Source organism: Streptomyces griseoaurantiacus (assembly GCF_036189845.1).
Lineage (GTDB): Bacteria > Actinomycetota > Actinomycetes > Streptomycetales > Streptomycetaceae > Streptomyces > Streptomyces griseoaurantiacus.
On record NZ_CP108326.1, the window covers coordinates 1814008 to 1871441 of the forward strand.

Consider the following 57434-nt stretch of genomic DNA (forward strand, 5'->3'; position numbering starts at 1 on the left):
GAGCACGTCGTCGGGGTCGGTGCCGTACTCGGCGAGGAACAGCGCGGTGGTGAGCACCGCCAGCACGCCCGAGCCGTGCAGCTCGTCGGCCAGGACGTAGGAGGCGAAGGGCACCAGCAGGGTGAGCCCGATCTGCAGCGTGGCGTCGTTGAGGATGTCCATCAGCTTGTTGGACACCCAACCCAGCGCCGCGCCGACCGCGACGGCCACGACCGCGGAGAGCAGCAGTTCCAGCACGGCCCCGGACACCGAGAACGAGCCGCTGACGGCGGCGGCGATGGCCACGTGGTACAGCGTGATCGCGGTGACGTCGTTGAAGAGGCCCTCGCCCTCCAGGATGGAGACGAGGCGGCGGGGCAGCCCGAGCTGCCCGGCGACGGCGGTCGCGGCGATCGGGTCGGGCGGCGCGACCAGCGCGCCGAGCGCGACGGCGGCGGCGATCGGCAGCCCGGGGACGACGGCGCTCGCGGTGGCGGCGACCGCGATCATGGTGACGAACACCAGGGCCACGGCCAGCAGGAAGATGGGCCGTTTATTGGCCGTGAACTGCCGCCAGGAGGTGCGCCGCACCGCCGCGTACAGCAGCGGCGGCAGCAGCGCGGGCAGGATCAGGTCGGGCGGGATGTCGACATTGGGCACGAAGTCGGGCAGGGCCAGCACGAGCCCGAGGAGGGTCATCAGTACCGGCGAGGGGAGCCCCAGCCGGTCCCCCACCGGGACGCTCACCACGGCCCCGACCAACAGCACGAACAGCAGGGCCAGCTGGTCCACGGTCAGCGCTCCCGGGGTCTGGGACGATCAAGAGGGGCCGGAGATCCAGACTGCCACGCCGCCCCCGGCGGGGACCGCACCGGCACACTCCGTCAGCCGTCCCCCGCCGCGCCGCCGCCCCGTCCGTCTCGGAGGGGGCGGCGCATCGCCCGGTGGGGCATCCCGGCGTCCGGGAACTCCGGCCCGTACGCCTCGTACCCCAGACGTGCGTAGAAACCCAGCGCGTGGGTCTGCGCGTGCAGATCGACGCCGGTCAGGCCGCGCTCCCGGGCGGCCTCCTCGATCGCCCGCACCAGGGCCGCCCCGACGCCGAGACCGCGCGCCTCCTCGACGACCGCGAGCCGCCCGAGCGAGCCCACCGAGGGCTCGCCGCCGTTCCTCGCGGCGGCCGCCGGGCCGTACAGCAGCCGGCCGGTGCCGAGCGGCAGTCCGTCCTCCCGGCGCAGCGCCAGGACGTGGACCGCGCCGGCGTCGTGGGCGTCGTACTCGATGTCCTCGGGCACGCCCTGTTCGAGGACGAAGACCTCCTTGCGCACCGCGAAGCATGCCTCGCGGTCGGCTGGGTCCTCGGCGACGCGTATCTCGTACCGCTGCCGTCCGGCGCCGGCCGGCGCGTTCACGCGTAGGTCTCCTCGCGCACCTGGTCCAGGGCCTGCCGCAGGTCCTCGGGGTACTCGCTGGCGAACTCGACCCACTCGCCGTCACCGGGGTGCTCGAAGCCGAGGCGGACGGCGTGCAGCCACTGGCGGGTCAGCCGCAGCCGCTTGGCGAGGGTGGGGTCGGCGCCGTAGGTGAGGTCGCCGACGCAGGGGTGGCGGTGGGCGGCCATGTGGACCCGGATCTGGTGGGTGCGGCCGGTCTCCAGCTTCACGTCGAGCAGGGAGGCGGCGCGGAACGCCTCGATCAGGTCGTAGTGCGTCACGGAGGGCTTGCCCTCCGCGGTGACGGCCCACTTGTAGTCGTGCTGCGGGTGGCGGCCGATGGGGGCGTCGATGGTGCCGCTGGTCGGGTCGGGGTGGCCCTGGACGAGGGTGTGGTAGCGCTTGTCGACCGTGCGTTCCTTGAACTGGCGCTTGAGGGAGGTGTACGCCCGCTCGGACTTGGCCACCACCATCAGGCCCGAGGTGCCCACGTCGAGGCGGTGCACGATGCCCTGGCGCTCGGCGGCGCCGGAGGTGGAGACGCGGTACCCGGCGGCGGCCAGGCCGCCGATCACGGTGGTACCGGTCCAGCCGGGGCTCGGGTGCGCGGCCACACCGACGGGCTTGACGACGACGACCACGTCCTCGTCGTCGTACACGATCTCCATGCCCTCGACGGGCTCGGCGACGACCCGCACCGGCGCGGCGGCCTGCGGCATCTCGACCTCGAGCCAGGCGCCGCCGTGGACCCGCTCGGACTTGCCCACCGCCGAGCCGTCGACGTGCACCTTGCCCGCCGAGGCGAGCTCGGCCGCCTTCGTGCGGGAGAAGCCGAACATGCGGGAGATGGCGGCGTCTACGCGCTCGCCCTCCAGGCCGTCGGGCACGGGCAGGGTGCGGATCTCGGGAAGCGTGCTCACCCGTCGAGTATGCCGGACGGGCCGGGCACTCCCGTACGGGCCTGTGGACAACCCCCGTGGGCGACCCTGTGGACGGACCGCCTCGGGCGGGCGCTCAGTCCTTGTGGACGGTGCCGTCCGGGTCCAGGCCGCGGAAGGACAGCAGCACGATCAGGATGCCGCCGCACACGATCGCCGAGTCCGCCAGGTTGAAGACGGCGAAGTGCTTGGGCGAGATGAAGTCGACGACGGCGCCCTTGAAGACGCCGGGCGCGCGGAAGATCCGGTCGGTGAGGTTGCCCAGCGCCCCACCGAGGAGCAGGCCGAGCGCGATCGCCCAGGGCACGCTGTAGAGCTTGCGGGCGAGGCGGGCGATCACCACGATGACGGCGGCCGCGATCACCGTGAAGATCACGGTGTACGCCTCGCCGAAGCTGAAGGCGGCTCCCGCGTTGCGGATCGCCTCGAGCTGGAGCCAGTCCCCGATGAGGCGCACGGGGGCGTGGTGCTCCAGCCGGGCCACCACGACGATCTTGCTGACCAGGTCGAGGACGTAGGCGAACGCGGCCACGGAGAACAGCACGGCGATCCGCCGCCGGCCCCGGGTCCGGTCGGCGACGGCCGCACCGGACGCGTCGTCCGCCGAGGCCGCGGCTGCCTGGGGGGCGCCGGCCCGCGTGGAGTCGTCGTCCGCCCGCGTGGAGCCCTCGTCGCCCCGCGTGGCGTCCTGTTCCGCTCCCGCGTCGGCGGAGGGTGCGGCGGGGCGCGCGGCGGCCCGGTCGCGGGCCCCCTCGGGCCCGGCCCCCGCCGCCTCCGGCATGTCCGGCGTACCGATGATGCGCTCCGCCTCTGCCACGTGAATCCCTCGACCTAGGTACCTGACTGAGGACGAGAGTACGACACGTCACCCCCGTACCCGGTGCCCAGGCGGCGGGCGCTCAGAAACGGCGTTCCTGTTTCTGCTTGCACTCGACGCACAGCGTGGCACGCGGGAAGGCCTGCATCCGGGCCTTGCCGATGGGGTCGCCGCAGTTCTCGCACAGGCCGTAGGTGCCCGCGTCGAGACGGTCGAGGGCGCGCTCGGTCTGCTCCAGCATCTCGCGCGCGTTGGCGGCGAGGGCCAGTTCGTGCTCGCGCGTGATGTTCTTGGTGCCGGTGTCGGCCTGGTCGTCGCCGGCGCCGTCCCCGGAGTCGCGCATCAGGCCGGCGAGCGCCCGCCCCGAGGAGTCGAGCTCGGTGCGTAGCCGCATCAGCTCGGACTGCAGTGCGGCCCGGGCCTCCGCGACCTCGTCGGGCGTCCAGGGGTCCTCACCCGGACGTACCGCGAGGTCACCGGGGTCCGCCGCGGCGAGCCGCGCCGTGGGCACGGGGGTGGGGTCCTTGGCCGCCGTGGCCGTGCCAGGAGTCTTCTTAGCAACCACCGTGGGCTCCCGTCTGCTTCGCGGGGTGGTTCGGGTCGTGTGGTGCCGGGTGCTTCGCCGTCATGGCCACGCCCGTTCACGGAGTGGTCCGGCCGGCTCACGAATCGTGCTGGGACGATAAGTCGACTTGTGACCCCCGGCAACGGGGCATGCCGGTGAGGATCCGCCCGGCGGGTGCCGGGCGGCGAGCATGAAAGCGTTGTGCCCAGCTCCCGGCCGGGTAATCCGCCCGGCGCCCCGCCGCGGAATCCGGACGCCGTCCCGGTGCCGTTCGGGTCACCCCGCGCGGCCGCCGCCCGCGTCCCGGAGCCTGCGGCAGACCGGTCGGCCGCTGTCGGCCCGGCGCCGTACACTGGGCGCAGCGAGAAGCGTGGATGGGGACGAGTAGCGGCGTACGCAGCCCAGAGCGACCCGGGGACGGTGGGAGCCCGGGGGCGAGCGCGGCGCGAAGATCACCCCGGAGCCGCCGGAAGAAAGCCCCCGCGGGCCCCGTCACCGGGACCGGCGAGGGCGAGTAGACCCGGCATCGCGACCCCAATGAGGGGGCCCGCCGGGGCGCAGGGTGCGCCGGGGGGCCAAGGAGGGTGGTACCGCGGGAGCCCGCCGCACACGGCGTACGCACGAGTGGCTCTCGTCCCTCCGACGGAAGGCAGCAAGTCCGTTGGAGGAATCACGCTGATGACAGCGCCGACGTACCGCCAGGTGCCCGCACAGGTCGACCTGCCCGCGCTCGAGCACGCGGTGCTCGACTTCTGGCGCGAGCAGAAGATCTTCGCCAAGAGCCTGGAACAGTCTGCGGGCCGCCCCGAGTGGGTGTTCTACGAAGGCCCGCCCACCGCCAACGGCATGCCGGGCGCCCACCACATCGAGGCCCGCGTCTTCAAGGACGTCTTCCCGCGTTTCCGCACCATGCGCGGCTACCACGTGGCGCGCAAGGCGGGCTGGGACTGCCACGGCCTCCCCGTCGAGCTGGCGGTGGAGAAGGAGCTCGGCTTCACCGGCAAGAAGGACATCGAGGCGTACGGCATCGCCGAGTTCAACGCCAAGTGCCGCGAGTCGGTGACCCGCCACACGGACGCCTTCACCGAGCTGACGACCCGCATGGGCTACTGGGTCGACCTGGACGACGCCTACCGCACGATGGACCCCGAGTACGTGGACTCGGTGTGGTGGTCGCTGAAGGAGATCTTCGACAAGGGCCTGCTCGTCCAGGACCACCGGGTCGCCCCGTGGTGCCCGCGCTGCGGCACGGGCCTGTCCGACCACGAGCTGGCGCAGGGCTACGAGACGGTCGTCGACCCCTCGGTCTACGTCCGCTTCCCGCTCACCTCCGGCCCGCTGGCCGGCGAGGCCGCGCTGCTGGTGTGGACGACGACGCCCTGGACCCTGGTGTCCAACACGGCCGTCGCCGCGCACCCGGAGGTCACCTACGTCCTCGCGACGGACGGAACGGAGAAGCTGGTCGTCGCCGAGCCGCTGCTCGACAAGGCGCTCGGCGAGGGCTGGGAGAGCACCGGGCGGACCTTCACCGGCGCCGAGATGGAGCGCTGGACCTACCGGCGCCCCTTCGAGCTGGTCGAGTTCACCGAGCCCGCGCACTACGTCGTCAACGCCGAGTACGTCACCACCGAGGACGGCACAGGTCTGGTCCACCAGTCCCCCGCCTTCGGTGAGGACGACCTCAAGGTGTGCCGGGCCTACGGACTGCCCGTGGTCAACCCGGTGCGCCCCGACGGCACCTTCGAGGAGGACCTCCCGCTGGTCGGCGGCGTCTTCTTCAAGAAGGCCGACGAGGCGCTCACCGAGGACCTCAAGGAGCGCGGCCTGCTCTTCCGGCACCTGCCGTACGAGCACAGCTACCCGCACTGCTGGCGCTGCCACACCGCGCTGCTCTACTACGCGCAGCCGTCCTGGTACATCCGCACCACCGCCGTCAAGGACCGGCTCCTCGAGGAGAACGAGAAGACCAACTGGTACCCGGAGCGGATCAAGCACGGCCGGTACGGCGACTGGCTCACCAACAACATCGACTGGGCGCTGTCCCGCAACCGCTACTGGGGCACGCCGCTGCCCGTCTGGCGCTGCACGGAGGACCACCTCACGGTGGTCGGCTCGCGCGCGGAACTCACCGAGCTGACCGGCACCGACCAGTCCGGGCTCGACCCGCACCGCCCGTTCATCGACGAGGTCACCTTCGTCTGCCCCGAGGAGGGCTGCGAGGCGCAGGCGACCCGCGTGCCGGAGGTCATCGACGCCTGGTACGACTCGGGCTCGATGCCGTTCGCGCAGTGGGGCTACCCGTACAAGAACAAGGAGCTGTTCGAGAGCCGGTACCCGGCGCAGTTCATCTCCGAGGCGATCGACCAGACCCGCGGCTGGTTCTACACGCTGATGGCCATCGGCACCCTGGTGTTCGACAAGTCCTCCTACGAGAACGTCGTCTGCCTGGGCCACATCCTCGCCGAGGACGGCCGCAAGATGTCCAAGCACCTGGGCAACATCCTGCAGCCGATCCCGCTCATGGAGCAGCACGGCGCCGACGCGGTGCGCTGGTTCATGGCGGCCGGCGGCTCCCCCTGGGCGGCCCGCCGGGTCGGCCACGGCAACCTCCAGGAGGTCGTGCGCAAGACGCTGCTGACCTACTGGAACACGGTCGCCTTCCAGGCCCTGTACGCCCGCACCTCCGGCTGGGCGCCGAGCGGGGCGGACCCGGCTCCGGCCGAGCGCCCGCTGCTCGACCGCTGGCTGCTGAGCGAGCTGCACGCGCTGACCGACCAGGTGACCCGGTCCCTGGAGGGCTACGACACCCAGCGCGCCGGCAAGCTGCTGTCCGCCTTCGTCGACGACCTCTCGAACTGGTACGTGCGCCGCTCCCGGCGCCGGTTCTGGCAGGGCGACAAGGCCGCGCTGCGCACCCTGCACGAGGTCGTCGAGACGGTGACGAAGCTGATGGCCCCGCTGACCCCGTTCCTCACCGAGCGGGTCTGGCAGGACCTGGTGGTGCCGGTGACGCCGGGCGCGCCCGAGTCCGTGCACCTGTCCTCCTGGCCGGAGGCCGACCTGGACGCCATCGACCCGGAGCTGTCGCAGCGGATGCTGCTGGTGCGGCGGCTGGTCGAGCTGGGCCGGGCCACCCGTGCCGAGTCGGGCGTCAAGACGCGGCAGCCGCTGCGCCGCGCCCTGATCGCGGCGCACGGCTTCGAGTCCCTGGACCGGGAGCTGCGCGCGCAGATCACGGAGGAGCTGAACGTGGAGTCGTTGGCCTCGCTGAGCGAGGTGGGCGGCTCGCTGGTGGACACCACGGCCAAGGCCAACTTCCGGGCGCTGGGCAAGCGCTTCGGCAAGCGGGTGCAGGACGTGGCGCGGGCGGTCGCGGCGGCGGACGCCGCGGCGCTGTCGCTGGCCCTGCGCGAGGGCACGGCCTCGGTGGAGGTGGACGGCGAGAAGATCTCGCTGGCACCGGACGAGGTGATCATCACGGAGACCCCGCGCGAGGGCTGGTCGGTGGCCTCGGACTCCGGTGCGACGGTCGCGCTCGACCTGGAGATCACCGAGGAGCTGCGCCGGGCCGGGCTCGCGCGGGACGCCATCCGGCTGATCCAGGAGGCGCGGAAGAACAGCGGTCTGGACGTCGCCGACCGGATCGTGCTGCGCTGGGACGCGGTGGAGCCGGGTGTCGTGGCGGCGCTGTCGGAGCACTCCGGGCTGATCGCGGACGAGGTGCTGGCGACGGAGTTCGTGCGCGGGGAGGCGGACGGAACGTTCGGCGACCCGTTCACGGAGGACTCCCTGACCCTCACGTTCCGCCTCCGCAAGGCGTGAGCACGAGGGCCGGGGCGGCGGGCTCACCCCCGCCGCCCCGGCCCGTGCGGACGGCCCGTACGAACAAAACCACTGTGCGGACAACGCGAAGGCGGTCCTGGAGGGGAAACCCTCCGGGACCGCCTTTCGAGTCTGCCGATGACCCGTCGCGTGGCTGGGCCGCTAGGCCGCGCTCAGTTGTCGTCCTCGTCGATCAGGAAACCGCGCATCGGGGACGGCGCCTGGCCCATCGGGGAGGGGCCCTGCGGCCGTACCGGCGCCATCGGCTGCGTCATCGCGGGCGTCATCTGCTGCTGACCGCCGTAGGACGGCGCCGAGGGTCCCTGCGGGCCGCCCATCGACTGGTTGCCGCCGTAGGACGGGGCGCTCGCGCCCGCCGGAGCCATCGACGGCGCCGAGGGCGAGGGCAGGGAGGCCGTGGCCGGAGTGCGCGGCGGGGCCAGCGAGTCGTCGGCCTGGGTCTCCAGCTGGCGCAGCTGCGACTCCAGGTACGACTTCAGCCGCGTGCGGTACTCGCGCTCGAAGCCCCGCAGGTCCTCGACCTTGCGCTCCAGCGTGGCGCGGGCGGACTCCAGGGAGCCCATCGCCACACGGTGCTTCTCCTGCGCGTCCCGCTCCAGGGCGTCGGCCTTGGCGCGGGCGTCCCGCTCCAGGCCCTCGGCACGCGAACGCGCCTCGCCGACGATCTTGTTGGCCTCGGAGCGTGCCTCGGCGATCGCCTGGTCTGCGGTCTGCTGGGCCAGCGAGAGGACACGGGCGGCGCTGTCGCCACCGGGGCCCTGACCGGGGCCGCCCATGGGACCACCCATCGGGCCGGGGCCGCCCATCGGACCGCCCATGGGGCCGCCCATCTGCTGCATGGGCGGCTGGCCGCCCATCGGTCCCTGGCCCATGGGACCGGGGCCCTGGCCCATCGGGCCGGGACCCTGCGGGCCGCCCTGACCGCCACCGGGGCCGGCGGGCAGCTGCGGGGCACCGCTCGGCAGCTGGGGCGGACCACCCATGGGGCCACCCATCTGCTGCTGCGGCGGGCCCGATATGCCGGCGGGTACCGGAGCGCCGGGACCTCGCATGCCCTGCTGCGGGTGCCCCTGCTGCTGGTGCGGGCCGCCCTGGTGCGGGCCGCCCTGCTGGTGAGGACCGCCCTGCTGCTGGTGGGGGCCGCCCTGCTGCTGGTGCGGGCCGCCCTGGTGCGGCGGTCCGTCCTGGCCCTCGGGGGGCTTGCGCATGTTCTGCTGGTTCTGGGCGGCGGCACGCGTGGCCGCGGCCAGCTTGGCGCGCAGGTCCTCGTTCTCGCGCAGCAGCCGGGTCAGCTCGGCTTCGACCTCGTCGAGGAAGGCATCGACCTCGTCCTCGTCATAGCCTTCTCGGAGGCGGACGGTCGTGAACTGCTTGTTCCGCACGTCCTCGGGGGTCAACGGCATTTCTTCACCTCAACGTTGTCGTCGGCAGTCGGCAGGCCCATGTCGTCCACGCTCACCCCAGTGCACTACCCACGAGGGAGATCAGGATGTAGACGATGATCATCAGTACGAAGAAGGACAGGTCGAGCGCCACGCCCCCGAGACGCAGCGGCGGGATGAACCGCCGCAGAAGCTTCAGCGGTGGATCGGTGACAGTGTAGGTCGCCTCGAGGACGACCACCATCGCCCTGCCGGGTTGCCATGAGCGGGCGAACTGGAAGACGTAGTCCATGACCAACCGGAAGATGAGCACCACGAGGAAGCACATCAGCACGACGTAGACGACCTGCACCACCACGCCCATGATCCGTGCGTCCCTCTCCCCTGTTTTCCGTGCGTCGTTCCTGGTACTGCCGGGTACTGCTTCTCAGCTCTGGTTGAAGAACCCGCCCTCTGCGATGCGGGCCTTGTCCTCCGCCGTGACATCGACGTTAGCAGGAGACAACAGGAAGACCTTCTGTGTCACCCGCTCGATGCTGCCGTGAAGACCAAACACCAGACCGGCCGCAAAGTCGACAAGTCGCTTCGCGTCCGTGTCATCCATCTCGGTCAAGTTCATGATCACCGGGGTGCCCTCACGGAAGTGTTCCCCGATGGTACGGGCCTCGTTGTAGGTCCGGGGGTGCAGTGTCGTGATCCGGTACGGCTCTCGTTCCGACACGACCTTGGGCATGATCACCGGTGCGTTCTTCTCCAGGCTGGCGCGTTCTTGTGTGATGGATGCCACGGGCGCGATGCGTGCCGGACGTCCGGATTCCGCGGGAAGCGAAGCGGCGTGGGGCAGCGGGTCGCGCGGGGCGGGCGGCTGTACCGCTCGTACCGATTCGTCCCGTTGCGACTGAAGTGACTGATGTGACGGCTCGTGCCGACGGCGCTCCCGTTCGGGCTCCGGGTCGAGCTCCGGTTCGAAGTCGTCATCGGGGTCGAAGCCCCTGCCGTCGTACCCATCGTCCTCCACGAGGCCGAGGTAGACCGCCATCTTGCGCATCGCGCCGGCCATGCTCCGAGTCCTCCGCTCTGTGGTGGATCCACTGACGACTTGCCAAGTGCCCGCGATCCACGAGGTCGTTACGCCCGCCTACCAGCGGTAATGACCATATTTTCTGCTGTGGTCCGACTTCCTGGCGACGTTACCCGAGCCCGGGGCGGACTCCGAGTACCGCAGTGCCGACGCGCACATGTGTCGCTCCGGCCGCCACGGCCTCCTCGAGGTCCCTACTCATCCCCGCGGAAACCATGTTCGCAGCAGGATGTGTCTTGCGCAGTACGGTCGACAAATCCATCAACCGCTCGAACGCCGCCTGTTGACGTCCGGCGTACTCACCGGTGAGGGGCGCGACGGTCATCAGTCCGTCGAGCCGCAGCCCCGGAGCCTCCTCGACCAGGGCGGCCAACTCCCCGACGCCGTCGGGACCGACGCCGCCCCGCTCGCCCCGCCCGCTCTCCCCCGCGTCCAATGCGACCTGCAGCAGGCAGCCCACCTCGCGGCCGATGCGAACGGCCTCCCGGGAGAGCGCCATGACGAGCCGGGCGCGGTCCACGGACTGCACGAGAGAGGCGTAACCGAGCACGGAACGCACCTTGTTGGTCTGCAACTGGCCCACGAAGTGCCAGGTGAGCGGCAGATCCGAACAGGCGGCGGCCTTGGGGGCCGCGTCCTGGTCCCGGTTCTCGGCGACGTGCCGCACGCCGAGTTCGGCGAGGAGCCGCACATCGCTCGCGGGGTAGGTCTTGGTGACCACGATCAGGGTCACCTCCTCCCGCGCACGTCCCGCGGCCGCGCACGCGGCGGCGATGCGGTCCTCCACCTTCGCGAGATTCGCGGCGAGTTGCGTCCTGCGGTCGCTCATGTTCCTTCAGTCCAGCCAGACATAACCGGCGAGCCGCCCGGTGGTGCGGTCGCGCCGGTAGGAGAAGTGGTCGCCCGACTCCCGGGTGCACACCGACGAGTGCGTCCGGTCGCGCACTCCGAGCCGTTCGAGCTGGGCGTGCACCCCGGCGGCCACGTCGAGCGCCGGCGTACCCCAACTCGTCTCGGCGTGCGCCGCCGGCTCGACGGCGGTCACTTCGGCGCGCAGTTCCTCGGGCACCTCGTAGCAGCGGCCGCAGACGGCGGGACCGGTGCGAGCGGTGATCCGGGAGGGTTCGGCGCCCAGTCCGGTCATCGCGCGGACGGCGGCGGGGACGACGCCCGCCGCCATGCCGGGGCGCCCGGCGTGCGCGGCGGCGGCCACCCCGGCGACGGGGTCGGCGAGCAGCACGGGCACGCAGTCGGCGGTGAGGACGGCGAGGGCGAGGCCGCGGCGCGTGGTGACGAGCGCGTCCACGGCGGGGAGTTCGGCGGTGCCGCTCTCCCAGGGTCCGTCGACGACGGCCACCTCGGCGCCGTGCACCTGGTTCATCCAGACGACGGCCCCGGGGTCGAGACCCAGGGACTTCGCGGCCAGTTCGCGGTTGGTGCGCACGGCGTCGGGGTCGTCACCGACCGCCCCGCCGAGGTTGAGCTCCTCGTACGGAGCGGCGCTCACCCCGCCCCACCGGTCGGTGAAGGCGAAGTGCGCGCCACTCGGGTCGGGAGCGTCGAGGGGGCCTATCACTTGAGGAAGTCCGGAACGTCCAGTTCCTCGGCGGCGCTGTCCGAGTAGGTCCGCGAGGGCGGGACCGGCGGGCCGGCCGGGAGGTCGTTCACCGGCTCCGGGGCGGGCTCCGGCGCGGCCTCCTTGGGGGTGACGCTGCCGAGCGAACCGAAGGACGGGCGGCTCTCCGCCTGCCGCACCGGGGCGGGCTCCTCGCGCTTGACCGAGGAGGAGCCGAGGACGGTGTCCCGCTTGGACGGCGGCTGACCGCCGTCGAAGCCGGCGGCGATGACGGTGACCCGTACCTCGTCGCCGAGCGCGTCGTCGATGACCGCGCCGAAGATGATGTTGGCCTCGGGGTGGGCGGCCTCGCTGACGAGCTGGGCCGCCTCGTTGATCTCGAACAGGCCGAGGTCGCTGCCGCCGGAGATGGAGAGCAGCACGCCCCGGGCACCGTCGATGGAGGCCTCGAGCAGCGGCGAGGAGATCGCCATCTCGGCCGCGGCCACCGCGCGGTCGTCGCCGCGGGCGGAGCCGATGCCCATGAGCGCCGAACCGGCCTCGGACATGACGGACTTCACGTCGGCGAAGTCGAGGTTGATCAGGCCGGGGGTGGTGATGAGGTCGGTGATGCCCTGGACACCGGAGAGCAGGACCTGGTCGGCCGACTTGAAGGCGTCCAGGACCGAGACCTGGCGGTCCGAGATGGACAGCAGGCGGTCGTTGGGGATGACGATGAGGGTGTCGACCTCTTCACGGAGCTCGGCGATGCCGTCCTCCGCCTGGTTGGCGCGGCGCCGGCCCTCGAAGGTGAACGGGCGGGTGACCACGCCGATGGTGAGGGCGCCCAGCGAGCGGGCGATGTTGGCCACGACCGGTGCTCCGCCGGTGCCGGTGCCGCCGCCCTCACCGGCTGTCACGAAGACCATGTCGGCCCCCTTGAGGACCTCCTCGATCTCCTCGCGGTGGTCCTCCGCGGCCTTGCGGCCGACGGCCGGGTTGGCTCCGGCGCCGAGTCCGCGGGTGAGTTCGCGGCCGACATCGAGCTTGACGTCGGCGTCGCTCATCAACAGCGCCTGCGCGTCGGTGTTGATGGCGATGAACTCGACGCCCTTGAGACCGACCTCGATCATCCGGTTGATGGCATTGACACCACCGCCGCCGACACCGATGACTTTGATGACTGCGAGGTAGTTCTGCGGTGCTGCCACGTCGAAGGCCTCTCGCCTCGAGTTACGTGTCGCCGCATCACCGGAGCACTGCCGGCTCCGCGATCCGACGACTGATGCCGAATGGGACGGTCCGAACGCCGACCCGAACCCTAACGCTGAAGTTTAGGGTTACCAGTGTGTCTGTTCCTTGAAGTCTTCTGAACAGGACACTAAGTCGACAAGTGGCGCGCGTTCAACGAACACGCCGAACCTCCCGTTTTTCTTTTCACCCTATGTGATCAGCCGTAGCGCTGCCCAACCAGGGTGCTGGCCTGCGCGGATGCGCGTCAACTCCCCGATGACGCGGGGGCGGTGGGGACGCTGACGTCGAAGTGCCGTGCGCGAGGAGCCGCTTTCATCAGCGCGGTGAGAGTACGGGCCTTCGCGCGCCCCTGCTCCGCGCTGCCCCACAACACGGTGCGGCCACCCCTCAACTCCAGCGAGACGGAGTCGTAGGAACGGACCTTGACGGCGCGGGTGTCGCGGGCGACCCCGGCCGGGAGGTCCCGGGCGACGTCCACCGCCGCGCGCGTCAGCCGCTCGGTGCCGAAGCGGCGGGCGGAGGCGCCGCGGACCACGTCCCATTCCAGCAGGGGGGCGCCGTCGGGAACGCGGGAGACGGTGGCGAAGCGCACGCCCTTTTTGTCCACTTCGACATATTTTCGCGCTTTATTATTATTACCGTCCCCCGTGCCCTGCTGATCGCTTTTTTCCACTTCATCGGATTTACCGGATACGCCAGATTCACCGGTTTCCTCGATCAGGAGGACCGGGACACGCTCCGTGACCTTCAGCGTGATTCCGTGCGGCCAGGAGCGGGACACCTCGACCGTGTCGATACGCGGCAGCTCCCCGCGCAGCCGCGCCTCGATCGCGTCCGTGTCCACGGACAGCAGCGCCGAGCCGAGCGGCACCCGAGCCGTCGAGCGCACCCGCTCGGGGGTGAGCACCCGGGTCCCCGAGACCGAGACATGCTCGGTGCGCAGCCACGGGGACCCGTAGAGGAGCCAGCCGAGGCCGGTGCCGAGGACCACGGTGGCGACCGCGAGGAGGACGAGGGTGCGGCGGCGGGGCAGCCGCCGCCGCAGGGGCGGCCGGGGCGGGCCGGACTTCTTCGGCTGCTGCCGTTCGCCGCGTTCGGCGGTGGTGGGTCCGGCCACGCTCCTGCCCTTTCGTCATACGGTGCTAACGGCGCGAGGCGATCGCCTCGTACACCATGCCGACGAGCAGCTCGTCGGCGTCCCGGCGGCCGAACTCACCGGCCGCGCGCGACATCTCGTACAGCCGGTGCGGGTTGGCGAGCACGGGCAGGACGGTGTCCCGGACCCAGTCGGGGGTCAGGTCCGCGTCGTCGACCAGCAGTCCGCCGCCGGCCTTGACCAGCGGCTGGGCGTTCAGCCGCTGTTCGCCGTTGCCGATGGGCAACGGGACGTAGGCGGCCGGGAGCCCGACAGCGGAGAGTTCGGCGACGGTCATCGCGCCCGCACGGCAGAGCATCATGTCGGCCGCGGCGTACGCGAGGTCCATCCGGTCCAGGTAACTTACCGGGATGTAGGGGGGCATCCCCGGCATCTGCTGCACCTGCGGCAGTTCGTTCTTCGGTCCGACCGCGTGCAGGATCTGGATGCCCGCCTGCTGGAGCCAGGGGGCGACCTGCTGGACGACCTCGTTGAGCCGCCGGGCGCCCTGCGAACCGCCGGAGACCAGCAGCGTCGGCAGGTTGGGGTCGAGCCCGAACGCCGCCCGGGCCTCGGGGCGCACGGCGGCCCGGTCCAGGGTGGCGATGGTGCGGCGCAGCGGGATGCCGATGTACCGGGCGCCGCGCAGCTTGCTGTCCGGCGTGGATACGGCGACCTGGGCTGCGTACCGCGAGCCGATCTTGTTGGCCAGTCCCGGGCGGGCGTTGGCCTCGTGGATCACGATCGGCACGCCGAGCCGCTTGGCGGCCAGGTAGGCGGGCAGCGCGACGTAGCCGCCGAACCCGGCCACGGCGTCCGCCTTGGTGCGCTCCAGGATCTGCTCGGCCGCCTTGATCGTGCCCCGCAGCCGGCCCGGGACCGTGATCAACTCGGGGGTGGGTTTGCGCGGCAGGGGGACGGCGGGGATCAGCGCGAGTTCGTAGCCACGTTCGGGAACGAGACGTGTCTCGAGTCCGCGCTCCGTGCCCAGGGCCGTGATCCCCACGGTCGGGTCCTGCCTGCGCAGGGCGTCCGCGAGGGCGAGCGCGGGCTCGATGTGGCCGGCGGTCCCTCCACCGGCGAGGACGACATGCACCGAAATTCACCGCTCTCCGGACGGACGCGCCCGTGGGGCGCGCCGTCGCATCGTGTTCCATCTCCTGGCGGCCCGAGGGCCGCCAGCCCGCTTTCTACCAAAGCGAGGTTGCCGCATGGCGAGCGCCGCCCGCGCAGCGGGGTCGTCGCGCGCGAAGGCGATCAGCAACCCGATGGCGAACATGGTCGGCAGCAGGGCGGACCCTCCGTAGGAGAACAGCGGGAGCGGGACACCGGCGATCGGCAGCAGACCGAGCACCGCACCGACGTTGATCACCGCCTGCGCGGTGATCCAGGTGGTCACGCCTCCCGCGGCATACCTCACGAAGGGGTCCTCCGTGCGTCCGGCCACGCGGATACCCGCATAGCCTAGAGCCGCGAACAGGGCGAGCACCGACAGTGTGCCCGCGAGGCCCAGTTCCTCACCGGTGATGGCGAAGATGAAGTCGGTGTGGGCTTCGGGCAGTTGTCCCCATTTCTCCACGCTGGCGCCGAGCCCGGAACCGAACAGCCCGCCCGAGGCGAGCGCGTAGATGCCGTGCACCGCCTGCCAGCAGGAGTCGTCGGGGCCGGGGTCGGTGGCGCCCAGGCAGCCGAGCCGGGCCATACGGTTGGGGCTGGTCCTGATCAGGACGGTGCCGATGAGGGCGGCGATGCCGAGCACTCCCGCGAACATCCGGGTGGGCGCCCCGGCCAGCCAGAGCAGGCCGAACAGGATCGCGGTGAGGATGATCGCGGTGCCCATGTCGCCGCCGAGCATGATCAGTCCGAGGAGCAGGCCGGCCGCGGGGACCAGCGGCACCAGCATGTGCTTCCACTGGGTCAGCAGCCGCTTGTCCTGTTTGCGGGCGAGCAGGTCGGCACCCCACAGCACGAGCGCGAGCTTGCCGAACTCGCTGGGCTGGATCTGGAAGGAGCCGCCCAGCGCGATCCAGTTCTGGTTGCCGTTGACCGCGACCCCTATCCCCGGCACCTGCACGAGCATCATCAGGAAGACCGAGCCGGCCAGGATGGGGTAGGCGAGCGCGCGGTGCAGCCGCACCGGCATCCGGGAGGCGGCGAGCAGCAGGCCGGTGCCGATCACGGCGGCCATGAACTGCTTGCGGAAGAAGTACGAGCCCGAGAGCGACATCTGCAGCGCGGTGATCTGCGAGGCCGAGTAGACCATCACCAGGCCGAGCCCGGTGATCAGCAGGCTGCTGCCGAGGATCAGGTAGTAGGCGGTGAGCGGCCGGTCCCAGGCCTTGCGGGCCCGCGCGTGCAGGCGGTGCAGGGCCGTGTCGCCGGGGGGCCGGACGGCGGCGGCCGGGGGTCTCCTGCCGGGCGGGCGGGGTGCGGTGCGGCTGCCGGGCATCAGCGGCACCCGCCGGGGCCCGTCGGCGGCAGTCCCCGGTGCTCGGACCACATCGCTTCCACGCGTCCTCCCATTCCGGCACCGCCGGCAACGGCAGGCCCGGGTCAGCCGTCCGCGGTGCCGAGTTCGCGGACGGCCTCCGCGAACGCGTCCCCGCGCTTGTTGTAGTTGGTGAACATGTCCATGGACGCACAGGCCGGCGCCAGCAGCACCGTGTCGCCCGGCCGTGCGAGCTTCCGCGCCTCGGCGACCGCCGCCCGCATCGCCCCAGTGTCTGTCCGGTCGAGGTCGACCACGGGTACTTCCGGGGCGTGTCGCGCCAGCGCCTCGCGGATCAGGGCGCGGTCGGCGCCGATCAGGACGGCGCCGCGCAGCCGGCCCGCCGCCCCGGCGACCAGTTCGTCGAAGGTCGCGCCCTTGGCGAGCCCTCCGGCGATCCACACGATCGACTCGTACGCCGCCAACGAGGCCTGTGTGGCATGGGTGTTGGTGGCCTTGGAGTCGTCGATGTACGCCACACCGTCCACGTCGGCGACGTGGGCGATGCGGTGGGCGTCCGGGGTGAACGCGCGCAGTCCGTCGCGGACGGCCTTCGCGGGCACGCCGTAGGCGCGCGCGAGGGCCGCCGCGGCAAGGGCGTTGGCGATGTTGTGCGGGGCCGGCGGGTTCACGTCGGAGACCTCGGCGAGCTCCTGGGCGTTCTTCTGCCGGTCCTCGACGAAGGCGCGGTCGACCAGGAGGCCGTCCACGACGCCGAGTTGGGAGGGGCCGGGGGTGCCGAGGGTGAAGCCGACGGCGCGGCAGCCCTCCTCGACGTCCGCCTCGCGCACCAGGTCCTCGGTGGCCTTGTCGGCCATGTTGTAGACGCAGGCGATCCGGTTGCCTTCGTAAACGCGCCCCTTGTCGGCGGCGTAGGCCTCCATCGAGCCGTGCCAGTCGAGGTGGTCGGGGGCGAGGTTGAGGACGGCGGCGCTGTGCACGCGCAGCGAGGGGGCCCAGTGGAGCTGGTAGCTGGACAGTTCCACGGCGAGCACGTCGTAGGGCTCGCCGGATTCGTCCGCGCCGGCCAGGACCACGTCGACGATCGGGGTGCCGATGTTGCCGACGGCGGCGGTGCGCAGTCCGGCCGCCCGCAGGATCGAGGCGAGCATCTGCGTGGTGGTGGTCTTGCCGTTGGTGCCGGTGACGGCGAGCCAGGGAGCGGCACTCGCGCCGTTCCGCCCGCGCAGCCGCCAGGCGATCTCCACGTCGCCGACGACGTCGACACCGGCCGCGGCGGCCGCCGCGAACAGCGGCGAGCCGGGCTTCCAGCCGGGCGAGGTGACGACGAGCTCGGTGCCCTCGGGCAGGGTCTCGGCGTCGCCGAGGCGGACCGTGATGCCCTCGGCCGCGAGGGCCTCGGCCTTCTCGCGCTGCGCCGCCGAGTCGCCGCCGTCGACGACGGTGACCCGGGCGCCGAGGCCGGCCAGGGCGCGGGCGGCGCTGAGGCCGCTCACGCCGAGGCCGGCGACGGTGATGCGCAGGCCCGCGAACTCCTGGGCCGCGGCGGCCCCCCGGGTCCCGTCGGTGGTCACTTGGCGGCCGCCCATCCCGCGTAGAAGAGGCCGAGTCCGACGACCACGCAGATGCCCTGGATGATCCAGAAGCGGACCACGACAAGGACTTCGGACCACCCCTTGAGTTCGAAGTGGTGCTGCAGTGGCGCCATCCGGAAGACCCGTCGGCCGGTCATGCGGAAGGAGCCGACCTGGATGACGACGGACATGGTGATGAGGACGAACAGACCGCCGAGCAGGGCGATGAGCAGTTCGGTGCGGGAGCAGATCGCGAGGCCGGCGAGGGCGCCGCCGAGCGCCAGCGAGCCGGTGTCACCCATGAAGATCTTGGCGGGCGAAGTGTTCCACCACAGGAAGCCGAGGCAGGCGCCCATCAGCGCGGAGGCGATGACGGCGAGGTCCAGCGGGTCGCGGACCTCGTAGCAGGCCTGCGGGTTCATCAGGGTCGCGGCGTTGGCGCAGGACTCCTGGAACTGCCAGACGCCGACGAAGGTGTAGGCGCCGAAGACCATGACCGAGGCGCCGGTGGCCAGGCCGTCCAGACCGTCCGTCAGGTTCACGCCGTTCGACATCGCGAGGATCATGAACAGGGCCCACACGACGAACAGCACGGGGCCGATGGACCAGCCGAAGTCCTGGACGAAGGAGATCTTGGTGGAGGCCGGCGTCTGTCCCTGCACGTTGGGGAACTGCAGGGCGAGGACCGCGAAGGCGATGCCGACGATGAGCTGTCCGGCCATCTTGGCCTTGGCCCGCAGACCGAGCGAGCGCCGCTTGACGATCTTGATGTAGTCGTCGAGGAACCCGACCAGGCCCATGCCCGCCATCAGGCCGAGCACCAGCAGACCCGAGAAGGTCGGCGAGGCGTCGGCGTCCGGGTCCAGGTAGACCGTGATCACCTTCGCCAGGAAGTACGCGACGATCGTGGCGAAGATGAAGGCGATGCCGCCCATCGTCGGCGTACCGCGCTTGCTGGCGTGCTCGCGCGGGCCGTCGTCGCGGATGTACTGGCCGTAGCCCTTGCGGGCCAGCAGCTTGATCAGCAGCGGGGTGCCGACCAGGGTCAGGAACAGACCAATGACACCTGCGAACAGGATCTGCTTCATCATCGGGCGGCAACCTCACCCTCGGCACCGGTCTCGAGCAGCGCCTGGGCAACGCTCTCGAGCCCGACCGACCGGGACGCCTTCACGAGTACGACGTCTCCCGGGCGCAACTCGCTGCGCAACAGGTCGACAGCCGCCTGTGCGTCGGACACGTGCACCGACTCCTCACCCCACGAACCCTCGTTGTATGCGCCCAGTTGCAGCCAGGACGCTTCCCTGCCCCCGACCGCGACGAGCTTGCCGACATTGAGCCGGACGGCCAGCCGTCCGACCGCGTCGTGCTCGGCGAGCGCCTCGTCCCCGAGCTCGGCCATCCTGCCGAGCACCGCCCAGGTCCGCCGCCCCCGTCCCATGGCCGCCAGCGCGCGCAGCGCTGCCTTCATGGACTCGGGGTTCGCGTTGTAGGCGTCGTTGACGATGGTCACGCCGTCAGGGCGCTCGGTGACCTCCATGCGCCAGCGGGAGAGGGAGCCCGCCTCCGAGAGCGCGGTGGCGATCTCTTTCGCGGACATGCCCAGCTCATGGGCGACGGCGGCCGCGGCGAGCGCGTTCGACACGTGGTGCTCACCGTACAGGCGCATCGTCACATCGCTGCACCCGGAGGGTGTGTGAAGGCTGAACGAGGGCTGTCCGGCAGCCGTGAGCGTCACGTTCTCGGCGCGTACGTCCGCTTCGTCGCTCTCCCCGAACAGCAGTACCCGTGCCGTGGTGCGGGCGGCCATGGCCTTCACGTAGGGGTCGTCGGCGTTGAGGACCGCGACGCCGCCCTCCTCGGCCGGCGGGAGGCTCTCGACGAGTTCGCCCTTCGCCTGTGCGATCTGCTCGCGCCCGCCGAACTCGCCGATGTGGGCGGAGCCGACGTTCAGGACGAGGCCGATCCGCGGCGGGGTGAGTACCGTGAGGTAGCGGATGTGACCGATGCCGCGTGCGCCCATCTCCAGGACGAGGAACCTGGTCTCGGCGGTGGCGCTGAGCGCGGTGAGCGGCAGTCCGATCTCGTTGTTGAGCGAGCCGGGTGTGAACACCGTGGGCGCCTTGGTGCGCAGCACCTGGGCGATGAGGTCCTTGGTGCTGGTCTTGCCCGCCGAGCCGGTGAGGGCGACGAGGGTGGCGCCGAGCCGTTCCACGACGTGCCGGGCGAGGGCGCCCAGCGCCCGCTGCACGTCGTCCACGACGATGGCGGGCACGCCGACGGGCCGGGAGCCCAGCACGGCCACCGCGCCGGTCTCGACGACGGCCCGCGCGTAGTCGTGGCCGTCCGCGCGTTCGCCGACGAAGGCGACGAAGAGGCTGCCGGGTACCGCCTCGCGGGAGTCCCGGACGACGGGTCCGGTGACCATGACCGACGGATCCGGTATGTCGTGTGTCTGCCCGCCGACGACTTCTGCGATCTCGGCGAGGGAGAGGGCGATCACAAGTTCATCCCTGGGTCTGCTGGATTGCTTCGCGGAGTACCTGGCGGTCGTCGAAGGGACGCACCACCCCGGCGATGTCCTGGCCCTGCTCGTGGCCCTTGCCGGCCACCAGCACCGTGTCGCCGGGCCGGGCCCGGGCGACGGCGGCGGCGATCGCGGCGGCCCGGTCCTCGAAGACCTGCACCTCGCCCCGCTCGTGCGCGGGCACCGAGGCGGCGCCCTGGAGCATGGTGGCGAGGATGGCGAGGGGGTCCTCGGAGCGGGGGTTGTCGGAGGTGAGGACGGCGGTGTCGGCGAGCCGCGCCGCGGCCGCGCCCATGGGCATGCGTTTGGTCGTGTCCCGGTCTCCGCCGCAGCCGAGCACGATGTGCAGCCGGCCCTTGGTGACCTTGCGCAGCGCCCTGAGGACCGATTCGACGGCGTCCGTCTTGTGCGCGTAGTCGACGACGGCGAAGTAGGGCTGTCCGGCGTCGACCCGCTCCAGCCGGCCGGGGACGCCGGGCACCGCGGCGATGCCGTCGGCGGCGGCCTGCGGGTCGAGCCCGGCGGCGGCCAGCGCGACGATCGCGGCGAGGGTGTTGGCCACGTTGAACGGGCCCGCCAGCGGCGAGCGCGCGGTGACGCGGACACCGTCCGGGCCGAGCACGGTGAACGTGGAGTCCAGTGGGCCGACCTCGACGTCCTCGGCCCGCCAGTCGGCGTCCGGGTGGCCCTCGGCGGAGTACGTCACCACGGGCACCGTGGCCTGCGCGGCGAGCCTGCGGCCGTACTCGTCGTCGGTGTTGACCACGCCGAGCCTGCTGCGGGCGGGGGTGAAGAGCTGCGCCTTGGCCTGGAAGTAGTCCTCCATCCCGGAGTGGAACTCCATGTGCTCCGGGCTGAGGTTGGTGAAGACGGCGATGTCGAAGACGCAGCCGTCGACCCGGCCGAGCACCAGCGCGTGGCTGGAGACCTCCATGGCGACCGCCTCGACGCCGCGCTCCCGCATGACCGCGAACAGGGCCTGCAGGTCGGTGGCTTCGGGGGTGGTGCGCTCGGACTTGATGCGCTCGTCGCCGATGCGCATCTCGACGGTGCCGATCAGGCCGGTGGACTTCGCCGTGCGCAGCCCGCCCTCGACGAGGTAGGCGGTGGTGGTCTTGCCGGAGGTGCCGGTGATGCCGATGCCCAGCAGCTCGCGTCCCGGGCGGCCGTAGATGGTGGCCGCCAGCTCGCCCATCCCGGCGCGCGGGTCCTCGGCGACGAGGACCGGCAGTCCGGTTGCGGCGGCGCGCTCGGCGCCGCTGGGGTCGGTCAGCACGGCGGCGGCGCCGAGGCCGGCCGCCTGGGTGACGAAGTCGGCGCCGTGCAGGCGGGCGCCGGGCAGGGCGGCGTAGAGGTCGCCGGGGCGGACGGCCCGTGAGTCGTGGGTGATGCCCGTGACCCCGGCCTCGGTCTCCGGGGCGGCGACACCCAGCTGACCGGCCAGTTCCGCGAGGGGCGTGGCGGGGACGTGCTCCGGTCGGGGCGGCCCGGGGTAGGTCACGGATGCGCCCTTCTGGGTGGTTTGGGACTGATCGGCGTGTGGCACGGCGGTGAGCGTACCGGGCACCCCTGGCCCGGAGCGAAGCGGAGTGCGGGGCGGTCCTTGGTTCCCGGAGCCGGGAGTGATCGTAGTCACGGGCAGTTCCTGATCGGTCTTGCGGGGGTGTACGGCGGGGACGCGCGTACGGCGGTCGGTGAGGGTCCCGGCGCGGCCGTCCCGCGGTCGCGGCCGGGTTCCTCACGGGGTGGGGCTCATGGCTTGAACTCGACGGGCAGCTTGGCAGGGGGCGCGCCGGTGGGCGGGACCTGGAGGGTCTTCAGGGCGAACTCCATCACCTGCTTGTAGATCGGCCCGCAGATCTGGCCGCCGAAGTAGCTGCCCTCGGTGGCGTTCTGGATCGCGCAGTACACGGTGATCCGGGGCTTGTCGGCGGGGGCGAACCCGGCGAAGGACGAGGTGTAGCCGTGGTACCTGCCGGTGGCCGGATCCACGCGGTTGGCCGTACCCGTCTTCCCCGCCACCCGGTACCCCGGAATGCGCGCCTTGAGTCCGGTGCCCTGCTCGTCGTCCACGACCGACTCCAGCATCCGGGCGAGGGTCCTGGCCGTCTTCGCGCTCACCACCCGGCTCCGCTCCGGCCGGTCGGCCGGCGTGAACTGCCCGTCGGGGCCCTTCGTGCCGCGGACCAGGCTGGGTTCGACGCGGACACCGCCGTTGGCGAGGGTGGAGTAGATGGAGGCCGCCTGAACGGCGTTGAGGGAGAAACCCTGGCCGAAAGGAATCGTGTACTGCTGCGAGGTGGACCACTTGCCCGGGGGCGCGAGGATGCCCTTGGTCTCGCCGGGCAGGCCCAGCCCGGTGGGCCTGCCCATGCCGAACCTGTGCAGGTAGGAGTAGAGGACCTCGTTGGCCTTCGCCTGCGTCTTCCCGAGTTCGCCGGTGGCCAGGATGGTGCCGATGTTGCTGGACTTGGCGAGCACGCCGTTGAGCGTGAGGTACCAGGTCTCGTGGTCGATGTCGTCCGAGAACAGCCGGTCGCCGCGGTGCAGCCGGTTGGGCACGACGACATGGGTGCCCGGGGTGGCCACGTTCTCCTCCAGGACCGCCGCCATCGACATCACCTTGGCCGTGGAGCCGGGCTCGTAGGCGTCCTGGACGGCCGCGTTGCCGAGGGCCGCGGGGTCGGCGTGGGAGAGGTCGCCGGGGTCGAAGCCCGGGGCGTTGGCCATCGCGAGGATCTGCCCGGTGCGGGTGTCCTGGACGACCACGTAGCCGCGGTCGGCCTTGGACTTGCGCACCTGCTCGCTGATGGCGTTCTGCGCCGCGAACTGGATGTCGCGGTCGATGGTGAGCTCGACGTCGCTGCCGGGCACGGCGGGCGTCTCGGTGGAGCTCGCGGTGGGCACCAGACGGCCGCCCGACTGGGTGTAGCGGATCTTGCCGTCCTTGCCGGAGAGCCGCTTGTCCAGCATCTGCTCGATGCCGCCGCCGCCCTCACCGGCGGCGTTGACCCAGCCGAGTATCCCGGCGGCGAGTTCGCCGTTGGGGTAGACCCGCTTGCTGCTCGGGTCGTGCAGGACGCCGGCCAGGACGTCGACGACACCGCTCTCGGTGCGCGCCTTGCGGGCGAGGGTGGTCCGCAGGTCCTGGATCTGCTTCCACACCTCGGGGGTCTGACGGGGGGCGAGGAGCACGTACCGGGTGTTCCTGCGCAGCTTCTTGGCGAGGGTCTCCTGATCCTGGTTCAGGATCGGCGCGAGCAGGGCGGCGGCCTGCTCCGGACCGTCGTCGATCCCCAGCTGCTCGCGGGTGAACAGCGTCGGGTCGGCGGTGATGTCGCTCGCGTCCACGCTGGTGGCGAGCGTGACGCCGTTGCGGTCGGTGATCCCGCCCCGCTCGGCGGCCAGTACGTGGGCCACGTAGCGGTTGCGGTCCGCCTTGGCGGTGTACGTGGCGGAGTCGACGGCCTGCACCTGGAGCAGGCGCACGACGAAGACGGACAGCACCAGGGCGAGGGCGACGCCGACCATGCGCAGCCGGGGCCGGGGCCCGGCGAGCCGGATGGTGCGCGGCATGGCGCGGGAGGGGGCCGGACGGCGCGCGGGGCGGGCGCCGGGTCCGGGCCGCCGGGGGGCGCCGGGGCGCTCGGGCCGGGCCGGGCGGGCGGACCGGGCGGGGCCCGGCACACGGCGGCGCGGCGGCTGCCTGCCGGAGTCGTCAACCACTTCCGTCACCTGCCGGGGGTCGTCGCGGGCATTGCGGGGGCGGTGGCCGTGGGGCTGCCACCGGGGGCGTCCGGGGACGGGGCCGTGGCCGGGTCGGCGCCGGGGTCCGTGCTCGGGGCCGCGCCCGGAGTCTCGCTCGTGCCGGGGCCCGGCGCCCCGGCGGTGGCGCCGGCGCCGGTGAGGGCGGACCGGACGAGGGTGTCCCCGGAGGCGGCGGGCGAGGGGTCGCCCTTGACCGTGCCGTCGGGGCCGAGGAAGGCGGGGGTGCCGCCGGGGACCATGCCGAGTTCGCGGGCGCGGCGCTGGAGCGCGTCGGGGGCCGAGTAGGCGTCCACGTCCCGCTGGAGCGCCTGTTCCTCGTCGGTGAGGTTCTTGGTCCCCTGCTGGAGGTCGTCGAGCCGGAAGGAGCCCGCGCTGAGGGCGGAGTTCAGCACCAGCAGGCTGATCAGACCGCCGCCGAGCAGCAGCACCACCAGCAGGACGAAGGGGGTGCGGGCGGCCCGGCCCCGGGCCGCCGGGAACAGCCGGGCGAGCCGGGCGGCCCGCCCCTTCAGGTGCGGTTTCCTACTCACGTCCCCTCCCGGTCCACATCGGTCCGGTGCGCCGCCCAGCGTTCCTCACTCGGCGTCCTCCCGGATGCGCAGGGCCCCGCGCAGCCGGGCCGGTGCGGCCCGGCGGTTCTCGGCGATCTCCTCCTCGGTGGGGAGTTCGGCACCGCGGGTCAGGAGCTTGAGCCGGGGCTGGTAGCGCTCGGGGACGACGGGCAGCCCGGGCGGGGCGGTGCCGGCGGCACCGGCCGCGAACACCTGTTTGACGAGCCGGTCCTCCAGCGAGTGGTACGCCAGCACGGCGATCCGCCCGCCGACGTCGAGCGCCCGCACCGCGGCCGGGATCGCCCGCTCCAGGACGGTGAGTTCGCCGTTGACCTCGATGCGCAGCGCCTGGAAGGTGCGCTTGGCGGGGTTGCCGCCGGTGCGCTTGGCCGCCTGCGGCAGCGCGTCGCGGATCACCTCCACCAGCCGGGCGCTGGTGGTGAAGGGTTCCCGCTCCCGTTCGCGCACCACGGCGGACACGATCCGCTTGGCCTGCTTCTCCTCGCCGTAGGCCCGCAGGATGCGCACGAGTTCGCCCGGCGGGTAGGTGTTGAGCACCTCGGCGGCGCTCGTCCCGGTCGACTGGTCCATGCGCATGTCGAGCGGGGCGTCCTGGGCGTAGGCGAACCCTCGGTCGGCCTCGTCGAGTTGCATGGAGGAGACCCCGAGGTCGAACAGCACGCCCTGCACGCGGGCCAGGCCCAGCCGGTCGAGGACCTCGGGGAGTTCGTCGTAGACCGCGTGCACCAGGGTGGCGCGCGCGCCGTAGGGGGCGAGGCGCTCGGCGGACAGCCGCAGCGCCTCCTTGTCCCGGTCGAGGGCGACGAGACGGACCTCGGGGAAGCGGGCGAGCAGCGCCTCGCTGTGGCCGCCTAGGCCGAGGGTGCAGTCCACGACGACGGCGCCGGGCCGCTCCAGGGCCGGGGCCAGCAGGTCCAGGCAGCGGTGGAGCATCACCGGGACGTGCCTGCCGGGTGCCGGGCGGTGGCCGTCGTCACCCGGCTGTGCGTGTGCCTGCGGCTCCTGCGCCTCGCGCGCTTCCAATGCCGGGCCCTTCCGAGTCGGGCGCGCCGCGCCCGCACCGCCGGGGCCCCGCTGGCCCGCCGGGGAAGGGGGGACCGGCCGGCGCCGGAAGCGTCAGCCGACCGGGGCGGGAGGAGGCCGGGCCGTAACGTACGCGCCGCGCACGCGGGGAGGTTCCGGACGGGCCGGAACCTTCCGTGGTGAATGATGAGGGAGCGGCGAGGAGGTCTCGCCTGCCGCTTCGCGTCACTTTAGTCCACGGTGTCTTGCCGTCAATCAACCGGCCTGCGCGTCGCGCCGGGACCGCGCGGGAACCCTTCCGGGGCCGGAATCACCCGTCCGGCGTGGGCTTCACCGTTCGTGTGGGGTAGCTCACAGGACGTCGCGATGGCACTCTTTGTCCGTTTCGCACAGCAGGACGGGACCGCCCTCGACCAGTAACGTCATGAGTATGACGACTTCCGCATCCTCTTCCACCGGGCCGCAGGACATCGCCGTCGGCGGCGACGACGCCGTGATCGACCGCCTCGTCGAGGCCAACGCGCGGTACGCCGAGGCCTTCACCGACCCCGGCATGGATGCCCGGCCGGTGCGGCAGGTGGCCGTGGTGGCGTGCATGGACGCCCGTCTGGACCTGCACAAGGCACTGGGCCTGCGGCTCGGCGACTGCCACACCATCCGCAACGCGGGCGGCGTGGTCACGGACGACGTGATCCGGTCCCTGACCATCAGCCAGCGGGCGCTCGGCACCCGCAGCGTGGTGCTCATCCACCACACCGGCTGCGGCATGGAGACGGTCACCGAGGACTTCCGGCACGACCTGGAGATGGAGGTCGGCCAGCGCCCCTCCTGGGCCGTCGAGGCGTTCCGCGACGTCGACCAGGACGTGCGGCAGTCGATCCAGCGGGTGCGCACCTCGCCCTTCCTGCTCCACGCCGACGACGTGCGCGGTTTCGTCTTCGACGTGAGGACCGGGCGGCTGCGCGAGATCCACCCGGCGGGCAAAGAGGCGTAAGCCTGACAAAACGCTGTCAGTTGTCCACAGGCGAGTGACACGAACCGGTAACGGCAACAAGAATGCGGGTGTGATGCCCCGCGGTTCCCTCCGCGCGGCATCCATGCATCGGGGTGGGCCGGTCCGCGTCAGAACGCGCCGGCCCATGGAAAGTACGGGCCGAGGAGGGCCGGGTGACGACCTATGACGATCGAGCGAGCCTCACTGATCTGACCGCCACCGTGGAGCGCGTCCGCAGCGCGGTGGAAGGGGTGATCGAGGGCAAGCCCGAGGTCGTACGGCTTTCGCTGACCGTGTTGCTCGCCGAGGGGCACCTCCTCATCGAGGACGTGCCCGGAGTGGGCAAGACGATGCTCGCCAAGGCGCTGGCGCGGTCCATCGACTGTTCGGTGCGGCGCATCCAGTTCACGCCCGACCTGCTGCCCTCGGACATCACGGGCGTGTCCATCTGGGACCAGCAGCGCCGGGACTTCGAGTTCAAGCCGGGCGCGGTCTTCGCGCAGATCGTGATCGGCGACGAGATCAACCGCGCCTCGCCCAAGACGCAGTCCGCGCTGCTGGAGTCGATGGAGGAGCGCCAGGTCACCATCGACGGCCACACCTACGAACTCCCCCACCCCTTCATGGTGGTGGCCACGCAGAACCCGGTCGAGATGGAGGGCACCTACCCCCTGCCGGAGGCGCAGCGCGACCGCTTCATGGCCCGGGTCTCGGTGGGTTATCCGAGCCCCGAGGCCGAGCTGCGCATGCTGGACGTGCACGGCGGCGTCTCCCCGCTGGAGGACCTCCAGCCGGTGGCGCACGCGCACGAGATCGGCAAGCTGATCGAGGCCGTCCGGGCGGTGCACGTGGCCGAGCCGGTACGGCGCTACGCGGTGGACCTGGTCGCGGCCACCCGCACCCATCCCGACCTCAGACTCGGCGCCTCGCCGCGCGCCACGCTGCACCTGCTGCGCGCGGCGAAGGCGTCCGCCGCCCTGGGCGGCCGGGAGTACGCGCTCCCCGACGACGTGCAGGCGCTCGCCGTCGCCGTCCTCGCCCACCGGCTGCTGCCCACCGCCCAGGCCCAGCTCAACCGCCGCACCGCGGAGCAGGTCGTCGAGGACATCCTGGGGACCACCGCCGTGCCCGCCGCCACGCCCCCGCAGACCCCTGACCTCGGCATGGGCCGCGGGGCACCCGCGTACGGCCAGCAGCAGCCGCGGAGGCTGTGATGCCGCCGGGAGCGCCGGGGCCGGCGACCGCGGAGGAGCGGGGCGGGCCGCGCACGGCGCTCGCCGGACTCACCACCCGCGGGCGGTCCTTCCTGGCCGCGGGGCTCGCGGCCGCCGTCTGCGCCTACGTCCTCGGCCAGGGCGACCTGCTCCGGGTCGGGCTGCTGCTCGCCGTACTGCCGCTGATCTGCGCCACCGTGCTGTACCGCACCCGCTACCGGGTCGCGGGCAGCCGCCGGCTCTCCCCCGGGCGCGTGCCCGCGGGCAGCGAGGCCCGGGTGCACCTGCGGATGGACAACGTCTCGCGGCTGCCCACGGGCATGCTGATGCTCCAGGACCGGGTGCCCTACGTGCTCGGCCCCCGGCCCCGGTTCGTGCTGGACCGGGTGGAGGCGGGCGGCCGGCGCGAGGTGTCCTACCGGGTCCGCTCCGATCTGCGCGGCCGCTATCCGCTGGGCCCGCTCCAGCTCCGGCTCACCGACCCGTTCGGCATGTGCGAACTGACCCGGTCCTTCTCTACCTTCGACACCCTGACCGTCATCCCCCGCGTGGAGCCGCTGCCGCCGGTGCGCCTGGGCGGCGAGGCCACCGGGTACGGCGACGGGCGGCAGCGCTCACTGGCCCTGGCCGGCGACGACGACGTCATCCCCCGCGGCTACCGGCACGGCGACGACCTGCGCCGGGTGCACTGGCGTTCGACGGCACGGTACGGCGAGCTGATGGTGCGCCGCGAGGAGCAGCCGCAGCGCGCCCGCTGCACGGTGCTCCTCGACACCCGGGGCGGCGCCTACGAGGGCGCCGGTCCCGACTCGGCCTTCGAGTGGGCGGTGGCGGGCGCGGCCTCCGTCCTGGTGCACATGCTGGAGCGGGGCTACTCGGTGCGGCTGCTGACCGACACGGGCAGCTCGGTGCCCGGCGAGGGTTCCGACGGGTTCGCGGGCGCGAGCCAGGAGTCCGCGGACGCGGCCGGGCTGATGATGGACACCCTCGCGGTCATCGACCACTCCGACGGCACCGGTCTGTCGGGCGCGCACGACGTACTGCGGGGCGGGAACGAGGGGTTGCTGGTGGCGTTCTTCGGCGACCTCGACGAGGAGCAGGCGGCGATGGCCGCGAGGATGAGCCGGCGCGGCGGCGCCGTCGCCTTCGTGCTCGACCCCGCGGGCTGGCTGCACGAGACGAGCGACGTGCCCGCCGCCGGTCGGGGCGACGGCACCCGGGCGCTGCGGCTGCTGCGCGAATCGGGCTGGACGGCGATACCGGTGCCGCGCGGCGCCGCCCTGGACGCGGTGTGGCGCGAGGCCGACCGGCAGCGGACCGGGCCGGGCGCGCTGAGCGGCGGCTTCGCGGGAGGACGGTCATGAGCGGAAGGGCGCGGCTCGCGCTGTGCGCGGCGGCGGCGACCCTGCTGGCCGCCTGCGCGCTGCTGCCGCTGGTGTCCCCGGCGACGTGGTTCTTCCAGGCCGTCCTCGTGGTGCTCGCGCAGACCGGGGTGGGCGCGCTGACCCGGCGGGTGCCGCTCGCCAGGACCCTCACCCTGGCCTGCCAGGCCCTGGTCACGCTGCTGCTGCTGACGCTGTTCTGCGCCCGGGAGTACGCGGTCGCCGGGGTCGTGCCCGGCCCTCAGGCCTTCCGGTACTTCGCCGAACTGCTGGACAGCGGTTCGGACCAGGTCGCCCAGTACGCGATCCCGGCGCCGCTCACCCCCGGCATCCGGCTGATGCTGGTCGGCGGCGTGGCGCTGATCGGCCTCGCGGTGGACACCCTGGCGGTCACCTTCCGCAGCGCGGCCCCGGCCGGACTGCCGCTGCTGGCCCTGTACTCGGTGGCCGCGGGCCTGGCCGACGGCGGTGCCGCCTGGCTGTGGTTCCTGCTGGCCTCGGCCGGCTATCTGATGCTGCTGCTCGCGGAGGGCCGCGACCGGCTCTCGCAGTGGGGGCGGGTCTTCGGGGGTTCCGGCGGCGGCGCCCGCGCGGCGGGCGGCGGCACGGTGGCCCCCGTGCGCACCGGCCGGCGCATCGGACTGCTCGCGCTCGGCGTCGCCCTCGTCGTGCCGCTCGGGCTGCCCGCGCTGGACGGCGGGCTGCTGGACGCCGCCGGTGCGGGCTCCGGCACGGGGACGGGCGGCGGCACGATCTCGGCGGTCAACCCGCTGGTGTCCCTGCGCAACAGCCTGAACACCGAGGACGACCGCCAGGTGATGTCGTACCGCACCACCACCGAGGACACGCAGGACATGTACCTGCGGATCGTGGCGCTGGACGACTTCGACGGCACCACCTGGCGGCCGGCCCAGCGGCACATCGAGGACGTGCCCGGCACCTTCCCGAACCCCGTGGGGCTGAGCCCCGACGTCCGACGCGGCGAGATCCGTACGCGGATAGCGGCCGCGGACTCCTACGCCCAGGACTGGCTGCCGATGCCGTATCCGGCGAGCGGTGTCGACGTGAGCGGCAAGTGGCGGTTCGAGCCGGTGGGCCGCACGCTCGTCGGCGACCACGGGCAGACCACCCGGGGCGCGCAGTACACGGTGCGGAGCCTGATCGTGCAGCCGACCGCGCGGCAACTGGCCACGGCGCCCGAGCCGCCGGCGGAGCTGGCACGGGAGTTCACCAAGGTTCCGGGGGCGCTGCCGGAGGTGGTGGCCGAGAAGGCCCGCGAGGTGACCCGGGGGGCGGACAACCACTACCAGCAGGCGGTGAAGCTGCAGGACTGGTTCGCCCTCGACGGCGGCTTCACCTACGACACTCAGGTGGAGGTCGGCACCGGCTCCGGGGCGATCGCCCGCTTCCTGCGGGACAAGCGCGGTTTCTGCGTCCACTTCTCCTTCGCGATGGCCTCGATGGCGCGGACGCTGGGCATTCCGGCGCGGGTCGCGGTCGGCTTCACCCCGGGGACGGCACAGGCCGACGGGTCGATGTCGGTGGGACTGCGGGACGCGCACGCGTGGCCGGAACTGTACTTCGAGGGCGTGGGCTGGACCCGTTTCGAGCCGACCCCGAACCGGGGGACGACGCCGGAGTACACGCAGACCCGGACGCCGGCGGGTGAGGAGTCCGAGGCCCCGGAGGTCACGGAGTCGGCCTCCGCGTCCGCCTCGGCCGAGCCCTCGGCGGACGAGAGCTGCTCGGTGGAGCAGAAGCGGCTGCAGGCCTGCCCGACGGAGTCGGCCCTGGCGGGCACCGCCGCGGGCGAGGGCGGGCCGCCGTGGTGGCAGATCCTCGGCCTCGCCGCCCTGGTCCTGCTGGTCCTGCTCGTGCCGCTGCTGCCGATGCTGTGGCGGCTGAGACGGCGGGCGGTGCGGCTCGGCGGCCACGGGCGCGGCGAGCACGAGTCGGCCCGGCACGTCCTGGCGGTGTGGCAGGAGGTCACGGACTCGGCCTGGGACCTGGGCATCGCGCCGGACGACTCGCTGACCCCGCGCAGGGCGGCGGAGCGGATCGTGCGCCTGGGCGGTCTCGGGGGCGGGGCGGCGGAGGCGACGCACCGGCTGGCCTCGGCGGTGGAGGCGGTGCTGTACGCGCCGCGGCCCCGGCCGGCCTCGGGGGTGGCGCGGGACGCGCGCCTCGTCGTGGGGGCCCTGCGGGCACAGGCGGGCGGAAGCGCCCGCCTGCGGGCGGCGGTCGCTCCCCCGTCGGCGCGGCGGCTGACATGGGCGGTGTCGCAGCGGTGGGCGGCCCTGCGGGCCGCGCTGCGGGCCCGCATGCCCTCGATGCCCCGGCGGGCACAGGGCTGAGGTAACCGGCGGGGGCGGTCCGGCGGGCCGCCCCCGCCCCCCGATGGACCGCACCCCAGCCGAGGACCCCGCCCGGCCGGCCGGGGGAACGACGAAAAAAGCGCGGTTCCCCGCACCCCCTCCACGGGGGCGCGAGGAACCGCGCGAAAACCTGCCGGAAGCTACTGGCCCTGTTCGTCCCTACGGCGCTGCCAGCGCTGTTCGATGCGGTCCATCATGGAGCGTCGCTGTCGGCTCTGCCGGGCCGCCGGCGGTCCGGCCGCCTGTTCGCCCGGCTTGGGAGCCTTTCGCCAGCCCGTCACAGCGAGCACCGCACAGCCCAGCATGACCAGGAAACCGACCACGCTGACCCAGATCTGCTGTGCGACCATTCCGGCCATGAGGAGCGCGATACCTACGAGGAAGCCCGCCACCGCCTGGTAGACCCGTCGCCGGGTGTACGTACGCAGCGCGCTTCCCTCAAGCGCTGTCGCGAACTTGGGATCTTCGGCGTACAGCGCTCGCTCCATCTGCTCGAGCATTCGCTGCTCGTGCTCCGAGAGCGGCACGGAGTCCTCCTCATCGTGCAGTCGCCGGGGGCGACCGGGGGTCCCCTTCAGGATAGGCAGGGAATCGCCCCCGTGAAACCCGCCCCTCTGCGCCAATCGACCGACCGGAATCCGCCATGGCCGTCCGGCTCACTGAGGCTTCCATTCCCCAGCGGCCGCTCCGTCATGCCGGGCGGTCTCCTTCGATCATACGGCGCCGGGCACCCGTTCGGGGGGCCTGTGGCGTACTCCATCCGCCGTCGCGTCCCTGATCAGCGCGGCGGCACGGGGGTGCGCTCAGGCCCCGTCCGTCCCTCGCGACTCCTCGGGAACATCGGGAACACCCAGAACACCCAGAACGTGGAGCTGGGTGGCCACGGCGTGGAAGGCGGTGTGCTCTGCCGCCGCCGCCTCCAGCGCGAGCAGGGCCTCCAGGGCGCCCGGTTCGGTGTCCACCAGCACCCCGGGGACGAGGTCGGCGAAGACGCGCACGCCGTGCACCGCGGCCACGCTCAGCCCCGCGTCCCCGGCCAGCGCGGCGAGCTGTTCGGCGGTGAAGCGGTGCGGGACGGGGTCGGCCTCCCCCCATCGGCCGTTCGGGTCGTCGAGGGCCCGGCGGGCCTCCTTGAAATGCCCGGCGAGGGCGCGCGCGAGCACGGCGCCGCCGAGGCCGGCGGCGAGCAGGCTGAGCACCCCGCCGGGGCGCAGCGCGGCCACCGCGTTGCGGACGGCCTCTCCGGGGTCGTCCACGTACTCCAGGACGCCGTGGCACAGCACGGCGTCGTAACCGGCGCGGTCGACCACGTCGAACAGGCCGTGGGCGTCGCCCTGCACGCCCCGCACCCGGTCGGCGACGCCCGCCTCGGCGGCCCGGCGCTCCAGGGCGAACAGCGCGTTGGGGCTGGGGTCGACGACGGTGACGCGGTGGCCCAGCCGGGCGGCGGGCACGGCGAAGTTGCCGCTGCCGCCCCCGGTGTCGAGCACGTCCAGCACGTCCCGCCCCGTGGCCTTGACCCGGCGGTCGAGGGCGTCCTTGAGGACCTCCCAGACCACGGCGGTACGGAGGGAGGCGCGGGGGCGCATCGGGTCCGACACGGCAGTTGACTCCTCGGCGCGGCGCCGCCGGGGGTACGGCGGAGCGGGTTGGGCTGCCCTCCGGTCGGCGTGTCGCCGGGCTCACCGGCCGTCACCGGGGGTGGAGGGCTTCAGGCGCCTTCCACCCTATTGCCTCCGGCCATGTCCGAAGAGCCCCGTCCGCCCGGTGGGCGCCGCGCGTCCCGGAGCCGGGCAGGGGCGCACGCGCGGGACCCTCACCCCGCGTGGGGCACCTCCCGGTCCCCGCGGCCCGGCCGGCCCGGGTCGGTCCGGGGGGCGGGCAGCACCGGCTGCAGCACCAGCATCCGCTCGACGAGGCGGAGGAACATCGCGACGTCGCGTATCAGGTCGTCCGCGTCACGGTGGCCGGCCGCGCCTCGGATGCCGGCCTCGGCCCGCGCGCGCCGGTCCGCCCCGGAAGCGAACAGGGCGCTCCACTCGTCGAGTTCGGGCGCTATCTCGGGCAGCACCTCCCAGGCGCTGCGGATCCGGGCGCGGCGCCTCGGCGTCTGCTCGGGGCGGCCGCGGGCGGCGAGCACCGCGGCGGCGGTGCGCAGGGCGGCAAGGTGGGCGGTGGCGTACCGCTCGTTGGGCGTTTCCAGAACGGCCGCCTCCTCGAGACCGGCACGGGCCTGGGCGAGCAGGTCGAGCGCGGCGGGCGGGGCCGTGGTCCGGCGGAGCACGGGGTGCACGTCGCTCGCCGGTCCGGTCAGTGAGGGGGCAGGGCCGGTCGCGCGGCGCCGGCGGGCGGTGCCCGCGTCGTGGTGGGCCATGACGAACCTCCTGTCGTCTTCTTCACGGCACTGTGGCCGTATGCCCTCATAGTGAGGTATGGCACTGACAATCCGTTCCGACCTGCGCTTTTTCCTCGCTCACACGTTCGGAAGGATGTTCGGTCGGGGCTTGCTGTGAGAATCGGGGGCATGGTCGAAACCAGCAGCGCCACGCCGGGCGTCACGAGCCGTCGCGAGGCCACCCGCCAGAAGCTCTACGAGGCGGCCGTCACCCTCATCGCCGAGCAGGGGTTCTCCGCCACCACGGTGGACGAGATCGCCGAGCGGGCCGGGGTGGCCAAGGGCACGGTGTACTACAACTTCGCGAGCAAGTCGGTGCTCTTCGAGGAGCTGTTGCGGCACGGCGTGGGACTGCTGACCGCCTCCCTCCAGGAGGCGGCCGAGCGCACCGGGCGCGAGGGCGGCCGCACGGTGGACGCCCTGGACGCGATGGTCCGCGCGGGCCTGGAGTTCATCGCCCGCTATCCGGCCTTCACCCAGCTCTACGTGGCTGAGCTGTGGCGCACCAACAGGGCCTGGCAGCCGACGCTGATGGTGGTGCGCCGGCAGGTCGTCGCGGTCATCGAGGACGTGCTGCGGGCCGGGGTGGCGCGGGGGGAACTGAGCGGCGAGATCGACGTGTCGCTGACGGCCGCCGCCCTGGTCGGCATGGTGCTGGTGGCGGCGCTCGACTGGCAGTCCTTCCAGCCGGAGCGCTCGCTGGACGACGTCCACGCGGCACTGTCACGGCTGCTGCAGGGCCGGGTCGGCGGCCGCGGCTGACGCGCGGCGCGCGAAGCCGCCGGCCCGGGCCGGCCGCGTCCCCCGCGGGCCGGTCCGGACCGGCGGCTTCCTCACCCCCGTGATCCCCGAACTCCCCCTTGCTGCTGAGGCTCCCCCGGGATCCCCCGTGCCTCGCTCCCGCCGACGGGTCGGCGGAAGGAGCGGCCGGGGCCTGGCTCCGTTCCGCCGCCCCGTGTCGGCGGTGCCGGAGCCGTGCCCCTCTTCCGTGCCTCCACTCTGCCGTCCGCGCGCCTCGCGGCCCATCCGCGCGGGTACTCATCCGCGTGTCTGGGTACGGCTACTCAGGTCTCCGTACCCGCACCCAGGGCCGGTGGCCCCCGGGAAGGATCGCCGAGGGCGGCCGATACAGTCCCTGACATGGCACGTATTGCGGTGATCGGCGCCGGGATGGGCGCGATGGCGGCGGCCGCACGGCTGGCCGTCGCGGGCCACCGGGTGACGGTGTACGAGCGCACGGACACGTACGGCGGCGGGGTGCGCCGCTTCACGCGCGAGGGTTTCTCCTTCGACACCGGGCCGGGGCTGCTGCCGTTGCCGGCGGTCTGGCGGGATCTGTTCGTCAAGACCGGCAAGGAGCCGCTGGAGGAGTGCGTCGAGCTGACGCAGGTCGATCCGGCCGCCCGGCACGTGTTCGCGGACGGCACGCGGGTCTCGCTGCCCAACGCCTCGCGGGCGGGCGTCGTGGCGGCGCTGGACGCGGCGCTCGGCGGCGGGGCGGGGACGCGGTGGGGCGACTTCCTGGTGCGCGCGCGGGAGGCCTGGGACCGTACCCGGCGCCCGCTCCTCGAGGAGCCGCTGTGGGCCGACTGGCGGGTGCTGGCCGAGCGGGAGCCGTACCCGGCAGTGCCGCGCCGCCGCCGGCTGCGCACCCGCACGGCCTCGACGCTCGCCGAGGTCGGTGCGCTGGAGCTGGCCGACCCCCGGCTGGCCGCGCTGCTGGAGAGCCACGCCCTGGCCTGGGGCCTCGACCCCCGCACGACTCCGGCGAGCGCGGCGGTACTGCCGTACATGGAGCACGCCTTCGGGCTGTGGTACGTGCGCGGCGGGCTGCGGGAGCTGGCCCGCGCGGTGTACGAGCGGTGTCTGGCCCGCCGGGTGGAGTTCGTCTTCGGCGCGGAGGTCACGGCGGTGGTGGAGAAGGACGGCCGGGCGGCGGGCGTGGAGACGGCCGACGGCACGGTGGCCGAGGCGGAGCACGTGGTGGCCGGGGTCGATCCGGTGCGGCTGGCCGGGCTGGCCGGGCGTCCGCCGTGGGCGGAGGGCGAGGTGGGGGCCGATGCCGCGGCCGCCGGGGCGGCGGGGGCCGGACGGTTCACGGTGCTCCTCGCGCTGCGCGGCGCGAGGGAGGCGGACGCGGCGCACCGCACGGTGGTGCACTCTCCGGACCGCCCGGCCGAACTCGACCTCCTCGCCGGGCGCACGCCCTCCGCTGCGGTGCGGCCCACGGTGACGGTGCTGCGGCCCGACGACGCCGCGTTGCGGCCGGACGGGGGGCACGAGTCGGTCGTGGTGTCCGCGGCCGTGCCGGTGGGCGACGGCCACGGGTGGACCTCGGAGGAGGGCCGGGAGCGCCTCGCGGACCGCGTGCTGGCGGCGGCGGAGGCCGCCGTGCCCGGGCTGCGGGAGCGGGTGCTGTGGCGGGAGGTGCGCACGCCGGCCGACACGGCGGCGGAGACGGGGGTGGGGAGCGGGGCGGTGCCGTGGCCCGCCCTCGCGGCCGGCGACGGCCGCTTCCTGCGCCCCGGCAACACGACGGGACGGCCCGGGCTGTTCGCGGTGGGCGGCTGGGCGCAGCCGGGCGGCGGGCTGCCGCACGCGGGGATGTCCGGGGCGCTGGTCGCCGGGCTGATCGTGGAGGGGCCCCACTTCCGGGGCTCCCAGTAGGCTCCCCGGCCGGAAAAGGGGGACCGCTCCCCTCGCGGGCGCGGTCCCCGTGACGGCCTGCCGGTACCGCCCTCTCGGCCGGTACCGCCCGCCGCCTCAGTAGCGGTACTGGTCCCCGTACCCCTGGCCGTTGGTGTTGTTCTGGTACGGGTAGGACTGCTCGGGGGGCAGCTCGCCGCCGTAGCCCTCCTCGGTGTCGCGCTGCTGGGGCACCCAGACGCCTCCGGGCGGGGTCTCCCCGTAGCCGCCCTGGTCGCCCCCGGCGTACTGGCCCTGCTCCTGGCCGTAGCCCTGCCCGCCGTACTGCTGGTCCCCGTATCCGGCGCCGGCGTCGTAGGCGCCGCCCTCCGGGTACGCGGACGAGGCGCCGATGTACGGGTCGGAGTAGGCCGCGTAACTCTGCTGCCCGGTGTCGTAGCCGTAGCCCTGCTGCTCGTAGGAGTAGCCCTCGTAGCCGTAGCCCTGCTGCTGGGCGGCGGCCGCGTTCGAGGCGGCGTAGGCGGCGTCGGTGTAGACGCCGTAGGTACCCGTCTCGTCGGGCAGCGGCTGCGGCTCGTACACCGCGGTCGCCTCGGCGGCGTTCTCCGCGCCGAGGGGCCGGGCGGGCGTGAAGACGTCGTCGCGGTCGTCCTCGAAGGACTCGGCCTGCCGATACGTTCCGGTGCCGGTGGCGTCGTCGTCGGACTCCGGCTCGAACCCGGAGGGGTCCGGCCCGGGCGGCGGCTTCTCCCCACGGCGCCGCTTGCTGCCGCCCGGCTCCCGCTTGGGGTGCCCGACGGCCCAGCCCGCCGCGAAGCCGCGGCGGAAGGACAGCGTGACGTACGTCTGGCCCACGGCGAAGGCCGCGGCGCCCAGTGCGATCACGAGCACGGAGGGCACCAGCACCCCGAGGACGACGAGGAGGAAGCCGCCGAAGGCGAGCAGCCGCCAGCGCAGGCGCGCCTTGTACTGCAGCAGCACCTCGCCGAGCAGCCACAGCGCGACGATTCCGAACGCGATGTAGAGGACCGTCCAGCCCATGTACGCCCCTCTCCCTGTGGTCGCTCCGCAGTGTGTCGTACGACGATGCGACCGGTCTAGGCCTGCCGAGTGTGGTGCAGGCCCAGGTTCTCGTGGATTTCCAGAGTCGCGGTGGAGTTGTTCAGCGTGATGAAGTGCAGTCCGGGGACACCCTCGGCAAGCAGCCTCGCGCAGAACTCCGTGGCGAACTCGATGCCAATGGAGCGTACAGCGGCCGGATCGCCCTGTGCCGCGAGGATGCGGTCTTTCAACTCCCCTGGGAACACCGCGTTGCTGAGCTGTGGCAATCGCTCCAGCATTTTCACACTCGTCACCGGCATGACCTCCGGGATGACCGGGGTCTCGCAGTGCGCGGCGGCGACGCGGTCGCGCAGCCGCAGGTACGCCTCCGGCTCGAAGAACATCTGCGTGATCGCGTAGTCGGCGCCGGCCCGGCACTTGTCGACGAAGTGGGCCACGTCGGTGTCCCAGTCGGTGGAGCGCGGGTGCATCTCGGGGAAGGCGGCGACGCCGACGCAGAAGTCGCCCGACTCCTTGATGAGGTGGACCAGTTCGGCGGCGTAGGTGAGCCCCTCCGGGTGTGCCACCCACTCGGCCATCGGGTCGCCGGGCGGGTCGCCGCGCACGGCGAGCATGTTGCGGATCCCGGCGTCGGCGTACTGGCCGATGATGTTGCGCAGCTCGGCCACGGAGTGGTTGACCGCGGTGAGGTGGGCGACCGGGGTGAGCGTGGTGTCGGCGACGATCCGCTCGGTGGCCCGCACCGTCCCCGAGCGGGTGGAACCGCCGGCGCCGTAGGTGACGGAGACGAAGTCGGGGGCGACCGCCTCGACCCGGCGCAGCGCGTTCCAGAGGTTGCGCTCGCCCTTCTCCGTCTTGGGCGCCCAGAACTCGAAGGAGGAGACCGTCTTGCCGGCGGCGAGCATGTCACGCACGGTGCGGGCGCGGTCAGTCCTGGTGGATGCGGTTCCGAGGGCCATACGGGCAGGTTAGCCAGGGGCGCGCGGTCCCCCAACCGCACGGTGGCCATTTGTCGCTTTTGTCGGGGCGTTTACGACCCTGTTGTCCACCCCTCGGACAACCGGACCGCTGCCCGCCGCCCACGGAGCCGCCGTCACGGTCCCGTCGTCACCGGGCCGCACGCAGCCGGCGCGCGAACTCGGCCGCGGCCGCGCCGGGGTCCTCCGCCTCGGTGAGGGCGCGGACGACGACGACCCGGCGGGCGCCCGCCTCGATCACCTCGTCGAGGTTGCCGAGGTCGATGCCGCCGATCGCGAACCAGGGCCGCTCGGTGCCGAGGGCGGCCGTGTGCCGGACGAGGTCGAGTCCCGGGGCCGGACGGCCGGGCTTGGTGGGGGTGGGCCAGCAGGGGCCGGTGCAGAAGTAGTCCACGCCGTCCTGGACGGCGGCGGCCCCGGCCTCCGCCGGGGAGTGCGTGGAGCGGCCGACGAGGACGCCCTCGCCGAGGATCGCGCGGGCGGCCGGCACCGGCAGGTCGCCCTGGCCCAGGTGCAGCACGTCGGCGCCGGCGGCGTGGGCGACGTCCGCCCGGTCGTTCACCGCGAGCAGCCGTCCGTGGCGGGCGCAGGCCTCGGCGAAGACCTCCAGGTGCGCCAGTTCCTCGGCCGCCTCGATGCCCTTGTCGCGGAGCTGCACGATGTCGACGCCGGCGGCGAGCACCGCGTCGAGGAACTCGGGGAGGTCCCCCTGCCGCGTGCGGGCGTCCGTGCACAGGTAGAGCAGGGCCTCGTCGAGACGGGCGCGGGCGGTGTCGGGCACGGTGGGGCTCCCCCGGTGGTTCTCGGTGTTCTCCGGGCCGCCCTTCGCAAGGCGGCGCGGTCGGCGGCGTACGGGCCGCCCCGCGAAGGGCGGCCCGTACGCCGGAGGTTACGTCCCCGGGGTCAGACGGCGAGCGCCTGGGCCCGGCGCTTCACCTCCGTGCCGCGGTTCTCGGCGAGTGCCTGCGCGGGGGTGCCGGGCAGGCTCGGGTCCGCCGTGAAGAGCCACTCCAGCATTTCCTCGTCCCTGTAGCCGTCGTCCCGCAGGAGCGTCAGGGTGCCGGACAGGCCCTTGACGACCTTGTCCCCGTCGATGAAGGCGGCGGGGACGTGCAGTGCGCGGTTCTCACCCCGGCGTACGGCGATGAGCTGGCCCTCCTTGACCAGCTGGCGCACGCGGGTCACCTCCACGCCGAGCCGTTCGGCGATGTCGGGGAGGGTGAGCCAGGCAGGGACGAGAGCATCGATCTTTGCGTCAATCTCGGTCACGGGACCAAGCGTGCCATTGCCGACCGACAGTCGGAAGTGGGACCGGCCAGTCGTGGGACGCGCCGCAGGTCGGCCGGGGGGCGGGTCCCCCGGTGGGCGCGGGTGGCCGGGGCGGCCGGGGGTCGGCCGCGTGGCGGTGCGGAGGGCTCGGAATCGCCCCTCACGCCACCGCCTTCTTCAGAGGGCGCGCCGGGTCGGGCAGGAGCGCGGGGTCCATGCGCGCGCCCGCCTCGATCAGCCGGCGGCCCTGCGCGAGGTCCCGGGGGCGGCCGACCGCGAGCAGCGCCACCAGCCGCCCGTCCTGGAGCCAGCAGACCGACCAGGCCGCCTGCGCCGGGTCCCCCCGCCACACCAGTGTGTCGGCCTCCGCGTGGTGCCCCGCGTACTGCACGAACCGCCCGAACTGCTCCGACCAGAAGTACGGCACCGGGTCGTAGGGATCGGCCTCCTCCCCCGCGATGTGCGCGGCCACCGTGCGCGGCCCCTGCAGCGCGTTGTCCCAGTGGTGCACGAGCAGCCGTTCCCCGTAGCGCGCCGAGGGGAAGGATGCGCAGTCGCCGACCGCGTACACATCGGGCGCGGAGGAGCGCAGGCGGTCGTCGGCGAGCACCTCGCCGTGGGCGCCGAGCGCGATCCCGGACCCGGCGAGCCAGCCGGTGGCGGGCCGGGCGCCGATGCCGACGACGACCGCCCCGGCCGGCAGCCGCGCCCCGTCCTCGAGGACGACCGCCCCGGGCTCGACGCGGGCCACGCGGGCGTGGGTGCGCAGGACGGCGCCGCTCTCGGCGTACCAGTCGGCCATCGGCACGGCGACCTCGGCCGGGAGCGTCCCGGCGAGCGGGCGTCCCGCGGCCTCCACGACGGTCACCGCACACCCGGCCTCGCGGGCGGCCGTGGCGAACTCGGCGCCGATCCAGCCGGCCCCGACGACCACGAGATCCTGCCCCTCGGCGAGGACCGGGCGCAGCCGTTCGGCGTCGTCCAGGGTGCGCAGCAGGTGCACCCCGGGCACGCCCTCGGTGCCCGGCAGCGTGACCGGTTCGGCGCCGGTGGCGAGGACGAGGACGTCGTAGGGCTCGGGTCCCTCGGCGGTGTCGAGCAGGTGCTCGCCGGGGCGCACCCCGAGGACCTCGCGGCCGAGCCGGAGTCCGATGCCGAGCGCCTCGAAGTCGATGTCGAAGGCGGAGCCCTCGGCCTTGCCGAGCAGGACGGCCTTGGACAACGGGGGCCGGTCGTAGGGCTGGTGGGGTTCCGCGCCGATCAGCGTGACGGGTCCGGTGAACCCCTGTTCGCGCAGGGCGACCGCCGTCTGTACGCCCGCCATGCCCGCGCCCACGATCACGACCCGCCGCCCGGCCGGTTCCCTCGCCTGCTCGCCCACTCGCCCACCTCGGTGTCGACCACGGATGCCCGTCTGGGATGCCCGTCTCGGATGTCCTGCCCGGTCCCCGGGACCTGACGCCCGGCTCAGCCGGGGAGCTGTTCCACGACGCTCGTCCCGCTGCCCTCGCGCGATTCCCACCGCCACGTCTCCTCCAGCCGCACGCGCCCGTCGGGCAGGAGGAGGACGCGGGAGACGCAGTGTCCCGAGGAGGTGGTGCCGTCGGTCCTGAGCTGCACGTAACGGAAGTCGAGCAGGTCGCCCGCGCGGGTGCCCACGAGGTGGCCGCGGACCACGTCGCCGCCCGCGTACTCGGCCCAGATCTCACCGTCCTTCTCGTGGTACGAGAAGCGGGTGCGGGTGCCCACCTGACCCGGTGCCTGGTCGGCGACCGGGGCGAGGACGAGTCCGTCCAGCGAGGGCGTCATGGCGCGGGGCTCCCTGTGGGGGTCGGGGCACGAAGGGCTAGGGTGGCCACCGTAAAGCACCCGCGGGAGCCCGGGCGTACCGGGCTGAGAGGGAGGCTGCGGCCTCCGACCGTACGAACCTGATCCGGGTCATGCCGGCGAAGGGAGGAGCTGGACGCCCATGTCGCGTGCATCGCAGAGATCTTCGGGCGGGAGCGGGGGGAGCCCCGACGTCCTGGTCGTCGGCGGCGGGCTCATCGGACTGGTCACCGCCTGGCGGGCCGCCGGGCGCGGACTGTCCGTCACCGTGGTGGATCCCGAACCCGGCGGCGGGGCCGCCCGGGTGGCGGCCGGGATGCTGGCCGCCGTCACCGAACTGCACCACGGCGAACAGACCCTGCTCGCGCTCAACCTGGAGTCCGCCCGCCGCTATCCGGACTTCGCCGCCGAGCTGACCGAGGCCACCGGCCACGACCTCGGCTACCGCCGGTGCGGCACGCTCGCCGTCGCGCTCGACACCGACGACCGGGCCCACCTGCGCGAACTGCACGCCCTGCAGCAGCGTTCGGGGCTGTCCTCGCAGTGGCTCAGCGGGCGGGAGTGCCGCCGCCTGGAACCGCTGCTCGCGCCGGGCGTGCGCGGCGGGCTGCGGGTGGACGGCGACCACCAGATCGACCCGCGCCGGCTCGCCGCGGCCCTCCTCGTGGCCTGCGAGCGGGCCGGGGTGGTCTTCCACCGGGCGTGGGCCGAGCGGCTCACCCTGGCCGGGGACCGGGCCACGGGCGTGCTCACCGGCGGGGGCACCGCCCTCACCGCCGGGCAGGTCGTGCTGGCCGCGGGCAGCGCCTCGGGGCGGCTCGCGGGGGTGCCCGAGGACGTCCTGCCGCCCGTGCGGCCGGTGAAGGGGCAGGTGGTGCGGCTGACCGTGCCACGGCGGTACGCGCCCTTCCTGAGCCGCACGGTGCGGGCCGTGGTCCGCGGCAGCCACGTCTACCTGGTGCCGCGCGAGAACGGCGAGCTGGTCCTCGGCGCGACCAGCGAGGAGCTGGGCTGGGACACCACGGTGACCGCGGGCGGGGTGTACGAACTGCTGCGCGACGCCCACGAACTGGTGCCCGGCATCACCGAGCTGCCGCTCACCGAGACCCTCGCCGGGCTGCGGCCCGGCTCCCCCGACAACGCCCCGCTGCTCGGCCCCACCGGCCTGCCTGGACTGCTGCTCGCCACCGGCCACTACCGCAACGGCGTCCTGCTCACCCCGGTCACCGGCGACGCCATGGCGAACGTGCTGACCACCGGGGAGCTGCCGCCCGAGGCCCTCCCCTTCCGTCCACGGCGCTTCGGCGCCCACGCACTCTCGGAGCAGCCGGCATGAACGGGACGACCGTGTCCGTGTCCGTCAACGGCGAGTCGCGCGAGGTGGCCGCCGGGACCTTCCTCGACGCCCTCGTACGCACCCTGACCACCGCCCCCTCCGGGGTGGCCGCCGCCCTCAACGAGACCGTCGTCCCGCGTGCGCAGTGGCCGTCCACGCCGCTGTCCGAGGGCGACCGCGTCGAGGTCCTCACCGCCGTCCAAGGAGGCTGACCATGGCCGACGATCCCTTCGTCCTCGGCGGCACGACGCTGTCGTCCCGTCTGATCATGGGCACCGGCGGGGCGCCCAGCCTCGACGTCATGGAGCGCGCCCTGGCGGCCTCGGGCACCGAGCTGACGACGGTGGCGATGCGGCGCGTGGACCCCTCCGTACGGGGTTCGGTGCTGTCGGTCCTGGACCGGCTCGGCATCCGGGTGCTGCCGAACACGGCGGGCTGCTTCACCGCCGGGGAGGCCGTGCTCACCGCCCGGCTCGCCCGGGAGGCGCTGGGCACCGACCTGGTGAAGCTGGAGGTCGTCGCGGACGAGCGCACCCTCCTGCCGGACCCGGTCGAGCTGCTCGACGCGGCGGAGATCCTCGTCGACGAGGGGTTCACCGTGCTGCCCTACACCAACGACGACCCGGTGCTCGCCAGGAAGCTGGAGGACGTGGGCTGCGCGGCGATCATGCCGCTCGGCTCCCCGATCGGTTCCGGGCTCGGGATCCGCAATCCGCACAATTTCCGGCTCATCGTGGAGCGGGCCGGGGTGCCCGTCATCCTCGACGCGGGGGCCGGGACGGCGTCCGACGTCGCGCTGGCGATGGAGCTGGGGTGCGCGGGCGTGATGCTGGCCTCGGCCGTCACCCGGGCCCAGGAGCCGGTGCTGATGGCCGAGGCGATGCGCCGTGCCGTGGAGGCGGGGCGGCTGGCCGCGCGGGCGGGGCGCATCCCCCGCCGGTTCTTCGCCGAGGCCTCCTCCCCCGCCGAGGGGCTCGCGGTGCTCGACCCGGAGCGGCCCGCGTTCTGACCGTGCACGTCACAGCTCCGCTGCAGTCCCGTTCCGGGTTCCCCCGGCCCGGGGGGACTGTCGGTGCGGGCTCGTAGACTGCGGCCCGTGGATACGACCCTTCAGGACCCGCTCGTCGGACAGGTGCTCGACGGCCGCTATCGCGTGGACGCGCGGATCGCCGCCGGCGGGATGGCCACGGTCTACCGGGCCCTGGACACCCGTCTGGACCGGGTGCTCGCGCTCAAGGTGATGCACCCCGCGCTCGCCGCCGACGGGTCCTTCGTGGAGCGGTTCATCCGCGAGGCGAAGTCCGTGGCCCGCCTGGCCCACCCGAACGTGGTGCAGGTCTTCGACCAGGGCACCGACGAGTCGTACGTGTACCTGGCGATGGAGTACATCGCCGGCTGCACGCTGCGGGACGTGCTGCGCGAGCGCGGGGCACTGCAGCCGCGGGCCGCGCTGGACATCCTGGAGCCGGTGCTGGCCGCGCTCGGCGCCGCGCACCGCGCCGGGTTCGTGCACCGGGACATGAAACCGGAGAACGTCCTCATAGGGGACGACGGCCGGGTCAAGGTGGCCGACTTCGGTCTGGTCAGGGCCGTGGACACGGTCACGAACACCACCGGCGCCGTCCTCGGCACGGTCTCCTACCTCGCCCCCGAGCAGATCGAGCACGGCACGGCCGACCCCCGGGTCGACGTGTACGCCTGCGGGGTGCTGCTGCACGAGATGCTCACCGGCGCCAAGCCGCACCGCGGGGAGACCCCCGCCCAGGTGCTGTACCGGCACCTCCACGAGGACGTTCCGCCGCCCTCGGCCGCCGTCCCCGGACTGGCCCGCGAACTGGACGAGCTGGTCCTCTCGGCCACCGCCCGCAATCCCGGGCTGCGCCCGGCCGACGCGGCCGCGCTGCTCGGCGAGACGCTGCGGGCGCGCTCCGCACTGGACGAGGCGCAGCTCGACGCGGTGCCGCCGGGCGCGCTCGGCGCGACCCGGGACGGGCACGACAACGCCGAGGACCGTACGAGCGTCATCCCGCGCGCGCTGACCGCGGTGCGGCCCCTGCCGGTGAACGAGCCCGAGGACGCCGCCGGCCCCGGCGGCGGCTTCGGCGGTGGCTTCGGCGGCGGGGAGAACCGCACCAGCCGGCTGGAGAGCCCCCCGATCCCGCCCGGTCCGGCCCGCGGCGGGGACCGGCGTTCGCGCCGAGGGCTGTTCGCGGTCGTGGCCGCCCTGCTGGTGGTACTGGGCGTCGGCACGGGCGTCTGGTACATCAACTCCGGCCAGTTCACCAAGGTGCCGCCGGTGCTGTCCAAGACGGAGGCCCAGGCCAGGGACCAGCTCGACGACGCCGGGCTCGACGTGGGCGCGGTCCGCCACGCGTACAGCGACACGGTCGCCAAGGGCAGGGTCATCAGCAGTGATCCCGCCCCGGCGGAGCGGATCCGCAGCAACGACTCGGTCTCGCTGACCGTGTCCAACGGCCCGGAGACGGTGAAGGTGCCGGACCTGAAGGGGCGCACCCTGGCGGACGCGCGGGCGCGCCTGAAGAAGGCGGGCCTCGCCGCGGGCATGGTGACGCGTGACTTCGACGAGGACGTGCCCAAGGGGCAGGTCGTCACCACGGACCCCGCGGCCGGGACCGAGCGGCACGGGGGCTCCGCGATCGCGCTCACCGTCAGCCGGGGACGTCCGGTGGAGGTGCCGGACGTGACCGGCTCGTCGCTCCAGGACGCGCGGGACGAGCTGGAGGACGCCGGGCTGAAGGTGAAGGTCGCCGAGCGGCGCGTGGCCTCCGAGTTCGACGAGGGGCAGGTGGCCGCGGTGTCCCCCGGCGAGGGCGAGCGGCTCGCCGAGGGCGACACGGTGACCGTGACGGTGTCCAGGGGCCGCAAGCAGGTGAAGGTGCCGGACGTCGTCGGGGAGAAGGCCGGGGACGCGCGGAAGACGCTGGAGGCGGCGGGCTTCGAGGTGGACGAGGACCGCGGCTTCCTGGACCTGTTCGGCGGCGACAAGGTCAAGAGCCAGTCGGTGAAGGGCGGCGACAGGGCGCCCTTCGGTTCGAAGATCACCCTGAAGATCGGCTGACCGGCGGGGTTCCGCCCGCGCCGCCCACCGCCCCCGCCCCCGCCGCCTCCCCGTGGCCGGGGCGGGGCGGACCGCGTGCGACCCTTGGGGCGTGGCCGTATCTCCTCCCTCCCGCAATCCCGTCGGCGCGCACGTCCCCGTCGCCGGCGGTCTGCACACCGTCGGACTCGCCTACGCCCGCGACCTCGACGCGGAGGTGGTGCAGGTGTTCGTCGCCAACCCCCGCGGCTGGGCCACGCCCCCCGGCAGCCCTCGCGAGGACGCGGCCTTCCGCGAGGCGTGCGAGGAGCGGAACATCCGGGCGTACGTCCACGCCCCCTACCTGATCAACTTCGGCTCCCACACCGAGGCCACCGTGGAACGGTCGGTGGAGTCGCTGCGGCACTCCCTGCGCCGCGCCCGCGCCATCGGCGCCCTCGGTGTCGTCGTGCACACCGGCAGCGCCACCGGTGGCCGCGACCGCGCCGTCGCCCTGAAGCAGGTACGCGCGCACCTGCTGCCGCTCCTGGACGAGCTGGAACACGACGACGATCCGTGGCTGCTGCTGGAGTCGACCGCCGGACAGGGCTCCTCGCTCTGCTCCCGCACCTGGGACTTCGTCCCCTACTTCGAGGCCCTGGACGCCCATCCCCGTCTGGGCGTCTGCCTCGACACCTGCCACGTGTTCGCCGCCGGACACGACCTGACCGGCCCCAACGGCGCCCACCAGACGCTGGACCTGCTCGTGGAGGCCGTCGGCCCGGGCCGGCTGAAGCTCATCCACGCCAACGACTCCAAGGACGTCGTCGGGGCCCACAAGGACCGGCACGCCGGCATCGGGGCCGGGCACATCGGCGAGGACCCGTTCCGTGCGCTGATGACGCACCCCGCCACCGAGGGCGTCCCGCTGGTCATCGAGACGCCCGGCGGCAAGGAGGGCCACGCGGCGGACGTCGCCCTGCTCAAGAAGCTCCGCGACGCCTGAGCTGCCCCGGTGCCCGGGGGGCGCGCCGAGAGGAACATCCCGGTCACCGTCCGGCGGCCACCGCCGACCCGTGCTCCCCGCCCACCGGCTGCGGCTGCTGCCCGGCGGTGCCGAAGCCGGTGTGACCGCGGATCACCGCGATGACGTCGACGAGCGCACGGTTCTCGACGACCGGGACCGCTTCACCGAGCACCCCGGCCAGGAGACGCTCAGCGCCCTCGCCACCGTGCCCGTGCTCGGCCACGGGGAACCGGCCGGGTCGATCCGCCCGGCCTTCTGACCCTCGTTCCGGCCGCCCCTGCACCCCGGGGGCGAACTCAGAGCTCCGGGCCCTCCCCCGGCTCCTCCTGGTAGGAGTAGCGCTGCTCCTTCCAGGGGTCGCCGACGTTGTGGTAGCCGCGCTCCTCCCAGAAGCCGCGGCGGTCGGCGGTCATGTACTCCACTCCGCGCACCCACTTGGGGCCCTTCCACGCGTACAGGTGCGGCACGATGAGCCGCAGCGGGAAGCCGTGCTCCGCGGTGAGCAGTTCACCGTCCTTGTGCGTGGCGAAGAGCGCGCGCTCGGAGACGAAGTCGGACAGCCGCATGTTCGAGCTGAAGCCGTACTCCGCCCACACCATCACATGGGTGACCCCGGGCGCCGGCGGGGCGCTCTCCAGGACCGTGCGCGCCGGGATCCCGCCCCACTCGGCACCGAGCATGCTGAACTTCGTGACGCAGTGCAGATCGGCGACGACCGTGGAGTACGGCAGGGCCGTGAACTCCTCGTGGCTCCAGCAGTGCTTGTCCCCGTCGGCGGTGGCACCGAAGACGCGGAAGTCCCAGCGTTCGGGGCGGAACCGGGGAACCGGGCCGTAATGGGTCACCGGCCAACCGCGCTGGAGCCGCTGCCCCGGCGGGAGCGGGGGCTGCTGTGCCGCTTCTCCCGTGTTCCTTTCCACCGGCTGACCCATGCCTCCATCCTGACAGACCGGGCACAGTGCCCATGACCGGGAGCACCAATCAGGACATAGACACATGAAACTCAGGTAAACCTGCCTGAAGTCACTAAGTGCGTACTTACTGGATGATCTACGCGATCGGTGCAATCATGCGGCGCAACCTGCCCGCACCACCTCCCGGAAGGAGCCCGCCGATGCAGGGCGATCCCGAGGTCATCGAATTCCTCAACGAGCAGCTGACGGCCGAGCTCACCGCGATCAACCAGTACTTCCTGCACGCCAAGCTCCAGGACCACAAGGGATGGACGAGGCTCGCGCGGTACACGCGCTCGGAGTCCTTCGACGAGATGCGGCACGCGGAGCTGCTCACCGACCGCATCCTGCTCCTGGACGGCCTGCCCAACTACCAGCGGCTGTTCCACGTCCGGGTCGGGCAGAGCGTGACCGAGATGTTCGAGGCCGACAAGCAGATCGAGATCGAGGCGATCGACCGGCTGCGCCGCGGCATCGAGCTGATGCGCGCCAAGGGGGACGTCACCTCGGCCAACGTGTTCGAGGCGATCCTCGCGGACGAGGAGCACCACATCGACTACCTGGACACCCAGCTCGACCTGATCGAGAAGCTCGGCGAATCGCTCTACCTGTCGACGGTCATCGAGCAGACCCAGCCGGACGCTTCCAGCCCCGGCCCGCACTGAATCCGGTGGTGAGGGCGGCGTCCCGGCGGTCCCCCGCCGCGCTCAGGCGGCGTCCGGCAGCCGTGCGGGCGCCTCGTCCGCGACCGGCCCGCGCTCGGGCCCGGATGCGCCGAAGGCGGGGCGGCCCTGGTCCAGGAGCTCGCGGCGAGGGCAGCCGCCCCGGCCCAGCAGCGCCTGGATACGCCGTACGCAACCTCCGCAGTCCGTTCCCGCCTTGCACTGCGAGGCGATCTGGCGCGGGGTGCATGCCCCGCTCTCCGCGTGCTGCTTGATCTGCTCTTCGGTCACGCCGAAACAGCTGCAGACGTACACGCGGTCACCTCCCGGCGGGGTCAGGGGTCGTGCCGTACCGAGTACCGGGAGGCCCGTCGTTCGGTGAGGCAAACCTAACCTTAACCACGACGCCGGGAGACACGAAAGCGGAAGGGGCGCGGATCTCGTGTGATCCGCGCCCCACCACTGCCGAAGACGTTCACCGGCCCATGAGCGGAATGCCCCTGAGCGGAATGACGCTCACTGGTCCCGGTACATCTCCGCCACCAGGAACGCCAGGTCCAGCGACTGGCTGCGGTTCAGCCGGGGGTCGCAGGCCGTCTCGTAACGCTGGTGCAGGTCGTCGACGAAGATCTCGTCGCCGCCGCCCACGCACTCGGTGACGTCGTCGCCGGTCAGCTCCACGTGGATGCCGCCCGGGTGGGTGCCGAGGGCCTTGTGGACCTCGAAGAAGCCCTTGACCTCGTCGAGCACGTCGTCGAAGCGGCGGGTCTTGTGACCGGAGGCCGCCTCGTAGGTGTTGCCGTGCATCGGGTCGGTGATCCAGGCGACGGTCGCGCCGGAGGCGGTGACCTTCTCCACCAGCTCGGGCAGCTTGTCGCGGACCTTGTCGGCGCCCATGCGGACGATGAACGTGAGCCGGCCGGGCTCGCGGTCGGGGTCGAGCCGCTCGATGTACTGCAGCGCCTCCTCGGCCGTCGTGGACGGGCCGAGCTTGACGCCGATCGGGTTGCGGATCCTCGAGGCGAACTCGATGTGCGCGTGGTCGAGCTGCCGGGTGCGCTCGCCGACCCACACCATGTGCGCCGAGACGTCGTAGAGCCGGCCCGTGCGCGAGTCGACGCGGGTGAGCGCCGACTCGTAGTCGAGCAGCAGCGCCTCGTGCGAGGAGTAGAACTCGACGGTCTTGAACTCCTCCGGGTCCGTGCCGCAGGCCCGCATGAAGTTCAGCGCGCTGTCGATCTCCCGGGCGAGCTGCTCGTAGCGCTGGCCGGAGGGCGAGGAGCGGACGAAGTCCTGGTTCCAGGCGTGCACCTGGCGCAGGTCGGCGTAGCCGCCGGTGGTGAAGGCGCGCACCAGGTTCAGCGTGGAGGCGGAGGCGTGGTACATCCGCTTCAGCCGCTCGGGGTCGGGCACGCGGGCGGCCTCGGTGAACTCGAAGCCGTTGACGGAGTCGCCGCGGTAGGTCGGCAGGGTGACGCCGTCGCGGGTCTCGGTGGGCTTGGAGCGCGGCTTGGAGTACTGGCCGGCGATCCGGCCGACCTTCACGACCGGCACGGAGGCCGCGTACGTGAGGACGGCGCCCATCTGCAGGAGGGTCTTGAGCTTGGCGCTGATGTGGTCGGCGGACACTGCGTCGAAGGATTCCGCGCAGTCGCCGCCTTGCAGGAGGAAGGCCTCGCCCTTGGCGACGGCGGCCATCCGGGCGCGCAGCTGGTCGCACTCCCCCGCGAAGACCAGCGGGGGATACGACTCGAGGTCCGCGATCACTGCGCGCAGAGCCTCGGTGTCGGGGTACTCGGGCTGCTGCGCCGCGGGCAGGTCTCGCCAAGTCGCCTGAGCGGCGACGCTTCGGGAATCAGCGTTCACGGTCACCCGTCAAACAGTACGTGGTCGACCGGGCCGACCATGTCCGCGCTCAGTCCGTGAGACGGTTCTGCCCGGCTGACAGGAGCCGGGCAGAACCTGGGCCCCCGCGACGGCGGGGAGCGGACTGCGCCGATCTGGAGCAGCGTTTTGAGCTTCGGACCACCCCCGCGTCGGCGGGGAGCACGCCCCGTGCAACGACTGGGAACGACGGTTGTTACGGCGCCCCGTCGAACGGCCCGACGTCGAGCTGGTTGCGGTCGATGTTGATGGTGACGCCGCCGTGGGTCTCGGTGCGGTTGCCGGCGTACTGGTGGACGCGCTGGTGCGCGGCCCACAGGTGGGCGGGCAGGGCCGCGTCGGTGGTGTTGGCCTGGTCGTTCCAGTGGGCGAAGTGCAGCACGTCGGGCAGGGTCGTGGAGCTCGCGTGCGCGACCAGGTCGGTGACGAGGGAGGCCGTGCTGCCGTAGGCGCCGGAGCGGTAGCCGAGGGTGTGCAGCCGTTCGGTCCAGGCCTTGAGGTAGGTGAGGACCTGGGTGGTGACGGCGGTGGAGCGGGGGTATGCCTCGATGTCGTTGTAGAGGACCGTGCCCTTGCCCAGGCCGAGCGCGGCGGCCTGGCGGACCGCGTCGTCGGCGGCGGCGGTGCCCTGCGCGGTGGGGCTGGTCAGGGCGGTGCAGGCGCTGCCGCAGCTCCCTGAGGCCGGCTGGGGGCCGACGTAGAACGGCAGGAACCGCCAGCCGTTGGCGTACTGGTTGCGCACCCACTGGGCGGTGAGCCGGGCCTGCGAGCAGCCGCGGTTGACGCCGCCGATGTAGATGCCGACGGCGTTGTAGGACGAGTCGTCCATCCAGGCGTCCATCGAGGACTGGCTGGGCGCGGTGCAGGCGTCGAAGCCCCGGCCCCGGTAGGAGGTGGCGTCGGCGGGCAGCGGGGCGGGGGCCGCGGCGGAGGCTTCCGCGCGGGCGGCGCCCGCGGAGAGCCCGGCGCCGTCGAGGATGCGCCGGATCGCCGCGCGGTCCTGCCCGTAGGCGGCGGTCACCTCGATCCGCTCGTCGGTGGCGCGGTAGGTGCGGGAGGTGGAGTTCTCGGTGAGGGAGCGCTCGGAGCTCTCCACGGGCTGGAGGAGCAGCGCCTCGGTGCGGCCGAGGACGCGGGCCGGGCAGTCCTGGTGCTCGCCGGGGGTGCCGAGGTAGACGGCGTGCCGGTCGAAGCGGACGCAGGCGGTCGGGTCCTGCTCCAGGTCCACGACCTGCCAGTCGGCCGGGACGGTGAAGGTGTGGCCGCGGTAGCTGATGCGGGTGCTGCCGTCCTCGGCCCCGGCGGGGACGGCCGTGGCGCCGAGCGCGGCGACGGTCGCGGTCAGCGCGGCGAGCGTGCGGACGGTGCGGCGGGCCGCGCTGCGGGTCCGGGGGAAGGGCGAGCGCGGCGAGGGGGGTTCGGGAATGGTGCGCACGAGGACGGACCTCTCCGGTGAGCCAGTGTGCTCGCCGTCCTTCCAACAAGGGCCGTGCCGCGAAACCGCGGCGGGGCCCCGCCTGGGCCGTCCGGGGCGGCCCACCGCCGTGTCGGAGGAGCGCGGCCGCCGTGACGGAGCGGTATCGGGTAGGGTGCGGGCCATGTTCGCGACCGTGCACCGCATGTGGTGGTGGACCGCTCACCCGGCGGCCCACTGATCTCGCGTACGCACTGAACTCCGCGAAGGCCGCCCGAGGGGCGGCCTTCGGTGTTTCCACGACCGGCCGGACCGCTCCTCCTCCCGAATTCCACGGAACTCCCACGGAAGAGGAACCGATCCCATGGACCTGTCCACGTTGCTGACCGACGACCGGCCGTTCGCGCTGCTGCGCCGCCGCACCCCCGGCCGTGCGCACGACACGGTGGAGGTGCTGCGGGGCCCGGTCACCGCGCGGGAGCGCCTGGCCGACCTGCCCGGGGAGGGTCTCGCCCTCGTGCCGTTCCGGCAGATCCGCGAACGCGGCTTCGACGTGCGGGACGACGGCACCCCGCTGCTGGTCCTCGTCCCCGAGGAGACGCACACGCTCCCCCTGGAGGCGGCGCTCGCGCAGTTGCCGCGGCACGAGGTAAGGGTGACGGGCGGCGGCTTCGACGTCGGTGACGAGGAGTACGCCGGGATCGTCGAGCGGGTGCTGCGGGAGGAGATCGGCCGGGGCGAGGGCGCGAACTTCGTGATCCGGCGGACGTACGAGGGAGAGATCCCCGGCTTCGGGCGGGCGGACGCGCTGGCGCTGTTCCGCCGGCTGCTGGTGGGTGAGCGGGGCGCCTACTGGACGTTCCTCGTGCACACGGGCGAGCGGACGCTGGTGGGCGCGAGCCCCGAGGTGCATGTGCGGATGTCCGGCGGGACGGTGGTGATGAATCCGATCAGCGGCACCTACCGCTATCCGGCGGGCGGGCCGACCCCGGAGCACCTGCTGGACTTCCTCGCCGACGGCAAGGAGATCGAGGAGCTCTCCATGGTCGTCGACGAGGAACTGAAGATGATGTGCACGGTCGGCGACCGGGGCGGGGTGGTGGTCGGGCCGCGGCTGCGGGAGATGGCCCATCTCGCCCACACCGAGTACGAGTTGCGCGGGCGCTCCTCGCTGGACGTGCGCGAGGTGCTGAAGGAGACCATGTTCGCGGCGACCGTCACCGGCTCGCCGGTGCAGAACGCCTGCCGGGTCGTGGAGCGCCACGAGCCCACCGGGCGCGGCTACTACGCGGGGGCGCTCGCCCTGCTCGGCCGGGACTCCGGGGGCGCGCAGACGCTGGACTCCCCCATCCTGATCCGCACCGCCGACATCGCGGCGGACGGGCGGCTGCGGGTGCCGGTCGGGGCCACGCTGGTGCGCGGCTCGGACCCGGCCGCCGAGGTGGCCGAGACGCACGCGAAGGCGGCGGGGGTGCTGGCGGCCCTCGGGGTGCGGCCGGGGCGGCCGCGCGAGGAGACCGCCGGGCCGCGGCTGGCCGAGGACCCCCGGGTGCGGGCGGCGCTGGACGGGCGACGGGCCGCGCTGGCGCCGTTCTGGCTGCGGATGCGGGAGCCGGTGGGCGAGTCCTCCGGTCACGCCCTGGTCGTCGACGGGGAGGACACGTTCACCGCGATGCTCGCGCACCTGCTGCGCTCCTCGGGGCTCGCGGTCACGGTGCGCCGCTACGACGAGGCCGGACTGCGCGAGGAGGTGCGCGCGCACGAGGGGGTCGTGGTGCTGGGCCCCGGCCCGGGCGACCCCGGCGACCCGGACGACCCGAAGATGCGGTTCCTGCGGGGGCTGACGGGCGAGGTGCTGCGCGAGCACCGGCAGGGGGTGCTGGGTGTGTGCCTCGGGCACGAGCTGATCGCGGCGGAGTACGGGCTGCCGGTGGTCCGCAAGCGGGTGCCGTACCAGGGGGCGCAGGTGGCGGTCGACCTCTTCGGGCGGCAGGAGACCGTGGGGTTCTACAACAGCTTCGTGGCCCGGTGCGAGGAGGAGGCGGCGGCCCGGCTTGCGGAGCGGGGCGTGGAGGTGTCCCGCTCGGCCGACGGGGAGGTGCACGCGCTGCGGGGGCCGGGGTTCGCGGGGGTGCAGTTCCACCCGGAGTCGGTGCTGACGGTGCGCGGGGCGGAGGTGGTGCGGGAGCTGCTGGCGGGCCTGTCGGAGGGGGTGCGCCCGTGACGGGGCGCTCCGGCCGGTGACGCCGGGCGGCGGGGGACGGGACCGGAGGGGGCATCCGCCCCGCCGCCGGCCCCCCGCCGCCCGGGCGCGCCACGCGGGTGTGTCGTCCGGGCGCGCCACGCGGGTGTGTCATGCGGGTGTGTCACCCGAAGAAGACCGAGACCTCCTCGTACAGGGACGCGTCGACCGTCTTCAGCCGGGACGTCGCCTCCGCGATCGGGACGCGGACGATGTCGGTGCCCCGCAGCGCCACCATCTTCCCGAACTCCCCGTCCCGCACGCACTCGATGGCGTGGAGGCCGAAGCGCGTGGCGAGCCAGCGGTCGAAGGCGCTGGGAGTCCCCCCGCGCTGCACGTGCCCGAGCACCGTGGTGCGCGCCTCCTTGCCCGTGCGGCGTTCGATCTGCTTCGCCAGCCACTCCCCCACTCCGGACAGCCGCACATGGCCGAAGGAGTCGAGGGAGTCGTCCTTGAGCACCATGTCGCCGTCCTTGGGCTGCGCGCCCTCGGCGACGACCACGATCGGCGCGTACGAGGCCTTGAACCGCGAGGTCACCCAGGCGCACACCTGGTCGACGTCGAATCTCCGCTCGGGGATGAGGATGACGTTGGCGCCGCCGGCCAGTCCGGAGTGCAGGGCGATCCAGCCGGCGTGCCGGCCCATCACCTCGACGACCAGCACCCGCATGTGCGATTCGGCGGTGGTGTGCAGCCGGTCGATGGCCTCGGTGGCGATGTTGACGGCGGTGTCGAAGCCGAAGGTGTAGTCGGTGGCGGAGAGGTCGTTGTCGATGGTCTTCGGCACGCCGACGACCTGGATGCCGTACTCGTCGGCCAGGCGCGCGGCGACGCCGAGGGTGTCCTCGCCGCCGATCGCGACGAGCGCGTCGATCTCCTCCTTGGCGAGGTTGTCCTTGATGCGGCGGATGCCGTTCTCCTGCTGGAGGGGGTTGGTGCGGGAGGAGCCGAGGATCGTGCCGCCGCGGGGCAGGATGCCGCGCACGGCGGGGATGTCGAGGTGGACGGTGTCGCCCTCCAGGGGACCGCGCCAGCCGTCCCGGAAGCCGACGAAGTCGTAGCCGTACTCCTGCACGCCCTTGCGGACGATGCCCCGGATGACGGCGTTGAGCCCGGGGCAGTCGCCGCCCCCGGTCAGTACTCCTACCCGCATGACAGTGTCCCTTCGCCGCGGTTGCCTGACGCGGGCCACGCTAATGGTGACCCACGTCACTTCGGCATGCACGGGACGGTCAATTCCGGTAAATCACTCGGACGTTGATCAATCGGGATTCGTTTGGCCGAGTGCCGCCGTGACACATGTTTACGGATCAGGGCATACCGCCCGGTCAGGCGGCGTCCGGGCGGTGGCGGAGGGACCGTCAGGCGCCGTCCAGGCCCCGCTCGATGGCGTACCGGACGAGCTCGACCCGGTTGTGGAGCTGGAGCTTGCCCAGGGTGTTCTGGACGTGGTTCTGCACGGTGCGGTGCGAGATGACGAGGCGTTCGGCGATCTGCTTGTAGCTCAGCCCCTTGGCGACGAGGCGCAGCACCTCGGTCTCGCGTTCGGTCAGCCGCGGCGCGCGGGCGGCCTCGCCCGCCTCGCCGGACTCCGGGGCGGGCGCGGGCTCGGCGGCCAGGCGCCGGTACTCGCCGAGGACGAGCCCGGCGAGCCCGGGGGTGAAGACGGGGTCACCGGCCGCTGTGCGGCGCACCGCGTCGACGAGTTCCTCGGTGGAGGCGGACTTGACCAGGTAGCCGGTGGCGCCGGACTTCACCGCCTCCAGCACGTCCGCGTGCTCGCCGCTGGCCGAGAGCACCAGGACCCGCGGGGCCGGCTGGGTGCCGACGAGTTCCTTGCACACCTGGACACCGGGTTTGGCGGGCAGGTTGAGGTCGAGCACCAGGACGTCGGGGGCGACGGCCCGGGCCCGGCGCACGGCCTGTTCGCCGTCGCCCGCGGTGGCGACCACGTCGAAGCCGGACTCGGCGAGGTCCCGGGCGACGGCGTCGCGCCACATCGGGTGGTCGTCGACCACCATGACCCGGATCGGGCCGCCGTTCCCGGCGCCGCCGCCCGCTCCCGCGCCGGGCCGCTCCCCCGCCGTGCCGCCGCCGTGCGTGCCGTGCGTGTCCCGCTGGTCGTTCATCGCTGTCCCGTCCCGCCCCGCGCGTCCTGTGCGCCCGCCATTGTGCCGGGCGCCTCCTTCGGCAGTCTCAGTTCCACCTCGGTGCCCTGGCCGGGGACCGAGAGCAGCTCGGCGGTGCCGCCGAGGTCGCGCAGCCGGCCCCGGATCGACTGGGCGACACCGAGTCTGCCCTCCCCCTCGGCCTGGACGAGCCGGCCCTCGGGGATGCCGGGTCCGTCGTCCCGCACCGTCACCACGATCCCGTCCGGGTTGTCCTCGACCAGGATCCAGGCCCGGGCCTCCTCCCCCGCGTGCCGCGTCACGTTGTCCAGCGCGGCGCCGACCGCGGCGGCCACCTCGCGCGCGGCCGCCGGGGGCAGGGGCACCGGCGCGCCCGGTTCGGAGAGGGTGACCCGGGCTCCGGCGTACGGGGTGAGGAGGGAGCGCAGGTCGACGGGTTCACGCGCGCCGGCCGCCTCACCGCTCTCCTCCTCCGGTTCCTGCACCAGCCGGACGAGCGCGCCCTCGGACTCGTCCTCGGACAGCCGGGAGACGGGGCTGGGGCCGCCGGTGACCAGGGAGCGCAGCGCCACCTCCTGCTCGCCGGCCATCCTGCCGAGCTCCGCCGCCTCGCCGCCCAGCGCGGTGCCGCGCCGCTGGACCATGGCGAGGACCTGGAGCACGCCGTCGTGGATGTCCCGGGCGAGCCGTTCCCGTTCGCGGGTCGCGGCCTCG

The 57434-nt window shown here is 73.1% G+C and carries 51 protein-coding genes, 1 pseudogene and 1 riboswitch (2 of these 53 only partly in view); of the genes and pseudogenes, 15 read left to right on the forward strand and 37 right to left on the reverse strand.

The window, feature by feature from the left end:
- The 5 genes and pseudogenes from OHB09_RS08195 to OHB09_RS08215 form a co-directional block, all read right to left on the reverse strand.
- Positions 1–771 carry the beginning of a Na+/H+ antiporter gene (locus tag OHB09_RS08195; RefSeq protein WP_006143562.1) on the reverse strand. It extends 819 nt beyond the left edge of the window, so only the first 771 of its 1590 coding nucleotides appear in the window; it begins with the start codon at positions 769–771; its stop codon lies off the left edge, out of view.
- A 92-nt stretch (positions 772–863) separates the two neighbouring features.
- Positions 864–1391 (reverse strand): GNAT family N-acetyltransferase, encoded by a 528-nt coding sequence (locus tag OHB09_RS08200; RefSeq protein WP_006143563.1) that lies wholly within the window; start codon positions 1389–1391, stop codon positions 864–866.
- A complete protein-coding gene (locus tag OHB09_RS08205; RefSeq protein WP_006143564.1) occupies positions 1388–2332 on the reverse strand; it encodes an RluA family pseudouridine synthase in 945 nt (314 codons plus the stop codon). The genes OHB09_RS08200 and OHB09_RS08205 overlap by 4 nt, the downstream gene beginning before the upstream one ends.
- Positions 2333–2426: 94 nt before the next feature.
- The gene (gene lspA / locus OHB09_RS08210; protein ID WP_191890239.1) at positions 2427–3167 is read right to left on the reverse strand and encodes a signal peptidase II; all 741 of its coding nucleotides are present in this window, start codon (positions 3165–3167) and stop codon (positions 2427–2429) included.
- An 82-nt stretch (positions 3168–3249) separates the two neighbouring features.
- Positions 3250–3754 (reverse strand): annotated as a pseudogene (locus OHB09_RS08215) (TraR/DksA family transcriptional regulator); the annotation flags it as partial.
- Between the two features lie 656 nt (positions 3755–4410).
- On the opposite strand from OHB09_RS08215, the gene ileS reads away from it, so the two are divergent.
- The gene (ileS, locus tag OHB09_RS08220; protein ID WP_191890240.1) at positions 4411–7554 is read left to right on the forward strand and encodes an isoleucine--tRNA ligase; all 3144 of its coding nucleotides are present in this window, start codon (positions 4411–4413) and stop codon (positions 7552–7554) included.
- Positions 7555–7727: 173 nt separating this feature from the next.
- Here the strand turns inward: ileS and OHB09_RS08225 are convergent, their stop codons facing one another.
- From OHB09_RS08225 to rsmH, 16 genes are all read right to left on the reverse strand, one after another.
- Positions 7728–8978 (reverse strand): DivIVA domain-containing protein, encoded by a 1251-nt coding sequence (locus OHB09_RS08225; protein WP_006143573.1) that lies wholly within the window; start codon positions 8976–8978, stop codon positions 7728–7730.
- Positions 8979–9030: 52 nt separating this feature from the next.
- Positions 9031–9321, reverse strand: coding sequence for a YggT family protein (locus tag OHB09_RS08230; RefSeq protein ID WP_006143575.1), 291 nt, complete (start codon positions 9319–9321; stop codon positions 9031–9033).
- Between the two features lie 63 nt (positions 9322–9384).
- On the reverse strand, positions 9385–10017 hold the full coding sequence (locus tag OHB09_RS08235) for a cell division protein SepF (protein ID WP_006143576.1): 633 nt from the start codon (positions 10015–10017) through the stop codon (positions 9385–9387).
- A 130-nt stretch (positions 10018–10147) separates the two neighbouring features.
- On the reverse strand, positions 10148–10867 hold the full coding sequence (locus OHB09_RS08240) for a YggS family pyridoxal phosphate-dependent enzyme (protein WP_328921783.1): 720 nt from the start codon (positions 10865–10867) through the stop codon (positions 10148–10150).
- Positions 10868–10873: 6 nt separating this feature from the next.
- Entirely contained in the window at positions 10874–11614 is a 741-nt protein-coding gene (gene pgeF / locus OHB09_RS08245) for a peptidoglycan editing factor PgeF (RefSeq protein ID WP_006143579.1), read from the reverse strand.
- Positions 11611–12804, reverse strand: a complete 1194-nt coding sequence (ftsZ, locus tag OHB09_RS08250) for a cell division protein FtsZ (protein ID WP_006143580.1) — start codon at positions 12802–12804, stop codon at positions 11611–11613. The genes pgeF and ftsZ overlap by 4 nt, the downstream gene beginning before the upstream one ends.
- A 287-nt stretch (positions 12805–13091) precedes the next feature.
- Complete coding sequence (locus OHB09_RS08255) at positions 13092–13964, reverse strand: cell division protein FtsQ/DivIB (protein WP_328921784.1); 873 nt, start codon at positions 13962–13964, stop codon at positions 13092–13094.
- A 25-nt stretch (positions 13965–13989) separates the two neighbouring features.
- Entirely contained in the window at positions 13990–15078 is a 1089-nt protein-coding gene (gene murG / locus OHB09_RS08260) for an undecaprenyldiphospho-muramoylpentapeptide beta-N-acetylglucosaminyltransferase (protein WP_006143582.1), read from the reverse strand.
- A 6-nt stretch (positions 15079–15084) separates the two neighbouring features.
- The gene (gene ftsW, locus OHB09_RS08265) at positions 15085–16431 is read right to left on the reverse strand and encodes a putative lipid II flippase FtsW (RefSeq protein WP_006143583.1); all 1347 of its coding nucleotides are present in this window, start codon (positions 16429–16431) and stop codon (positions 15085–15087) included.
- A 104-nt stretch (positions 16432–16535) separates the two neighbouring features.
- A complete protein-coding gene (gene murD / locus OHB09_RS08270; RefSeq protein ID WP_050811334.1) occupies positions 16536–18020 on the reverse strand; it encodes a UDP-N-acetylmuramoyl-L-alanine--D-glutamate ligase in 1485 nt (494 codons plus the stop codon).
- Positions 18002–19093 (reverse strand): phospho-N-acetylmuramoyl-pentapeptide-transferase, encoded by a 1092-nt coding sequence (gene mraY / locus OHB09_RS08275; protein WP_040896870.1) that lies wholly within the window; start codon positions 19091–19093, stop codon positions 18002–18004. Before mraY ends, murD begins: the two co-directional genes overlap by 19 nt.
- Positions 19093–20508 carry a UDP-N-acetylmuramoyl-tripeptide--D-alanyl-D-alanine ligase gene (locus tag OHB09_RS08280; RefSeq protein ID WP_328921785.1) on the reverse strand — a complete coding sequence of 472 codons (1416 nt, stop codon included), beginning with the start codon at positions 20506–20508 and terminating at the stop codon, positions 19093–19095. The genes mraY and OHB09_RS08280 overlap by 1 nt, the downstream gene beginning before the upstream one ends.
- Before the next feature lie 4 nt (positions 20509–20512).
- On the reverse strand, positions 20513–22033 hold the full coding sequence (locus OHB09_RS08285) for a UDP-N-acetylmuramoyl-L-alanyl-D-glutamate--2,6-diaminopimelate ligase (protein WP_191890275.1): 1521 nt from the start codon (positions 22031–22033) through the stop codon (positions 20513–20515).
- A 251-nt stretch (positions 22034–22284) separates the two neighbouring features.
- A complete protein-coding gene (locus OHB09_RS08290) occupies positions 22285–24258 on the reverse strand; it encodes a peptidoglycan D,D-transpeptidase FtsI family protein (RefSeq protein ID WP_078631236.1) in 1974 nt (657 codons plus the stop codon).
- A 5-nt stretch (positions 24259–24263) separates the two neighbouring features.
- Positions 24264–24830, reverse strand: a complete 567-nt coding sequence (locus tag OHB09_RS08295) for a septum formation initiator family protein (RefSeq protein ID WP_328921786.1) — start codon at positions 24828–24830, stop codon at positions 24264–24266.
- A gap of 45 nt (positions 24831–24875) precedes the next feature.
- The gene (gene rsmH / locus OHB09_RS08300; RefSeq protein WP_318295144.1) at positions 24876–25808 is read right to left on the reverse strand and encodes a 16S rRNA (cytosine(1402)-N(4))-methyltransferase RsmH; all 933 of its coding nucleotides are present in this window, start codon (positions 25806–25808) and stop codon (positions 24876–24878) included.
- A 517-nt stretch (positions 25809–26325) separates the two neighbouring features.
- Here rsmH and OHB09_RS08305 point away from each other — a divergent pair.
- The 4 genes from OHB09_RS08305 to OHB09_RS08320 all read left to right on the forward strand — a co-directional run bounded on the left by OHB09_RS08305 (position 26326) and on the right by OHB09_RS08320 (position 31839).
- Positions 26326–26889: a beta-class carbonic anhydrase gene (locus OHB09_RS08305; RefSeq protein WP_191852871.1), complete on the forward strand. Its 564-nt coding sequence runs from the start codon at positions 26326–26328 to the stop codon at positions 26887–26889.
- Positions 26890–27062: 173 nt separating this feature from the next.
- A complete protein-coding gene (locus tag OHB09_RS08310; protein ID WP_006143593.1) occupies positions 27063–28103 on the forward strand; it encodes an AAA family ATPase in 1041 nt (346 codons plus the stop codon).
- Positions 28103–29467 carry a DUF58 domain-containing protein gene (locus tag OHB09_RS08315; protein ID WP_167793373.1) on the forward strand — a complete coding sequence of 455 codons (1365 nt, stop codon included), beginning with the start codon at positions 28103–28105 and terminating at the stop codon, positions 29465–29467. The genes OHB09_RS08310 and OHB09_RS08315 overlap by 1 nt, the downstream gene beginning before the upstream one ends.
- Positions 29464–31839, forward strand: coding sequence for a transglutaminase TgpA family protein (locus tag OHB09_RS08320; RefSeq protein ID WP_328921787.1), 2376 nt, complete (start codon positions 29464–29466; stop codon positions 31837–31839). Before OHB09_RS08315 ends, OHB09_RS08320 begins: the two co-directional genes overlap by 4 nt.
- Before the next feature lie 161 nt (positions 31840–32000).
- Here the strand turns inward: OHB09_RS08320 and OHB09_RS08325 are convergent, their stop codons facing one another.
- The 3 genes from OHB09_RS08325 to OHB09_RS08335 form a co-directional block, all read right to left on the reverse strand.
- Positions 32001–32387: a DUF3040 domain-containing protein gene (locus OHB09_RS08325; protein ID WP_006143596.1), complete on the reverse strand. Its 387-nt coding sequence runs from the start codon at positions 32385–32387 to the stop codon at positions 32001–32003.
- 276 nt (positions 32388–32663) lie between these two features.
- Complete coding sequence (locus OHB09_RS08330; protein WP_167793375.1) at positions 32664–33461, reverse strand: methyltransferase; 798 nt, start codon at positions 33459–33461, stop codon at positions 32664–32666.
- 215 nt (positions 33462–33676) lie between these two features.
- Positions 33677–34234 carry an SAV_6107 family HEPN domain-containing protein gene (locus tag OHB09_RS08335; RefSeq protein ID WP_191852875.1) on the reverse strand — a complete coding sequence of 186 codons (558 nt, stop codon included), beginning with the start codon at positions 34232–34234 and terminating at the stop codon, positions 33677–33679.
- A 150-nt stretch (positions 34235–34384) separates the two neighbouring features.
- Between OHB09_RS08335 and OHB09_RS08340 the strand changes: the two genes are divergently transcribed.
- Positions 34385–35017, forward strand: a complete 633-nt coding sequence (locus OHB09_RS08340; RefSeq protein WP_006143599.1) for a TetR/AcrR family transcriptional regulator — start codon at positions 34385–34387, stop codon at positions 35015–35017.
- Positions 35018–35395: 378 nt separating this feature from the next.
- A complete protein-coding gene (locus OHB09_RS08345) occupies positions 35396–36922 on the forward strand; it encodes a phytoene desaturase family protein (RefSeq protein WP_191852876.1) in 1527 nt (508 codons plus the stop codon).
- A 96-nt stretch (positions 36923–37018) separates the two neighbouring features.
- Here OHB09_RS08345 and OHB09_RS08350 read toward each other — a convergent pair whose 3' ends face one another.
- From OHB09_RS08350 to OHB09_RS08375, 6 genes are all read right to left on the reverse strand, one after another.
- Positions 37019–37942: an SCO2102 family sporulation regulator gene (locus OHB09_RS08350; RefSeq protein ID WP_328921788.1), complete on the reverse strand. Its 924-nt coding sequence runs from the start codon at positions 37940–37942 to the stop codon at positions 37019–37021.
- A 56-nt stretch (positions 37943–37998) separates the two neighbouring features.
- Positions 37999–38922 (reverse strand): methylenetetrahydrofolate reductase [NAD(P)H], encoded by a 924-nt coding sequence (metF, locus tag OHB09_RS08355; protein ID WP_050811335.1) that lies wholly within the window; start codon positions 38920–38922, stop codon positions 37999–38001.
- A 148-nt stretch (positions 38923–39070) separates the two neighbouring features.
- A complete protein-coding gene (gene thiE / locus OHB09_RS08360) occupies positions 39071–39721 on the reverse strand; it encodes a thiamine phosphate synthase (RefSeq protein WP_006143603.1) in 651 nt (216 codons plus the stop codon).
- A 122-nt stretch (positions 39722–39843) separates the two neighbouring features.
- Positions 39844–40209, reverse strand: a complete 366-nt coding sequence (locus OHB09_RS08365) for an Rv2175c family DNA-binding protein (protein WP_006143604.1) — start codon at positions 40207–40209, stop codon at positions 39844–39846.
- A gap of 160 nt (positions 40210–40369) precedes the next feature.
- Positions 40370–41533 (reverse strand): NAD(P)/FAD-dependent oxidoreductase, encoded by a 1164-nt coding sequence (locus tag OHB09_RS08370; RefSeq protein ID WP_206315336.1) that lies wholly within the window; start codon positions 41531–41533, stop codon positions 40370–40372.
- Positions 41534–41676: 143 nt separating this feature from the next.
- A complete protein-coding gene (locus tag OHB09_RS08375; protein ID WP_191852878.1) occupies positions 41677–42018 on the reverse strand; it encodes a hypothetical protein in 342 nt (113 codons plus the stop codon).
- 52 nt (positions 42019–42070) lie between these two features.
- Positions 42071–42181: riboswitch (TPP riboswitch) on the forward strand.
- On the opposite strand from OHB09_RS08375, the gene thiO reads away from it, so the two are divergent.
- From thiO to OHB09_RS08405, 6 genes are all read left to right on the forward strand, one after another.
- On the forward strand, positions 42179–43372 hold the full coding sequence (thiO, locus tag OHB09_RS08380; protein WP_191890249.1) for a glycine oxidase ThiO: 1194 nt from the start codon (positions 42179–42181) through the stop codon (positions 43370–43372). (Overlaps the previous riboswitch by 3 nt.)
- Positions 43369–43584, forward strand: a complete 216-nt coding sequence (gene thiS / locus OHB09_RS08385; RefSeq protein ID WP_006143608.1) for a sulfur carrier protein ThiS — start codon at positions 43369–43371, stop codon at positions 43582–43584. Before thiO ends, thiS begins: the two co-directional genes overlap by 4 nt.
- A 2-nt stretch (positions 43585–43586) precedes the next feature.
- Positions 43587–44381: a thiazole synthase gene (locus OHB09_RS08390; RefSeq protein WP_191852879.1), complete on the forward strand. Its 795-nt coding sequence runs from the start codon at positions 43587–43589 to the stop codon at positions 44379–44381.
- Positions 44382–44468: 87 nt separating this feature from the next.
- On the forward strand, positions 44469–46451 hold the full coding sequence (pknB, locus tag OHB09_RS08395) for a Stk1 family PASTA domain-containing Ser/Thr kinase (protein WP_328921789.1): 1983 nt from the start codon (positions 44469–44471) through the stop codon (positions 46449–46451).
- Positions 46452–46542: 91 nt separating this feature from the next.
- Complete coding sequence (locus OHB09_RS08400; protein ID WP_006143611.1) at positions 46543–47415, forward strand: deoxyribonuclease IV; 873 nt, start codon at positions 46543–46545, stop codon at positions 47413–47415.
- Between the two features lie 70 nt (positions 47416–47485).
- Positions 47486–47695 (forward strand): hypothetical protein, encoded by a 210-nt coding sequence (locus tag OHB09_RS08405; RefSeq protein ID WP_328921790.1) that lies wholly within the window; start codon positions 47486–47488, stop codon positions 47693–47695.
- A gap of 37 nt (positions 47696–47732) precedes the next feature.
- Here OHB09_RS08405 and OHB09_RS08410 read toward each other — a convergent pair whose 3' ends face one another.
- Complete coding sequence (locus OHB09_RS08410) at positions 47733–48368, reverse strand: sulfite oxidase-like oxidoreductase (RefSeq protein WP_006143612.1); 636 nt, start codon at positions 48366–48368, stop codon at positions 47733–47735.
- 182 nt (positions 48369–48550) lie between these two features.
- Here OHB09_RS08410 and bfr point away from each other — a divergent pair, with 182 nt between their 5' ends.
- Positions 48551–49054, forward strand: coding sequence for a bacterioferritin (gene bfr, locus OHB09_RS08415; protein ID WP_006143613.1), 504 nt, complete (start codon positions 48551–48553; stop codon positions 49052–49054).
- Positions 49055–49096: 42 nt separating this feature from the next.
- Here bfr and OHB09_RS08420 read toward each other — a convergent pair whose 3' ends face one another.
- The 3 genes from OHB09_RS08420 to OHB09_RS08430 all read right to left on the reverse strand — a co-directional run bounded on the left by OHB09_RS08420 (position 49097) and on the right by OHB09_RS08430 (position 52370).
- Entirely contained in the window at positions 49097–49366 is a 270-nt protein-coding gene (locus OHB09_RS08420) for a (2Fe-2S)-binding protein (protein WP_006143614.1), read from the reverse strand.
- Positions 49367–49567: 201 nt separating this feature from the next.
- Positions 49568–50923 carry a class II 3-deoxy-7-phosphoheptulonate synthase gene (locus OHB09_RS08425; protein ID WP_191852883.1) on the reverse strand — a complete coding sequence of 452 codons (1356 nt, stop codon included), beginning with the start codon at positions 50921–50923 and terminating at the stop codon, positions 49568–49570.
- Positions 50924–51131: 208 nt separating this feature from the next.
- Positions 51132–52370: a glycoside hydrolase domain-containing protein gene (locus OHB09_RS08430; protein ID WP_328921791.1), complete on the reverse strand. Its 1239-nt coding sequence runs from the start codon at positions 52368–52370 to the stop codon at positions 51132–51134.
- A gap of 343 nt (positions 52371–52713) precedes the next feature.
- Between OHB09_RS08430 and OHB09_RS08435 the strand changes: the two genes are divergently transcribed.
- Positions 52714–54573: an anthranilate synthase family protein gene (locus OHB09_RS08435; protein WP_319119037.1), complete on the forward strand. Its 1860-nt coding sequence runs from the start codon at positions 52714–52716 to the stop codon at positions 54571–54573.
- A 142-nt stretch (positions 54574–54715) separates the two neighbouring features.
- Here OHB09_RS08435 and OHB09_RS08440 read toward each other — a convergent pair whose 3' ends face one another.
- The 3 genes from OHB09_RS08440 to macS all read right to left on the reverse strand — a co-directional run.
- Positions 54716–55744, reverse strand: coding sequence for a 6-phosphofructokinase (locus OHB09_RS08440; RefSeq protein ID WP_006143618.1), 1029 nt, complete (start codon positions 55742–55744; stop codon positions 54716–54718).
- Between the two features lie 208 nt (positions 55745–55952).
- Positions 55953–56612 carry a response regulator gene (locus OHB09_RS08445; RefSeq protein WP_234527839.1) on the reverse strand — a complete coding sequence of 220 codons (660 nt, stop codon included), beginning with the start codon at positions 56610–56612 and terminating at the stop codon, positions 55953–55955.
- A gap of 104 nt (positions 56613–56716) precedes the next feature.
- Positions 56717–57434 carry the 3' portion of a MacS family sensor histidine kinase gene (gene macS / locus OHB09_RS08450; RefSeq protein ID WP_191890254.1) on the reverse strand. The gene runs 551 nt beyond the window's last position, so 718 of the gene's 1269 nt are visible here — the last part of the coding sequence; its start codon lies off the right edge, out of view — the gene reads right to left on this strand; the stop codon is at positions 56717–56719.

Excerpts from the sequence above, each read along its gene's own strand:
- ileS (WP_191890240.1), top strand. The coding sequence starts at position 4,411 with ATGACAGCGCCGACGTACCGCCAGGTGCCCGCACAGGTCGACCTGCCC.
- OHB09_RS08225 (WP_006143573.1), bottom strand. The coding sequence starts at position 8,978 with ATGCCGTTGACCCCCGAGGACGTGCGGAACAAGCAGTTCACGACCGTC.
- OHB09_RS08230 (WP_006143575.1), bottom strand. The coding sequence starts at position 9,321 with ATGGGCGTGGTGGTGCAGGTCGTCTACGTCGTGCTGATGTGCTTCCTC.
- OHB09_RS08235 (WP_006143576.1), bottom strand. The coding sequence starts at position 10,017 with ATGGCCGGCGCGATGCGCAAGATGGCGGTCTACCTCGGCCTCGTGGAG.
- OHB09_RS08240 (WP_328921783.1), bottom strand. The coding sequence starts at position 10,867 with ATGAGCGACCGCAGGACGCAACTCGCCGCGAATCTCGCGAAGGTGGAG.
- ftsW (WP_006143583.1), bottom strand. The coding sequence starts at position 16,431 with ATGCCCGGCAGCCGCACCGCACCCCGCCCGCCCGGCAGGAGACCCCCG.
- murD (WP_050811334.1), bottom strand. The coding sequence starts at position 18,020 with ATGGGCGGCCGCCAAGTGACCACCGACGGGACCCGGGGGGCCGCCGCG.
- mraY (WP_040896870.1), bottom strand. The coding sequence starts at position 19,093 with ATGAAGCAGATCCTGTTCGCAGGTGTCATTGGTCTGTTCCTGACCCTG.
- OHB09_RS08305 (WP_191852871.1), top strand. The coding sequence starts at position 26,326 with ATGACGACTTCCGCATCCTCTTCCACCGGGCCGCAGGACATCGCCGTC.
- OHB09_RS08315 (WP_167793373.1), top strand. The coding sequence starts at position 28,103 with ATGCCGCCGGGAGCGCCGGGGCCGGCGACCGCGGAGGAGCGGGGCGGG.
- OHB09_RS08320 (WP_328921787.1), top strand. The coding sequence starts at position 29,464 with ATGAGCGGAAGGGCGCGGCTCGCGCTGTGCGCGGCGGCGGCGACCCTG.
- OHB09_RS08335 (WP_191852875.1), bottom strand. The coding sequence starts at position 34,234 with ATGGCCCACCACGACGCGGGCACCGCCCGCCGGCGCCGCGCGACCGGC.
- OHB09_RS08340 (WP_006143599.1), top strand. The coding sequence starts at position 34,385 with ATGGTCGAAACCAGCAGCGCCACGCCGGGCGTCACGAGCCGTCGCGAG.
- OHB09_RS08345 (WP_191852876.1), top strand. The coding sequence starts at position 35,396 with ATGGCACGTATTGCGGTGATCGGCGCCGGGATGGGCGCGATGGCGGCG.
- OHB09_RS08350 (WP_328921788.1), bottom strand. The coding sequence starts at position 37,942 with ATGGGCTGGACGGTCCTCTACATCGCGTTCGGAATCGTCGCGCTGTGG.
- metF (WP_050811335.1), bottom strand. The coding sequence starts at position 38,922 with ATGGCCCTCGGAACCGCATCCACCAGGACTGACCGCGCCCGCACCGTG.
- OHB09_RS08370 (WP_206315336.1), bottom strand. The coding sequence starts at position 41,533 with ATGGCGGGCGTACAGACGGCGGTCGCCCTGCGCGAACAGGGGTTCACC.
- OHB09_RS08375 (WP_191852878.1), bottom strand. The coding sequence starts at position 42,018 with ATGACGCCCTCGCTGGACGGACTCGTCCTCGCCCCGGTCGCCGACCAG.
- thiO (WP_191890249.1), top strand. The coding sequence starts at position 42,179 with ATGTCGCGTGCATCGCAGAGATCTTCGGGCGGGAGCGGGGGGAGCCCC.
- thiS (WP_006143608.1), top strand. The coding sequence starts at position 43,369 with ATGAACGGGACGACCGTGTCCGTGTCCGTCAACGGCGAGTCGCGCGAG.
- OHB09_RS08390 (WP_191852879.1), top strand. The coding sequence starts at position 43,587 with ATGGCCGACGATCCCTTCGTCCTCGGCGGCACGACGCTGTCGTCCCGT.
- OHB09_RS08410 (WP_006143612.1), bottom strand. The coding sequence starts at position 48,368 with ATGGGTCAGCCGGTGGAAAGGAACACGGGAGAAGCGGCACAGCAGCCC.
- bfr (WP_006143613.1), top strand. The coding sequence starts at position 48,551 with ATGCAGGGCGATCCCGAGGTCATCGAATTCCTCAACGAGCAGCTGACG.
- OHB09_RS08435 (WP_319119037.1), top strand. The coding sequence starts at position 52,714 with ATGGACCTGTCCACGTTGCTGACCGACGACCGGCCGTTCGCGCTGCTG.
- OHB09_RS08440 (WP_006143618.1), bottom strand. The coding sequence starts at position 55,744 with ATGCGGGTAGGAGTACTGACCGGGGGCGGCGACTGCCCCGGGCTCAAC.
- OHB09_RS08445 (WP_234527839.1), bottom strand. The coding sequence starts at position 56,612 with ATGGTGGTCGACGACCACCCGATGTGGCGCGACGCCGTCGCCCGGGAC.